Source organism: Floricoccus tropicus, from assembly GCF_001832905.1.
Taxonomy (GTDB): Bacteria; Bacillota; Bacilli; order Lactobacillales; family Streptococcaceae; genus Floricoccus; species Floricoccus tropicus.
In genome coordinates this window covers 1-57,671 of the sequence record NZ_MKIR01000021.1, presented here as the reverse complement: position 1 = coordinate 57,671, position 57,671 = coordinate 1, and the positions used below count along the sequence as shown (strand labels likewise).

Sequence of the window (57,671 nt, the reverse complement as noted above, 5' to 3'; positions counted from 1 at the left end):
CAATTGTGGTCCTTCAGTATAGATAGTACCGATCATATTTTCGATACCAACTGTTTCAACTACTTGTCCACCAAATTTTTCAGCAACAATACCTGTTTTAATACCTTTGCGGGCAGAATAAATTGCTGCACTAGCACCAGCAGGACCACCACCAATTACCAAAGTATCAAAAGTTTCTTTACTAGCAAACTCTTCAGTATCAAAACCTGCAACCTTGTCAACTAGTTCTTCAATGGACATACGTCCACCAGCGAATTCTTCACCATTTAAGAAAACTGTTGGAACAGCCATAATTCCATTAGCATTAACTTCATCTTGGAACATTCCACCTTCAACCATAGTATGGCTGATATTTGGGTTTGTCACTGACATAATATTCAAAGCCTGAACAACATCAGGACAGTTGTGACAAGTTAAGCTTACATAAGTAACAAACTTAAGATTTTCTTTGATAGTTTTAATGCGCTTGATTACTGAATCATCAACTTTGGGTGCACGACCACTTACTTGAAGTAATGCAAGGATAAATGAAGTAAATTCATGGCCTAATGGAAGACCAGCGAATGCTACTCCGCTTATTTCACCTGGTTTGTTGATTTCAAATGAAGGTGTGCGTTCTAAAGAAGTTTCTTCAAGAGAAAGACGTTCTGACATTTCAACAATTTCTGTTAAAAATTCTCTTACTTTTACTGAATTTTCACTAGAATCTAGGCTTGCTTTGAAGACAATATCCGATTCTAAAAGTTGCAAATATTGAGCTAACTGTTTTTTAATTTCTGTATCTAACATGTCAGATTACCTCAACCAATCTATATTTTTCCAACTAAATCAATACTTGGAGCTAGAGTTTCTTCTCCTTCTTTCCATTTAGCAGGACAAACTTCACCTGGATGTTGGCGAACGTATTTAGCAGCTTTAACTTTGTCGATTAAACCACTTGCATCACGACCAATACCATCAGCATTGATTTCCACTGTTTGAATGATTCCATCAGGATCAATGATGAATGTTCCACGTTGTGCAAGACCATCTTCACCAAGAACTTCAAAACCTGCTGAAATAGCATGTGATGGGTCACCAATCATAATATATTCGATTTTACCAATTTTATCAGAATCATCATGCCAAGCTTTATGAACGAAATGAGTATCTGTTGATACTGAATAAACCTCTACTCCTAGACCTTTTAATTCTTCATATTGATTTTGTAGGTCTTCTAATTCAGTTGGACAAACAAATGAAAAGTCTGCTGGGTAGAAACATACTACGCTCCATTTACCTTTTAAATCTTCACTTGTTACAGTGATAAATTCCCCATTGTGGTAAGCATCTGCTGAAAATTCTACGATTTCTTTTCCGATTAATGACATTATAATTCCTCCATTTATATTAGTAATATTGTTAATTTAGTTACAACTTAACTATAAAGAATGATAACGTTTTCGTCAAAGATAATGCCTATAAAATGATTCACAATTTTTACCAAAACACGGTGATTTAAGATGTTTTTTTGTGATTTTTGGTATTTAATTTTTTTGTAAATCATAAACTTAAGGGTAGAAAAAGACTTGCCTCAACAAGTCTTTTTAAGCTCATGCTTCTTTTTTCTTCAATTGCTTACTACGTAATTGACCACAGGCTGCATCAATATCAGTACCATGTTCTTGACGAACTACACAATTAATACCATTTTTCTTTAAGATATCATAAAAACGCATAACGTCTTCTTTGGAAGAACGGCTATATTGGTCGTGTTCGCTAACCGGATTGTATGGGATTAGATTAACATAAACAAGTTTTTTCTTATCTTTAAGAAGAGTTGCAAGTTCTTGTGCATGTTCAGGACGGTCGTTTACTCCACTTAACATAATATACTCAAATGTCACACGACGGTTTGTTTCTTCAATGTAGTAATCAATAGCTTCGAACAATTTTTCAATCGGGAAGCTACGGTTAATACGCATTATGCTAGTACGAACGTCATTATTAGGTGCATGAAGACTTACAGCAAGGTTAACTTGTAACCCATTGTGGGCGAATTCGCGAATTTTTGGTGCTAGACCACTTGTAGAAACAGTGATATGGCGAGCTCCAATCGCAAGTCCATTATCATCATTTATTGTATATAAGAAGTTCATTACATTGTCATAGTTATCAAATGGTTCACCAATACCCATAACAACAACATGACTCACGCGCTCGTCGTTACCACGCTCGTCAAAATATTTTTGAACTAACATAATTTGCGCTACAATCTCACCAGAAGTCAAATCGCGTTGCTTTTTAAGAAGTCCACTTGCACAGAAAGTACATCCAATATTACATCCCACCTGGGTCGTTACACATACAGATAAACCGTATTTTTGACGCATCAAAACTGTCTCAATCAAAAGACCATCAGGAAGTTCAAAAAGATATTTTACAGTTCCATCAGCAGATTCTTGCACAATTCTTTGCTTAAGTGGGTTAATAATAAAATTTTCATCTAATTTTTCAATTAAATCTTTAGATAAATTACTCATTTGAGAAAACTCATCTACACGTTTACGGTAAAGCCACTCCCAAATTTGTTTAGCTCGGAATTTCTTTTGTCCATTTTCCAATACCCAGTCAGTAAGCTCGGCAAGTGTTAATCCATATATCGAAGGTTTCATTCTAAATTATTTTTTCCTTTGTCTTTAGTCAATTTCATCAGTTTATCACTTTTATCGGATATTGACAACAGGTTAGTTCGAACCCTTGTCCTCTTTTTGAACAATAGTAAAGCTATGTCTTTCCTTTTTAACCTTACTTATCTGTACATTTTTTTCTGATACCTTACGACTATGATGCGGTTTCTTCTCTTCAATCTTATAAACTTTTTCTTCAGTGTAAGCTACTTTATTATTAGGATTTTTCCTTCTATTTGGCCTTTTCTTATGTGTGGAAGAATTACTTTGCTGCTCATTTTTTCTATTATCTTGTGAACTTGAAACATTCGACTCTTGCTTTTTATTATCTTGATGATTTGATTTATTATTTGGTTTGCGATTTCTTCGACTATTATTAATATTTCGATCACCTCTACCGGGCCTGAAATCTTTATCCTTTACTTCCTTACTTTCTTGTCCACGAAGTCTTTTGATAATAAAGAAGGCACACCCATAGTTACAATACTCATCTATATAATCTTGAACTGATGATATCTTTTCTTCATCTGACATCTGTTTTCTAGATGTTGAATAAAAACCTTTAAGGCGGAGCTGCTCGTGCCCCCAATCACCAATGATGTAGTCATATTTAGTAAGAACTTCTGAAAATCTTTGCTCTAACTTTTCAGCATCGAAACCATCACGGTAATTATATACAAGGTTAAAAACTTTTTCGCCAATTAATACCTGTTCCTTATTTACAACAACATGTTCGCCAGGAAAACGATTATAATTCATCATTTCTTCTGATATTTCTTTTTTAGCCATGATTTCCTTTCAAATAATTATATACTATTTCTCTTAAAAATTTTGGAAAGAGAATCTCTGCTTCACCACTATTCTTTAGGCTAGGAAAGTACTTAGCAAAGTAATATTGGTCAGGCACGACAAACTCATATTCTTTTTCATCTTCAATCTCTTGACCTTGGTACAAAAATTCTTCTTTATAATTGTATACTTGATATGACATTCCATAAAGGATTAAATCACCAAAATATATACCCCTAAAGCCCATTCCATGTATTTGTTGGGTTTTTAAAAGACTGGCTACATTAGTAACTTCAGGTAAAATCTCTTTTAATTCTTTTCCGCTAACCTTATATCTGACAAGTCTCATTGAATGAGGTAAAATCTCAAGTAATTCTTGCGGGCTAATTTCTTGTGGAAAATCATATACAATAAGTCCACTATTTAAAATAGCAGCAGGAACGTCTGCATAATCACAAAAAATTCTTGCCAATAGATTTGATGCTTCAAAATCAGGGGCGGTATTTGTTAAAGCATGTCCAAAGGATATGTGCTCTTTTTCTGCGAGGAGTTTTTCTCCTCGGATTTTCCATGAATTAATAGTAGTCAAATCTGGCTTTTCTGCGGGAAGAGAATTAGTTGGAACAGCATGAATATCTGATGAAATAAGCCTTTTTTGTTCATCAAATTCCAGAGTAATTTCCCCAATATATTCACCGTAACATCCAGCAGCAGCTAATAAAGTTCCATTTTTTTCCACCCCGACTTCAAAAACATGATGGGTATGGGCACCTAAAATTAAATCAATATCATATTCATTAGCAATTTTTTCATCATATCTTACTCCAAGGTGACTAAGGAGAATTGTAAAATCACAGTCCAGTGTGGGTAGAACCCTGTCTAAACTTTCTAGAGGATCCTCAATGTCCCAGCCAAAGGGAATATAGGCTAGAGGGTACGGATATGTCAAGCCAAGAACTCCAATCTTTAACCCAGTCTCAGTTTCAACAATCATTTTTTCAATCGCCCATTCTGGTTCCTGTCCATTATCCTTGATATTAGATAAAATTATTGGAAAATTAGCCTCATCATACAGGTGATCCAGGGAATCATGCTCAAGACTTAGCCCTTCATTATTTCCAATTGTTGCACCTGTAAGATTCAAGCGATTAAGTAATTTTATATTTGCTTGACCAAGAGTCGCTTCTGTCCAGGGATGACTTCTATCAACATTGTCACCGATATCAAAAGCCAAGGTAGTCCCTTCTGTATGACTTTTGAAGAAACGCTCAATCTTGGGAAATTTTTCAAAATGAGAATGAAGATCATTTATATGTAAGATTTTAATTTGCTCCATGGTTAATAACCCCGTTAATTTCTAATCTTCCTTATTATATCATAAAGAATATGTGACATTGACATCTTTACTTTCATTTTATGTATCATATTACTTATATTTTTCCTTAATAATCGCAAAGAAATGTAAGCCCTATCTTTTCATTGACTAATTTTATAAAAAAATGCATAATTAAGTTAATAAATAATAAGGAGCATTCATATGGATTTAAAAGACTTAGAAAAATTGGGTAAAAATTTCCTTCCTGTAGATTTATCTAAACAAATCGAAACTTTAACTGATGGATTACCACAAGGAGTTAAAGATGCAATCAATAATGTAATTAAGACATTATCTCCAGCTCAATTAGCTAAACTTGCTTCTACTGTTCTTAAAAACTTCTCACCTGATGATTTAGCAGGTAAAAAAGTTAGCAAGGGTGAAGTTGCTAGATTCTTATCAGATGCAATCAAAGATGCTTCTCCAGAAGATGCTGATAAAATTATTGATGCAATTAAAGAATCTGAATTAAGTGAATAAATATCAAGAAAGGGGCATTTGCTCCTTCTTTTTATTTTTATAGAGTTTTTTGAAATATTAAATTTATTTTTCAATTTAAAAAAATACTACACTTTTTTGCTCAAACAATATATAATAGTAAAGTTGCCAAGGAACATGCTAATGTTCTTTTTTACTTGAATAACAAGAAACAATTTGAAACAAATCTTTAATCATATTTAATTGTACTTTAAGTTAAAAGTGGTAAACTTAGCAAAAGAATTCTTTTATTACTAAAAGGTTCTCTATAAAAAAATAAATACAAGAAAAGGACTTCAAAACTATGCAAAAAATTAACCCCAAAGAACTAGAAATTCTGGATATCTTATGGAATAAGGCCGTTCCAATGACATCAAAAGATATTCTTGAAGCAGATTCAAACCTTGTTATGAGTACAATTCAAAGTACCTTAAAGAAACTTTTGAAAAAAGAACTAGTTGTTGTTGATGGTATCACATACAGCGGGACTGTTCTTACACGTACTTATGTACCAACTGTTTCTCAAGAAGAATTTGTACTCAAACAATATGAAGGTCTAAAAGTTAAAAACTTAGTATCTCTTCTGTTAGGTGGGACTGATAAACAGGAAGTCAAAAAAGAAATTTCTGAAATTGAAAAACTTATCAAAGATAAGAAGAAAGAACTTTAATATATGATTATTAGTTTATCTACTATATTTACTAGAACGGTAATCAATTCACTTTTACTCGTAGTAGTAGTCATAAGCTTAAAAAATCTTAACAGAAATAGGATATTTAATACTAATATCCTATTTTTCATAATCTCACTTTCCATTCTAATGATAACCTTCCCCTTGGAGTTCGGTTATACAATAACTATTCCTTCCAAAACGGTTATGCCTCGGATACAAGACCTATTCACTGCTGATGTATTTCAGATAAAAGGAGTTGAGATTAAGGGCTATATGATAATCTTTGCTACTTGGATAATTGGAAGCTTAGTAAAACTTACAATTTTAATTAGACAAAGTTTAAAGCTACACTCTTTTGCGAAACTTTTTTCAAAAAAAACTGATAAAACTAACGTAAATGGACGGACTGTAAATATCTTACATCTTCCAGTTATCGATTCACCAAGTGTTGTTGGTTTAATAAATCCTACAATTATTATACCTGATATCAATCTTAGTAAAGAGGAGTTCGACTTCATAATAAATCATGAAGTATTACATATTTCAAATTTTGATTTAGTTATAAAGTATCTTTACGAATTTATAATGGTAGTATATTGGTGGAATCCTCTTGGGTATATCTTTAAGGACAAGATGGACCAAATATTAGAAATAAGAGTTGATGAAGGTGTTCTTGAAAAAAACAATACCGATGAAGACAAAATCAAATACGTGGAAACATTACTAAATGTTAGTAAACAGTTACAAACTAATGATGAAGCAGCTCTTGCTTCATATTTTGCTGCATCAGGAAATAAAGATTTATTGCTAGATAGATCAAAAAATATCTTAAATTACAACAAAAGAAAATCTAATAATAAGTTTGTCAAATTCATATTCGCTCCACTACTTTTGCTAGGGTTTTTCCTTTTGTCTTCAATTGTTTTTGAACCATATACACCAGCTCCTGAAGGAGTGGAATTTTTTGAATTACCTTTTGATCCTAAAATTTCTTATATAGTTAAAGACGGGGAAGACTATTCATTCTGTCTAGATAACTTTCCTATTTACAAGACAAATAAAAGAGAAGCGAAAAAATTAATGAAGCACCAAAGGTTAAGAGGATTAAAAATATATGATAAAGCAAAGGATCAACTGCCTGCAGATATAAAAGTTGTACCTTCTGAAGATTATTTTGTAAAAAACAATGGTAAGTACGATTACTATCCCAATGGTAAATTTTCCGTTTCTTTCAATGAGGATGACTTCAAAGTTATTAAACCCACTAAGAATTATAAACATATGAAAGTATATGATAAAGTTCCTAATTGAGTTCATTAGTTATAAAGGAATATAGATTTAAGGTATTAAATTATGTAAGCTCTATATTCCCTTTCATTTGTGTCAGATCTTCTGTACAAAAGTTTTAATCACATTAGTGTCCTAGCAATGCAAGTTTCATTTTATTTATATTATGAAGAAATATTAAATTTATTTTTCAATTTAAAAAAACACTACACTTTTTTGATCAACCAATATATAATAGTAAAGTTGTCAAGGGACAGATTGCTGTTCTTTTTTACTTTAGTAATAAAAAAACAACTTGAAACAAATTTTCCGAGTACAATTAATTGTACTTTATGCCAAAAGTGGTAAACTTAATAAAAGAATTCTTTTATTATTAAAAGATTCTCTATAAAATAAACAAAAGAAAAGGACTTCAAACTATGCAAAAAATTAACCCCAAAGAACTAGAAATTCTGGATATCTTATGGAATAAGGCCGTTCCAATGACATCAAAAGATATTCTTGAAGCAGATTCAAACCTTGTTATGAGTACAATTCAAAGTACTCTAAAAAAACTCTTGAAAAAAGAACTAGTTGTTGTCGATGGTATAACATACAGCGGTACTGTTCTTACTCGTACTTATGTACCAACACTTTCTCAAGAAGAATTTGTACTTAACCAATACAAAGGCCTTGATGCAAAAAATCTTGTTTCATTACTGATTGCCAATACTGATGAAAGCAACCGCAAAGCTACGATTTCAGAAATCGATAAAATTGTAAAAGAAGCAAAAAAATCACTATAGTCATACCCCAGACTATTTAATCTAGGCTTCCCCCTTATCACCGCCTAGACTAAAAATTAAACGATCAACAGTCAAATGACTGTTGATCGTTTTTAATTATTTTCATTAATCAATCCAAACCAAATAGAATCATGATACTTTCCATTATGCACTAATGCTTCTTTAAAGTAAGCTTCTTTTAAAAATCCAAGTCTTTGAGCAACTGCTTGACTTTTAATGTTTTGACTATCCACTTCAATATAAATTTTATGTAAGTCAAGAATATAAAAACCATAATTTATTATCGATTTGCAAGCCTTGGTTACTATACCATAGCCTTGCCACTTACTTGAAATCCAATAACCAATTTCTGCTCTTCTCTGTTTATGGCTGATGTCATGTAAGTCAATTGTTCCTACAACCCTGTCATCAACAAGAATACATAGTGTAAATAGCTTCTTTTCAATCATTTTTTTCTGCACATATTCAATAAAGTTTTCTTCATCTTCAAGTGTCTTTGTCTTTTCTGGAATCGGCAACCACTCTTGAATACGATCATGTTCGTCCTGAATTATTTGAAACAAATCCTGTGCATAAACTTTTTCAGGTAAGACTAATTTACAAATATGATTACCTTTTATCTCAAATGAATCAAATACAAACATAAGTTCTCCTTAAAATAATTTGAAAGCTTAATTAATTCATCTTATAGCAAAAGATGTAAACATCATGTCATCTTCCAAAGTGACTTCCCTATAGGCTTCATACTCTGCTTCCCCATGGAAAATAATCTCTATATTTTCAAATCCATGTTTTCGATACAAATTTTGGATTTCTTCATACGAATAAAAACTTTTCCATACTAATTCCGATCCTTGTAAAGCTTCAAGTTGGAGTCTTACGGTTTCATTTCTTGGTGGTTGAAATACACTTTTGTTCATGAAGTCAATTACGAAGTGACTTATATTAATATTCTTATCAAAAAAATCCAGTGTATGATCTATAGATTCCTTACTAATATAAAATGATGCACCAATCCACAATACACATGTTTTTTTCTTAATATCAAAACCTTCTTCAATAAGATTTGCTAAAAGTTCATCATTGACGTCTTTTTCCAAATTACATTGAAGAATTTTAGTTTTAGTTTTTATTCCTGCGTATTCATATATATTTAGGATATCATCCTTACAAATATCAAGACCATATGATTCCTTATCTTGCAAGCACCCCAGCGCATCTGCCTTGGTATCAAGACCTACTGACACAATTAGCAGTTGTTCGAATTCTGTAGCATGTTTTTTTAGCCACTTAATTACACATTTATCCTTTGCGATAACTGACCTGAACACCCACTCATTATTACTATCACTATTACCTATAAACTTCTGCAGATCTTTAAATTCATCCAAATCCTCAAATTTTTCAACTAGTTTTGTAGAATAAGGATCATCTCCATATCTACTACGACTCATTGGCATAGCTAGCATACTAACATCAATTGGCTTCTTTTTCATAGTCCTTCTCCTCTTATATATGTATAACTTTAAAGATTCTACATCTAATATTATATCACAGATTGATTTTAACAAAACACAAAATTGATATGTAATTAACAAACTTATAAAAAATAAGATAAGGGTATTCATACATATCCCTTATCTTATTTTTTAGACATATATCTTATCTATTTTCTTTCAAATACTTAAGAGCATCTTCGACATTTTTAACTGGAATAATTTTCATATCAGTTTTCAACTTTTTAGCGGCATCGAGAGCTTCTTGATAATTTGATTTAATTTTTGGATCTGCTTTTTTCATATCCGAAGTGATTTCATCATCTGGCGCAAAGAAGATTTTAGCACCACTTTTACTTGCAGTAGCAATCTTCTTATCAATACCACCTATACGACCAACACTCCCATCGTTTTCAATAGTCCCAGTACCAGCAATTTGACGATTATTTCGTAGGCTTTCCCCTGTAATTTGTTCATAAGTTTCTAGAGTAAACATGAGACCAGCACTAGGTCCACCAATTGCGCCAGCATCTATTGTTACTTCAGGCGTACTCTTGACTTCAGTTCTATCAACTAGAGAAATCCCTATCCCATTCTTACCATTTTTTAATTTAATAATCTTTCCTGTTGCTTCTTTCTCTTGACCACTATCAAGGAAAGTTATTTTAACTTCATCTCCAACTTTTTGTCCACCAACATAGTCAATCAGCTCTTTAGAAGATTTAAAATCTTTTCCATTAACTTTTGTTAAGGTATCCGCAACATGTAATTCATTTTTAAAAGTTGAATCATCGGTAACCTCCAGTACATAAACCCCCTTATACTGTAAATCAAATGGTTTATTTGCCAACTTGAAAGCTTGATAAATTGCCATATTCTGGGCATTTTCCATATAAAACATGCTCATTCGGTTGTAGTCTTCATTACTAGACGTCCCCATAAGTTCTTTAGCAGTATAAATATCTGCAAAAGGACTTAGCTTAGATCTAATCATACCTGCAAGATTTGCTTTACCAATTTGTACTGTAGTTAAATAAAAACCACCTTTTTCTTTATCATTATTTTTTCCATCCACCTTCACCATAGGTGCAACATTTTCAGTCGTACCTGGTACTTCAATATAATAATCTGATAATGGAAATAAAAGTACAATTGCAATAATCATTGCTAGAATAGTGAATAAAACACCTTTTGAAAATTTAAATTTTTTATTTTTTTCTTGAAATTCAGTTATGGGATTTTCATTCTCACTCATTGATTTTCTCCATCTCTCTTAAAATTTCAGTCGGTAAGTACGGACTAACATCTCCACCAAGTTTAAAAATTTCCTTAACACGAGTACTATTTATATATTCTAATTCAGGTCTTGCTACCAAAAGAATAGTTTCAACACCTGTCATTTGGCGATTAAAAAAGACCATTTCGCTCTCATAAGCTAAATCCTGTGCATTCCTAACGGATCTAACAAGGGAAGTTACACCTAGTTTTTTAGCAATATTTACTGTTAAATCTTTTTCGTGGACAATAACCTTAACATTTTTAAAAGAAGCAACTTCTTTTTCAATCATCGCCTTTCTTTCCTCAGTTGTGAAGAGAGGGTTTTTACTGTCATTTTTGAAAATGCCAACATAAAGAATATCAAAAAGTTTACTAGCTCTTTCAATAATATCTAAATGTCCGTTAGTCAATGGATCAAAGGTCCCTGTAAAAAGACCAATCTTTTCTTTGCTAGTCATTTACTTGCTCCATATCTTTATTATTTTCTTCTTCAACTTGATCTAAAACTTTCTCGTAAATAGAAATTTTGCTGATTCCATAAATTTTCTGTTTTATTAGTTCAAAACTTCCAATTTCATTAGATAAATCAACGCTTTTGTCAGTTTCACATACAATGATAACATCATCACTAAGCATATCTTTATCTTGTAAAAATTGAATATTATTTTCTATCTCTTCTTTAGCATAGGGTGGGTCAAGAAGAACTAAGTCAAATTTTTGACCCTGAGTTGCAAGACTATTCATTGCTTTTTCTGCTGGCATCTTAAGAAGAGTAAATTTACTATCTTCCTTAGTCATCTTGATATTCTCCATGACTATTTTCTGCGCACGAAAATCTTTTTCGACCAAGACAGCCTCGTCCATCCCTCGACTAACTGCTTCAATGGAAAGACCTCCACTACCTGCAAAAAGATCTAAAGCCCTACCACCATTGAAGTAAGGACCAATCATATTAAAAATGGCACCCTTGACTTTATCGGTCGTTGGACGCGTTGTTTTACCGTCAAGCGCCTTAAGTGGGCGCCCTCCATAATCACCTGCAACTACTCTCACAGTTTTACCACCTTGTACAAATTTATTTACTTATTTTAGCACAAATTCCTAATGTTTTCTTAAATAGAAACAAAAAATGCCTCGTAACTTTGTGAAACGTGACTACTGACTAATCATATTAAGAAAATTTTCCTTATCTCTTTGGTTTTTTATGATAATAGGATTTTTGATTTCATAATCATTTATTCTTTGAGCAACTTTTTCATCGTAAGTCCAAGAAATTTTCAAAAAATCAAGATATTCCTTATCAAATTTCTCTGAAAAGTTTGAAGCCATATCTGGACGATTTTCTTTTGAAACACGACGTTTTAAACTACGCTTAAGGATTCTATAGATTCTTTTATGTCTTGGAATTTGAATTACAACAACAATTACATCATCATAAGATAATCTTTTTTCAATAGTTGAATTAAAATAATTACCATCAATTACCCAAGACTCATTCTCTTCCATGAATTTTTCTTGCTCTTTGATAAACCAATCTATAGCCTCATCACTATAATCTGTTGTATGCCATAGTTTGTCCAAGTGAAGAATCGGAATTTGAGCTAACTTCTCTATCTCACGCGCAAGAGTTGATTTCCCAGAACCTGGTGATCCTATTAAAATTATTTTCATAAATTTTCTACCTGCCATTCCTAAGAAAAGTGTTTATAAACTTTTCCTTATCCTTCTTATTTCTGATGATTATGGGATTAACAATTCCTAATTCTTTTTCCTTACTTTCAAAATTCTTGTCGTAATTCCAAGCAAACTTCAAGAAATCAAAATACTCCTTATCAAATTTTTCTGAAAAATTAGAGGCCATGTCTACTTGGCTCTTTTTAGACAAACGTCGCTTTATGGAACGTTTAATAATTCTATAAACACGCTTATATTTAGAAATATTTAATAAGACTACAGTATCAGCGTACTTGAGCCTTGTGTCCATTGAACCGAAATAATTTCCATCAACAATCCATGAATCATGACTGGTCATAAATTTTTCTTGCTCAGAAATGAACCACTTTTCAGCCTCTTGACTATAATCCGTTGTATGCCAAATCTTATCCAAATGTAAGATGGCAATATCAGAAACTTGTTCAATTTCATTTGCAAAAGTTGACTTACCAGATCCTGGCGAGCCAATCAATAGTATCTTCATAATCATCACCTCCTTTTATTGGAAGTTAATTATACCTTAAATTGTATATAAAACATATAAAAAACTGCTCATCAAAGCAGTTTTTTTATCTTATCCAAGTAAATATCCATATAAATCATCATCTATTGTATCGATAAACTCAAAATATGTCTCAACAACATCTTCCTGGCTTCCATCATGTTTATCTATCTTACATTCTCGGATGGTTTCAAGAAGTGGTCTTGCTCGTCCAACGAAATATGAGTCACTTTCCTTTTCGGCATCCGACTTTTTGATAAAGACGTAGACTTCCATCCCGTTATTCTCATAGTCTAAAAGCGCCTTGATTTCAGGACTATTAAGATTTCTTTTACGCTTGCTATACCAAGAAACTTTAGATTTTCCGATAAACTTATTAACATATTTAATCTGAGTACTTGTTGATTCCTCAGTCTTTGTCATAGTCAAGAAAATCATCATTTTCTTCTTATCTGGTCTTATTTTATAGCCAGCAATAGCCAAATCAACTTCTTGGTGGTCAAAGTTAAGAAATCTAGTAACATCACGTTTTTCATATTTTTGACCTTGTGTCATAACTTGTCTATTATCAAAGTTGTGGTTTTTGACTTTTGCAGTAGCAAGATAATCCCTTAAGTTTTCAATAAAATCTGGATTTTTCAAGGCAGAAATTAAGGCATCAGATTTTGATATAAGTTGTGACTTTTCATCATATTTGATAAAAGGAACTGAGTAAACCTTTTTATAAATAGATGTCCAGAACGTCATGTTTAAAACCTTAATTAGGGTAGCAAAAGTTTCTTCATCCATTAGAATATCTAAATCATGACAGAGGGTAAAGAAATTATCTTTTGATATGTTCTCTTTTTCCATTAAATATTCGAGTAAGAGTAATTCTCCTTTTGATTTTCCCTTTAGAAGTTCACGACCAAAAAATCTTAGCATGATAAATTCATCTTCATCTAATTTACCATCATAATCTAGTTCAATCTTCCTTAACAAGGATGGATAGCTATCAAATTTTGTGGCGAGAATGAATGGGTCGACTTCCGCAAATTTTTCAAAATCAAGTAGCTTAGGAATTTTCCCCAAACGATTTTTCAACCGGTTATAAGAATCACGGAGGAACTTGACTGAATCAAGTTTTACCGAATTTATAGACTCGTATATTTTTTCCTTGGCGATAGCTTCAAAGTTGATAGATGAAAGGCCAGATAGATAGTTTGTCGCAAAGAGGTCGCGACGAAGCGAATCCTTACTTGCAGTGTTGTCACCAGTCAGAGCCTGAGGAATCAGATAATTATTTTTATAGTTACCGATGAAGTCAATAATGACAGTGTAATCTTTGGAATAATGTTTTCTAAGTCCTCGTCCGAGCTGCTGAATAAAGACAATATTAGACTCCGTATTTCTCAGCATAACAATCTGATTGACGCTTGGAATATCAATACCTTCATTGAAAATATCTCGAGTAAAAATGTAGTCAAGCTGCCCCATTTCAAGAAGTTCAATCTGTCGCTCCCGTTCAAGGATAGAATCATTTCCAGAGAGGTAGCTTGTTTTATAACCACGCTCATTGAAAATCTCACTCATAGCGCGTGATTCATCAACGCTTGAACAGAAAACTAGACCTCGAACCTTATCTCCTGATACACCATAGTAGCTAATTTTGTCCAAAAGATAATCTACTCTTTCCTCACTTATTAAACGACTGAGACTAGCTGTATCATCTATAAAGTCACCATCTTTTTCAAAGTCAGTTACTCCGTAGTAATGAAAGGGAACGAGTAAATCTTCGTCCATTGCATCTTGAAGTCTTATTTCATAAGCTATGTTGTAGTCAAAAATTTGAAAAATATTAAAATCATCTGTTCTTTCAGGAGTTGCTGTCATCCCTAGCAGAAATTTAGGGTGGAAATAATTCAAAATATCAAGATATGATTTTGCTCCTGCCTTATGAACCTCATCAATCAAAATATAATCAAAGTGGTCTCTGGCAAAACTTGATAAATTTTCTTCCTTTGAGAGTGATTGTACTGTCGCAAAAATATATTTAGATGATAGGTCTTTTTGCGTACCTGTGTAAAATCCATAGTCACTAACAAAGCCGCCCAGTACATTTTTAAAGGACTCCATGGCGTCCTTTAAAATCTGTTCCCTATGGACAATGAAAAGGATCTTATCAGGCTTTGCTTGTGCAACATCTAATGCTGATAAGTAAGTCTTCCCTGTCCCGGTTGCTGATATTAAAAGTGCTTTTTCTTTTCCATCCTGTCGCAAAAGTTCAAGATTATCAAGAGACTTTTTCTGCATAGAATTTGGAGTAATCTCTAATTTTTCAAGTTCACGGGGAACTTGGTTTGATACTGAATTGAATTTCGGCCAAATATAATTTTTTTCATATTCTTTTAACCATGAATCTGTAAGTTCATTGGATGAATTAAAAAGTTTTTCAAATTCTTTTTCCAGTTCCTTGGCTGTATTTCCACTAATTTTTGAGGTAAATCTAAAATTCCATTCAAAATTAGTTTTAAGGGCCGTATCCGTTAAATTAGAAGAACCAATAATATAAGAGTTATAGTCTTTTTTCTTGAAAAAATATCCCTTAACATGGAACCCTTCTAAATTCGAAACTCGCACTTCAAGGTTAGGAATCTTTAAGAGTTCACGAAATACTAATGGATTATTAAATCCTAAGTATGTTGAGGTAACAAGCCTACCTGAAATACCCTTATCAGCTAAATCTGACAAAGTAGTTTTCAAGAGGGCTAAACCAGCCTTTGTAACAAAGGCAGTAGATATATCAAAAGTCTGACAGTCTTCCAAGTCGCGAAGTACTGCAGCAAGAACCGTCTCTTTGCTTTCTCTATCGTTTTTAAGTAATTTTGGCGCGTGGATACTATCTGCCTGACCACTGCTACCATCTATATAGGCCTTACTCAATGCCTGCATCATCATGTCTTGTTCATTCATGAATCTATCTTATCAAGAAGGCATGAAAAAAGCTAGAAATTTCGACCCCTCAAGGTTAAATCTCTAAGCTTTTTTTATTAATTAGTTAAAGAGATAGTACCCCAGTTAAAAGAAAACCAACATCAAAAACGTTAAAAATCAGTCATTATACAAAACTACATTTTCTTCATTAAAATCGACATCTTCGTAATTATATTGTATAAATCTTAAAGAGAGACTTGTATACTTATAATCTGATATATTAAAGTCTAATGATGTTGCTATGCCATTCTTTTCCATTTGTTCAATAGTTGTACACTTTAAAGCTTTATCTAGACTAGCTATATAATCTTTATATTTTTTTTCGTTAGTATCTGCATCATAATATTGCGCCATACCGATCGTTACCTTAACATTTTGAACACTGAATTTTTTACTTGAGCCATCTTTATAAAAAATTTCTGCATTATTTATTGATAATTTCACCTTATCATAATTCTCATTTTCAAGATACTTAATTACCCATATCTTATCTTGTAAGTTTTTTGTAAAATCTTGATAAGCGATATCTTCTAATTTACCTTCAGCATTTGAGAACCTTTTTTTGACATTTCCATGTCTTTCTAGAGCTTTGGATCCATCTTTATACCAGTGATCACTGAAGTCACCTTCCATATCTGGCATATTATAATTTGAAAAATATCCATCTTCATAATTAAATTTAAGTCTTAAAGGCCAAGAGAGATTATTTAGATTTACAATTTTTCTATTATAGTTTAATAATTTAATTTGTGTTACCTGTAGATTATCTTTAGAGGAATAAGGAAGTACTAAACCTTTTTTTATTTTTAATTTCGGGACATACTCAGGTACTTCTTGGACGTCTATATGTCTGTAGTTTCCATCCATTGAATAATCCACTGTTCTTAAATAAATTAAAATTGGTAAAAGAACAATAACTGTAAGAATAAAATATAGCTTTTGTTTTTTTATCATAATACTCCCAAATATAAAAATAAAACTGCATATACCAATAATAAGACAAATCCCGTGACCATACTTGATTTATCATTTGTATTATTTCCTGATATTACTAAAACAACCCCGAATATAACTAAAAATAATAATAATAAAATCATAGCTCCTCCATATTATAAAAAATGAGTAGTGAAAAAGTTTTCATTTCACTACCCTTAATTTTACTCTTCAATTTCTTCATCACTCCAAAGCTTTTCACTTATATTAAAAGCAACGGTTGTTGATGCAACAGATAAGACTAAACCACTTATACCTAATCCAATCTTGCCTTGACCAATTAATATTACACTTACTATAACGATAGATAAACATACTGCAATTGAAATCAGCAATTGTAACTGGCTAGCATTTAAAACAGGACTTTTCTTTTCTTCCATCTCATTACCTCTCTTTTAATATTTTATTGTTCAAAATTATTTTAAACTTCTTAAGTCCATATTAAATTTCATTATTTTCCATAATAAAGATCCAGCAATAGCAAACGTCGGTAGACCAAGTAAGTAATTTTCTTTCCCTAAAAATACCACACTTACTGCTGACATAATAAAACACACTATCATCATAAAAAATAAATAAATTTTCAAAGCTTTACCCATATTTCATTTATCCTTTCTTGATAGATTGTGATTACATAAAATATTCATCACTAATCCTTACATTATGCACTACATCATCTTCTTTAAATATATTTTATCAAGAATACAATCAAGTAATCTGACATTTATAATATCAAAACTTACAATTTTGTAAGAATTCTTTGCTTACACATTATTCTAAGAGATATACATATCATCCATTTTAAGTGCATTAATTACTGAAACTACTCCCAATAGTGCACATATAACTCCTAAAAATCTATGACTGTTCCAAAAACAGATTATACTTGCTACTAGCATTAAAACAAAAGATATTAAACTAAATAAAAAATTTATTTTTCGAATCTTCTTTACTGATAACATTCTAGTTTGATTTTCCACAATAGTATGTCCCCCAAATACATATTAAATCTATTTACTAATAAGTAAGTATAATAAATTATTTAGTATTATTTATTATCTTATCTTAAAAGACTAAAAGACAATCCCGGACACGATATGATTATGTCCTTACATATTTTTATTCCAATTATCTTTCACACAATTTCCAAGACTTTATTTTATTGAAGTATAACACAATAAAATAAATAAAAACAAGTTAAAATCATAAGTGGTTATTTTTTAATCATGAAAGGTATAAAACGGCATAGAAAAACTATCCTCATTCTCACAAGGATAGTTTTTTTAATTATAAGCTTTCTAATTGTTCAATACGTTCTTTTGTCGCATTGAATTTTTCTTGATAGTCAGCTTGTTTTTCTTTTTCTTTTTCAACTACTTCTGGTTTAATATTGGATTTGCACTTCTGCTGAAATATACCATCTAAAATTTCCTATTCTTTATATATGATCTTTTTTCTATATAATACTGTTAATTAGTTCAAATTAAACAAATAGGTCATATTTTATAATAAATAATCTAACGTTTAAGCTGAAAATCGTACCTTTTAAGATATTATACTATTTTTACTTATAAGAATAGTAAAATTTATTTATATATTTTATTTAATAATTGTGTAAGGTAGAGTCAATACAAAAACCTATAGTGTTATCAATTACACTTAAACAATGAAACAAAATTGAAATATTAGACACTTAAAAAACTTTTATGTAATATTATTGACATAAAACTAAATGAGTGCTAATATTCAATTATAGAATGAAAGCTTGAGAGGAAATAAGAATGAAAAAAGTAAGTAAGTACTTATTACTAAGTGGAGCAGTTTTAAGTCTAGCTATCGGTATCGACAAGAGCCAAGATGCTTTTACAATTATTGCTAGTGCTGAGACAAGTAATAGTCAAAATCAAACTGTCAACTCAATTGATGATAAGCTCAAAGACGAAAATGAAATATCAACTAAAAATGAAGATAATCCATCAGAAATAAAAAATTCATCTACTAATGCCATTCAAAATTCTGATAAGGAACCTAAAGATAATAAGGATGTGTTATCTGATGATGATATTAGAAAGGATGCATTAACTTCAACTTATAACGTTGAAGAAAATATAAAGCCATCTCTAGCAATGGATGCATGGACGAGAGTCCCTGAACAAGGAAAATATGTTTTCAAAAATAAGTGTATAATCAAAGATTCACCAACTAAAAATGGTAAAATAATTACCTATTTTGATAAAGGAATGAGCGTCAATTATGATAGTAAGGTTTCAATTGATGGTCAAACTTGGATAAGCTATGTTTCCTTTGGTGGAAACAGATATTATGTCCAAATAGATGAACAAAAACCCGAACCTAAACCTGATAATGAATGGAAATTAGTTCCTGAGAACGGGACATATAAATTCACTTTCTCTTGTCCTATAAAGTCTGAACCAAAGAAATCTAGTTCTACTGTTGCAACATATGAAAAAGGTATGACTGTTAATTATGATAATAAAGTAACTTACGATGGTGCTGACTGGATTAGCTACATAGCTTCAAGCGGTGCAAGGAGATATGTACAAATTAGCCAAAACAACGAACAGGCTGCGGATGCTAAATATAAAGTAGGTGACATTGTTCAACTTGGTAGTGGTGCGCGATATGAATCAAACGGTAACAATATATCAGAACGTCAAGGTTGGATTGGTACAATTAAAGAAGTCAGAGTTGATAAAAAGAGTCACTCTAACTACTCTTATAAAATAGTCTTTAGTAGTGGTAGTGCTACACTTCAAAATAATTACGTTTTAGAACAAGATATTCAAAAACCAACAAAATCTCCTAAATACCAAGTAGGCGATAATGTTCAACTTGGTAATGGTGCGCGTTATGAATCAGATGGTAACAATATTTCAGCACGCAGAGGTTGGATTGGTACCGTTAAAGAAGTTAATGTAGATAATATGAGTCATTCTAATTATTCTTATAAAGTTGAATATAAGAATGGAAATCTCAATACTTGTATTTTGGAACAAGATCTTCAATTACCAAAACCAGATTCTAATTCCTCAGATGCTAAATATAAAGTAGGTGACACTGTTCAACTTGGTAGTGGTGCGCGTTATGAATCAAACGGTAACAATATATCAGAACGTCAAGGTTGGATTGGTACAATTAAAGAAGTCAGAGTTGATAAAAAGAGTCACTCTAACTACTCTTATAAAATAGTCTTTAGTAGTGGTAGTGCTACACTTCAAAATAATTACGTTTTAGAACAAGATATTCAAAAACCAACAAAATCTCCTAAATACCAAGTAGGCGATAATGTTCAACTTGGTAATGGTGCGCGTTATGAATCAGATGGTAACAATATTTCAGCACGCAGAGGTTGGGTTGGTACCGTTAAAGAAGTTAATGTGGATAATATGAGTCATTCTAATTATTCTTATAAAGTAGAATATAAGGATGGAAATCTCAATACTTGTATTTTAGAACAAGATCTTCAATTACCAAAAGAAGGTTCTAAGCCTAACGACACATGGAAATTAGTTCCAGAAAGTGGAACATATACATTTACTACAAGGACTGGTGTTAAAAATGAACCTAAAAAATCTAGTCCCGATCTTGCATTCTATGATAAAGGGATGACAGTAGTTTATGATAATATAGTGACAAACGACGGTGTTAAGTGGATAAGTTATATTGCTGGAAGCGGGGCAAGACGCTATGTTCAAATAACTACCGATTCTAGTGGAAATAACAATCAAAATAAAGGAATGACCATAGTAAATGGTATCTTGATAGTAAATAAAAAGAATTCAATTCCTTCCACTTATGCACCTGGTGAAAATTCAGAGGCTATAGCTAATCTTAGAAAATTAATTTCAGCTATGAGAGCAAGTGGAATGGACGTTTCAAATTCATACAGTGGTTATCGTAGCTATGCAACACAAGCTCAACTATACCAAAGTTATGTAAATAGAGATGGTAAAGCCGCTGCCGATACATATTCAGCTCGTCCTGGATTTTCAGAACATCAAACTGGTTTAGCCTTTGATTTACTTCGTAGTGATGGTTCATTAATTGTGAGTGCTAGGGAATCTAACTGGATTGCTCAAAATGCTCATAAGTATGGGTTCATCGTTCGTTTTCCTGAAGGAAAAGATTCAATCACTGGTTATCAATATGAACCATGGCATGTTAGATATGTTGGAAACAAGGCAACAAGTATTTATAACTCAGGTAAAACTCTAGAAGAGTATCTTGGAGTGCCTGGTGGTGGATACAGATAATAGTATTATCTAACTCTCCATCAAGTATTAAAAAAAGGCTTTAAGTGGCGAAATTAATTTGCGCACATAAAGTTTTTTTTTTTATTATAATTATTTATACTGAAATCAAAGCCTTACTTAACCTCGTAATATAAATATTATAAAATCCCATTTAAAGTAATATAAAATGGAGTTTTTACGTATACTATAAGCTTTCTAATTGTTCGATACGTTCTTTTGTCGCATTGAATTTTTCTTGATAGTCAGCTTGTTTTTCTTTTTCTTTTTCAACTACTTCTGGTTTAGCATTAGCTACAAATTTTTCGTTAGCTAATTTTTTACCAACCATATCTAGTTCTTTTTGCCATTTAGCCAGTTCTTTGTTAAGACGAGCTATTTCATCCTCAACATTGATAAGATCCGCAAGTGGTAGATAGATTTCTGCATCTGTTATGACAGCACTCATCGCTTGTGCAGGCGCATCCACATCTGAGCTAATTTCTAAAACTTCTGGATTTGTAAATCTTCTTAGGTAATTTTCATTAGCTTTGAAGAACTCTTCAATTTCAGGAGTTTTTGTTTTGATTAAAATAGTAATCGCCTTACTTGGTGCTACATTAACTTCAGCGCGTGAATTACGTACACTTCTGATAACTTCCTTAAGTACTTCGACACCTTGTGCAGCTTGAGCATCATCAAATTCAGAACGAACTTGTGGATATTTTGCTGTAACAAGCGTTTCCTCAGTATGCGGAATATTTTCAAAAATTTCTTCAGTTACGAATGGCATAATTGGATGTAATAAACGTAAAATCTGGTCTAAAACATGAGTTAGAACTGAACGAGTAACCTCTTTTTCAGTCTCATCTTCGCCGTAAAGAACTTCTTTTGTAAGTTCGATATACCAGTCAGCAAATTCATCCCAGATGAAGTTATAAAGAGCACGCCCTGCTTCACCAAACTCAAACTTATCAAAGTTTTCTGTAACACGTTCAATCGTTTCATTTAAGCGAGTTAAAATCCAACGGTCAGTTACATTTCCAGCTTCTTTATTAGCCACTTTTTCAAGATTAGCTTGAATATCTTCAAGTGTTAAGCCTTCATTATTCATTATGATGTAACGGCTTACGTTCCAAATCTTATTGATGAAGTTCCATGAAGCATCCATTTTTTCATAAGAGAAACGAACGTCTTGGCCAGGTGCTGATCCGTTAGATAGGAACCAACGAAGGGCATCTGCACCATATTTTTCAATGACATCCATTGGATCAATTCCATTACCGAGTGATTTAGACATTTTACGACCACTCTCGTCACGAATTAGTCCATGCATTAAGACATCTTTAAATGGTCTTTCATCCGTAAATTCTAAGGCTTGGAAAATCATACGACTTACCCAGAAGAAGATAATATCATATCCTGTAACAAGAGTGTTCGTTGGATAGTAACGTTTGAAGTCCTTTGCTTCTGTATCAGGCCAACCCATAGTAGAAAATGGCCATAGTGCACTTGAGAACCAAGTATCTAGTACATCTTCATCTTGAGTCCAATTTTCAGCATCTGCTGGTGCGTCCATACCAACATACATTTCTCCAGTTTCATTGTGGTACCATGCTGGAATTTGATGACCCCACCATAACTGACGAGAAATTACCCAATCGTGTACATTTTCCATCCATTGGATAAATGTATCATTAAATCTATCTGGGAAGAAGTTAACTCTATCTTCAGTTGCTTGATTTTCAATAGCCTTCTTAGATAGCTCTTCCATCTTAACAAACCATTGAGTAGAAAGTCTTGGTTCTACTGGAACACCCGTACGTTCTGAATGTCCTACACTGTGGACCATTGGCTCAACTTTAACTAAATGTCCTTTTTCCTCAAGGGCTTTTACTACTGCCTTACGAGCAGCAAATCTATCCATACCAGCAAAATCACCTGCAAGCTCATTCATAGTACCGTCAGCATTCATAACATTTACTTGAGGTAAATCATGACGACGACCAACCTCAAAGTCATTTGGATCATGAGCTGGTGTAATTTTTACGACACCTGTTCCAAATTCAGGATCAGCATGTTCATCTCCTACAATCGGAATAGCTTTATTCACTAAAGGTAGAATTACATTTTGTCCGATAAGATCTTTATAACGAGGATCTTCTGGGTTAACTGCCACTGCAGTATCACCAAACATTGTTTCAGGACGAGTAGTTGCTACTTCCAGAGTTCCTTGACCATTTTCAAGGTCATAGGTCATATGATAGAAAGCACCTTCAACATCCTTGTGTATTACTTCGATATCGCTTAGAGCAGTACGAGCAGCAGGATCCCAGTTGATAATGTACTCGGCACGGTAAATTAATCCTTTATTATAAAGGTCAACGAATACCTTACGAACAGCCTCCGAAAGCCCTGCATCAAGAGTAAAGCGTTCACGAGAATAGTCGAGTGAAAGTCCTAGTTTACCCCATTGTTCTTTGATGGTAGAAGCATATTCATCCTTCCATTCCCAAACTTTTTCGATGAATTTTTCACGTCCAAGGTCATAACGAGTTATACCTTGTTCACGCAAACGTTCCTCAACCTTAGCTTGAGTAGCAATACCCGCATGGTCCATACCTGGTAACCATAAAGTATCAAAACCTTGCATACGTTTTTGACGGATAATCATATCTTGTAAAGTTGTATCCCAAGCATGTCCTAAGTGAAGCTTACCTGTAACATTTGGTGGTGGAATAACAATGCTATAAGGTTCAGCATTTACATCGCCTGATGGTTTAAAAACATCAGCTTCTAACCATTTTTCATAACGCCCTGCTTCAACTTCAGCAGGATTGAATTTTGTCGAAAGTTCAGTCATATATTTCTCCTTTTAGTTTAGGTTTAATCCATTAATTTTAGTATCAAAAAGTTCTTTAAAATACTTCTCTTCTGCTTGATTGTCATTGAGATTTCGGTAAAAAGTAAAGCCATCATCTCCTACAAACTCAAGCATATCAGATAAAATTTCTGAATCCCCATCAAATATTCCATATTTTTGTTCATCCTGTATAGCTTCTACAGTGTGTAGAATATGAAAAGTTAGATAATCTTCATCATCGGTTAGAAAACTTTCTCTATCCGTAGCAAATTTATCTTGAATACTTTTGGGAAGAGCATCTTTTCTAGCTTGATTTCCAAGTGGATTGCCAGATCCTGCTGAATACTTCATGTAAGTTTTAATGCGATTATACATTCCTTCTTCATGAAAAGCAGAACCTATATATCTACCACCATCTATAAATTCAAGCATATAAATGCCGTGTAAGTTTTTAAGCTTTTTTGATAATTCAGATTCATATCCATAAACTGCTAAATATAAATCTTCAGAGTTGTAGCTGTAATTACTAGCATCTGAGCTATTAAGATAGTCTTCTGCGTATTGTTTCATTCTTGTCATTTTACCTTCTTATTACAATAAAATAATAAAGAAAAGCACCCCAACTATATATAAAATATAGTCAGGGTGCTTCACGCACGGTACCACCTGTATTGTGATTATGTCCTTTACATGAACAAGTAATCACCACTCAATTTTATTATTTTAATTTAATCACAAGCAACCTTCATTTACCTTTGATAGAACTTTTCAGCAACCAGTTCCTCTCTCAGATCTCCCGTAAACTACTCCTCTTGATTGTTACTAGTCTAGCAGATTTAAAAGAATTTTTCAAATTAAATTTATTTGAAGAGTACTGATAAGATTTTTTGGGATAACTCAAGTCTAGAGAAATATTCTTTCGCTTCCTCTTCAGGAAAATTCACACTATTAATATCCATGTATAGAAGACCGTTAACTTTCTTTGAACCAATCAAATAGCCTGCCTTTTTCACAAGGTAAGGCCACTCACAATCTGTATGTGAGTGTGAAGACTTGTGTGCAATCATACTCGCAGCATATGCACTCATAATAGAAGCTCCAGCCGTTATATCTAAATCATTTATTCCAAAATATTTTGATGAAATTTTATTAGTGATAGCTTCTGTAGCTTGCCAAGACTCTGGATGACTTTCAAATGCCTCTTTTGTTCTCCCTAATACTACATAGTCACTATTTAATTTTTTATTTGTTATTACTTCTAACTCTTCTGGAAACATCTTAATCCAAGTAAGCACTCTATCAAAGTCACAATACATAATATCTTCTGAACTATCAAGTTCAGCCACAAAATTAAGCACACTTCTTCTTGCATGCGCTGCACCTTTACGTTCAATGACTTTCGTATTGAAAAACATCTCCTCACAGAGATGAATTACAGATAAATCGGTAAAATCACTAATACAAAGATATATTTCAGAAAATATATCATTTAATTTTTGAGAAAACAATTCAATATCATCAAGTAACTTCTTATGTGGATCATTGATTATAGTCGCTAAGATCATAATATCCCTTTCATTTTGAAGATGAATTTGCTTCAAAAAAATCTCTTGTGTAGTCAAAACCTCAAAATATTTAACTTGCCATTTTTGTGTTAGTTAATAAGAAGCTATTTTATTAAATCACTCTTCTTACCAATCATTGCTAATTTTTTCCATTTTCGAATTTTAGTACGAAAATTTGTAAACGGAGCTACAGAGTTTATATGTGCCCATTTCCATATTGGCCACATGGCAGCCGTCGTAGCCCAATTGCGCTTCTCAGGTTCAAAAAGTTCTTCATTTGATAAGCTTTCAAGCCAATCACATAATTCATCTACTTTCCCAGTTAATAAATCTATTCGTTCCTTAAGAGAAAATTGAGCATAGTTTTCATAGAATGATTGATATAAGCCTCCAAGATTATTCCACTTGTAGTCAGCTGTTGGAGTAACAACCTTTATCCCTGATATTTCATCTTTTTCCCACGATAATAATAGATTTATCCATCCCAGCTGATAGGCTAAATTTTCAGCAGGTGTCTTATCTACTCCGTCAATTCGAATATCTTTCATATCTTCAGGGATAGCCTTAAATTCTTCTATATATTTTCCATAGCTAGCATGTATTGCGTCTATCAACTCCTGCTTACTATCATATGATTTCATACTTTTTAGTTCCTCTACTCTAATAGTTAGTAGTCAAATGCTCAAAATATTTAACTTGCCATTCCTGCGTTTTACGAGCTATTGTATTAAGGCCAACTTCCCAAGCTGGATAAACTCTAAATGCCATTTTCCCACGTTTAGCATCAGATATTATACCTTTGCTGACAAGAACATCTTTGGGAAACTTAAAAATACCTTCTTTGTTTTCATCTTTAATAATCACAAATAAGAATTCTGGGCTTTCTTCTTTATTGAATGGACGGTTATTATTATCTTCATCCTTTTTCCAAATTGCAAGAAAATATCCTTTTTTAGTTGGAGTTTTCTTAGCCAATCTACTTCTAAAACTTAAAGAATTACATGAAAGTGCTGCGTACTCTTGGTTATATTTTTCAATAATCAAATCATCACCTGAGAAATCGTGCTTGAAATAAGATGAAAGTATGGATTTTGATATCTTAATATTCTCTTTGTCCAAATAATCCCTCAGGTAGGTCGTGAAATCCTTTTTGTGCTTTATAATTGTCGAATTTTCCTAGTAGATATTTATATGCATCTAGTCTACTTTCATAACGAATAACGGCGTCCACTGCACGCGCATCATCGTCTTCGTCTGCTACTTTTTGCGCTTCACCCATGGCCATCTCATTAACCATAACCTGTGTGCTAAGCCATTCTTCAAAATCCTTTAAAAATTCTTGTTCGTAAGTCATATTTATCTTCCTTCTTTATTTTATTTTATAGTTGATTAAAATAGAAATAAGACAAGGCGACGAATCGATGATAGAACTAGCGTTCATCGAGATGAGTCAACGATGTATTAATCTATTTTTAAGTGGCTATAATATTAGTTGATAGGCATATCGTAGTCCCTCAAACATCACGTTTCCTTGGTATTCAAAGCCTTGTTTTTCAAGTACTCCACGCATAACCTTGTTCTCGGGATGAGTATCTACACGAAAATCAGTAAATCCTTGCATTCTCATGCTACTCAATATATTTGACCAAAAGATATTTGCTAACCCAAGTCCCCTAAATTCAGTAGACAAAGCCATACGATGGATGGTCACGTAATTTTCTTCTTCATCACTTCCTTGCCACTTGCCATCAGTTATCATCTGGTAAGCTGGTTCGACACTCGTCATTATAACGGCATAACCTGCAATTTTCCCATTTACCACGAGTACACAGGCTTTCTTTTCAGAACTTCTGATATCATCTTCAATATCAGAAACTGCTGGATACTCATTTTGCCACTGGTCGATTTTTTGCTGAGCAAGATAGCCTTTAGCAGATGCTATGATTTTCATGATTTCTGCTAAATCATCTAATTTTGCTTGTCTAATGTAAACTGTCATAATCTAATTTCCACCTTGCAATAAGTATAACAAAGTCTCTCTTTTTTCTCAAAGAACTAAATATCCTTTTGGAGAAAAGCAATTGAGACGATTACTAGAATAAAGCCGATTATCTCAATGTAAGTCAGTCTATGACTAAAGACAAAAATTGATAAGATGTTTGAAAGGATGGGCTCCCAGGCAGTTAACACTCCCGCTAGTGCTGGGCTGATGTATTTCACGCTTGAAAGATATACCAGATAGGCGAAAAGTGTGCCGAGAATGATTACAACTGTTAAATGTCCTATTGTGATAAAGTTGAAAACTCCTGTTGGTTTCCATAATGGATGAACAATATTTGCTGGTATCCCTGCTATTATCATTCCCCAGCCAACAACTAAGATAGTGCTATATTTTTTTAAAATCCTTTGTGGTTGAATGCTATAAATTGCAAGGCTTATGGCTGTCATGATCCCCCAGAATAATGGTGGAAAAGACGTTATAAGATTTGATATATTTCCTTTTGTTACTATTAAAAGAACGCCAATACTTGTCGCAAATAAGAGAACAAATGTTTTAGCCGAAGGCATCTTTTTATTTTTAATGGCTTCATAAATAATTATGAAAAATGGACAGGTATATTGAAGAATAGTAGCTAGTGCTGAATTACTAAGTTCAATGGTTTTAAAAAAGGCAAATTGGAGCATGAACATTCCAGCAAAAGAGAAAATAATAATATCCATTAAATCCCTCTTGTTTTTGAAAATCTCAAATATATTTTCCTTAAAAATAAATTTTGCACTAAGAAGTAACAAAATTCCTGATATTACAGTTCTCGCTGTGACTACCCAACTGGCAGTAAAGCTATAATCTTCAAACAGTATCTGACCTGAAATTCCTGATATAGCCCATAAACTGCAAGCTAAGAGTGCTAAAAATATACCTTTATTCTTTGTTCCCATACGTATCTCCTTATAATTGTTATAACTATAATACAAAAATACTTTATTAACTAGACCCTTAGTGTTTATTTCCTGTACAAAAAAGACCGAAATGTTCGGTCTCAAAATTCTATTTTCTTGTTAATTTAACTACACATTCTGTTCGAGCTGTTTGCGGGAACATATCAACTGACTGCAAGTATTCCACATTGTATACTTGAGCCAATTTAACTAGGTCACGTGCCAGTGTTGATACATTACATGATACATAAACCATTTTTTCTGGTTTGTACTCCACAATTAAATCCAGTAACTTATCATCTAATCCAGTTCTAGGCGGATCAACAATTATAGCATCTGCCCTATATCCTTCTTTATACCACTTAGGAATAACATCCTCAGCTTGCCCAACCTCGTAATGAGTGTTATCAAAACCTAGAATTTCTGCGTTTTTCTTAGCATCATCAATCCCTTGAGCAATTACATCCATTCCACGAACTGATTTCACTTTTGAAGCAAAAGCTAAGCCAATTGTTCCTACTCCACAATATGCGTCTATGATATTGTCATTTTCTGATACATCAAGTGCGTTTATCGCTTCTTGATAAAGGACATTTGTCTGCATACTATTAAGTTGATAAAAGGCGCGTGGGCTGAGAGAAAATTCATAACCTAATACTTCTTCATTAATGGCCTCTTGCCCCCAAATAATTTCAGTATGTTGTCCATAAATTTCTGACGATTTTTTCGTATTAATATTAAGAGCAATTGTCTTGATTTGCGGATATTCTGCTACTAAATCCTTAGATATTCGGTCTAAATTAATATTTTTACTCGAGATAAAAACTAACTGAACTTGGTCTGATTTCATAGCATGACGGACCATAACTGTCCTTAGACCCTGATTTCTCCTTTCATCAAATAAAGGAAGTTTATATTTAGAAATCAAGTTACGAATAGTATTGATTATCGATTGAGTTAATTGGTCTTGAACTAGACAGTCTTTTATATCAATTAAACGGTGAGAGTTTTCAGCATACAGACCGACGTTCACCTTGTCTTTGAATTGACGAGTTTGAAACTGTAGCTTATTACGATAATGCCAAGGTTCCTTCATACCCATCGTTGGTCTCAACTCATAATCCGAAAAACCTTCTGGTTTGAACTTTTGAAGGGATTGTTTAAGAATATCCCGCTTAAATTCCAACTGAGCTGGATATTCAAGGTGCATAATCTGGCAACCTCCGCATTCTTCGTAGTACTTGCATGCTGGGTCTACTCTTTGACGTGATTTTTTATTAATATTTACAATTTCTGCTTCTACATAACGACCTTGAGCTTTAGTAATAACAGAATAAACTTCTTCCTTAGGGAGTGCCCCTTTTACAAATACAGTTTGTCCTTTAAAATTACCAATACCTTCGCCATTTATCCCCATCTTTTTAATTTTAAGGGGGATTTTTTGTCCTACTTTTAAATATACCATAGAACTATTATAACATTTAATACTTAAAAAAGTTTCAAATGCATGCACGACCTCTAAAGTTATTTTATAAAAACATTCACAATCTATTAATATAATTTAAAATAGCCGTAAATACTCAATAGTAACAAAAATAATAATAAATATACAATATTTACTATGCACAGTAAATATGTGCATTTTTTTGAAAATTGTTATATTATGAAACCATATTAATGAGGAGGTGGTTGTTAGAAAACTTATGGGGAATTTTATCTAATGTCGTAACTAACTTAATACAAAATTAAAAGGAGGAATTTAAATGTACGGAGAATTACATGGTAAAGTGGCTGTAATCACTGGAGCTGCAACAGGTTTAGGACTTGCAATCTCATTGAGATATATACTTGAAGGAATGAATGTAGTCGGTGATTACGTTGGTACACTTCCTGACGAACTAGCTGATGCTGAAAAAAAACATCCAGATAGAGTAAAATTTGTAGAGGCCGATGTTTCTGACGAAAAACAAGTAGAAGGCCTTGCTCAGACTGCAATTGATACTTTTGGAACTATCGATGTTTGGGTAAATAATGCAGGAATTGAAAAAGCATGTCATACAGCTGAAATGCCTTTTGAAGATTGGAAGAATGTTCTTGCCGTTAACCTTGACGGTGTATTCCTTGGTTCTCGTGAAGCTTTGAAACATTTCACAGCTAATAAGAAAAAAGGAACTATCATCAACATGTCTTCAGTTCACCAACAAATTCCATGGCCTACTTTCGCTCACTATGCTGCAAGTAAAGGTGCAACTGAAATGTTTACTAAAACAATTGCCCTTGAATATGCTGATCAAGGTATTCGCGCAAACTGTATAGCTCCAGGAGCAATCAATACTCCTATCAACGCTAAAAAGTTTTCAGATCCTAAACAGCTAGCTCAAACTGAAAGCATGGTTCCAATGGGAACAATTGGTAAACCTCAAGATATCGCTAATGCTGCAGCTTTCTTAGCTTCAGATGAAGCTTCTTATATAACTGGTACTACTCTATTCGTTGATGGAGGAATGACTCTATACCCTTCATTCCAATATGGTGCAGGTTGATAATAGCAATCAACATAGTTAACCAGTGGGTCATAGTACCCTCTGGTTTTTTCATAAATAAAATGGAGGTAATTTATGAAAATAGTTAAAAATGTAATAATAATTCTTATTGGCTTAATCATCATGTCAATTGGTTCCAGTATATTAAGGTCAGCTGGACTTGGTGTAGATCCATTTACGGCAATGAATATAGGTCTGTCAAATCATGTTGGCCTAAGTTTGAGTGTTTTCCAAATCATCGTCAACGTTTTAATTCTATTATATGTTTATAAATATGATAAAGCTGCTATTGGTTTAGGAACAATTCTTAATATGTTACTTGTTGGATACTTTATTCAATTATTCTCAGCCATCTTTAAACCATACTCACAAACAATGTCTCATTCAATATTGCTACAAGTAATTTCATTAGTAGCAGGCATTGCTCTATTTACACTAGGTTGTGCTGTATACATGGCAACAAATCAAGGAGAATCACCGTATGACGCTGTGGCCCCTACTATATGTAAACAGACTGGCAAAAGTTATTCACCTGTTAGAAAAACTCAGGATATTATAGTAGTTATTATCGGCTTTTTTGCAGGTGGTCCAATCGGTATAGGTACAATTATCTGCGCCTTTGGCTGTGGTCCACTAATTTCAATATGGACAGCCGTAGTTCAAAAACCTATAAAAAAATTGCAAGACTAGCATATCAGAAAGGAAAGCAATGATAAAAAAAGAAAGAATTTTATTTGGAACATATACGGACGACCCTACTTACTCTGACAAAAATTTGAGCGAGGGAGTTTATGAAGCATATTTAGATCTTAATAAAGGAAAGCTGACAAATTCTTCTTTGATTATAAAAGAAGCTAATCCAACATACTTGGTTACTAATAAAGAAGATTCTATATTCACTGTCAACGGTCATAAAAGAATGGGTGGCGTCGCTTCTTACGATTCGAAATATAAATTGGTTGATAAAATATTAGAAACTGGTTCTCCGGTATGCTATGTTTCAATAGATGAAAATAGACAACTACTATTTGGAGCAAATTATCATAAAGGGGAACTCAATAGTTATAAAATCACAAATGATAAAAATTTAAATAGTGTCGAATCTTTATATCATAGTGAACCTATTGGTCCACATAAAAATCAGGATGCTCCTCATATCCATTTTGCTAATTTAACTCCTGATGGTAGATTAATCGCCTGTGACTTAGGTACTGACAGAGTTTATCTATATGATGTATTAAAATCTGGTGAATTGAATCTTAAAAGCATTTGGCATGCCAAGCCTGCGACTGGACCTCGACATCTTGTTTTTAGTAAAAATGGGAAATACGTATATGTGGTTGGTGAATTAGATTGTTCCGTTAACGTTTTAGAATATGATAAGAAAGAGGCAACGTTAAGAACTATTAGTAAGACGTTCACTATTGATCTAGACTTTGTTGAATTTAATAGTGCAGCAGCAATAAGAATTTCTAATGATGGTAAATACCTCTATGTTTCTAATAGAGGTGAAAATTCTATTGTAGTCTTCGAAGTTTCTAAAAGCGGAAAAGATATTAAAGAAATTCAGAGGGTTTATACAACTGGAAATTTCCCACGTGATTTTAATATAAATGAAACTGGTGAATTTTTAGTTTGTGGATTCCAATATAGTGATTATCTTAACCTATTTAAAATTGACCAAAATACTGGAAAATTATCACTTATTCAGGATGACTTTTTTGTTCCAGAAGTTGTATGTGTGCACTTTCCGAAAAGCGAGTCATATAAATGATGTTAACGGATACAAAATTTCTAAATTATAAGCTAAAATATTGCTAATAGTTATGTTTTTGTGTAAAATAAAACTATCTTAAAAAATAAAGGGGAATAATTAACTATGAAAACAGTTATTATTGGTACCAACCATGCTGGTATCGCCGCTGCAAACACTCTATTGGATAACTATCCAGATCAAGAAATTGTAATGATCGACCGTAACTCAAACTTGAGCTACCTTGGTTGTGGTACTGCTCTTTGGGTAGGACGTCAAATCGATGGTTATGAAGGTCTTTTCTATACTAACGAAGAAGAGTTTATTCATAAAGGCGCACGTATCCACATGGAAACTGCTGTTGATAAAATTGATTTTAATGGCAAAAAAGTTTATGCTACAGACCGCGATGGAAAAGAAATCGTAGAAGATTATGATAAATTGATCCTTGCTACTGGTTCTCGTCCAATTATTCCAAACATTCCTGGTAAAGATCTTGAAGGATTACACTTCCTTAAACTTTTCCAAGAAGGTCAAGAAGTTGATAAAGATTTGAGCCGTCCAGAAGTTGAAACCGTTGCTGTAATCGGAGCTGGATACATCGGTGTTGAAATTGCTGAAGCTGCTCGTCGTCGTGGTAAAAATGTATTACTATTTGATGCTGAATCTACTTCACTTGCTTCATATTACGATGAAGAATTCGCTAAATTAATGGATAAAAACCTTGAAGATAACGGTATTGAGCTTCACTTTGGTGAATTGGCTACTGCTTACGAAGGTGACAAACGTGTTGAACGCTTAGTAACTGACAAAGGTTCTTATGATGTTGATATGGTAATCAACGCTATTGGTTTCACTGCCAATGCTGCTCTTGGAGCTGATGACCTTGAAACTTTCAGAAATGGTGCTTACCTTGTAGATAACCATCAACAAACAAGTAACCCAGATGTATACGCTGTAGGTGACTGTGCTACTATCTATTCTAATGCACTTCAAGATACTACATACATCGCTCTTGCTTCTAATGCTGTTCGTTCAGGAATTGTTGCAGGTCACAACATTGGTGGAACTGTTGTAGATGCAATCGGTGTTCAAGGTTCAAATGGTATTTCAATCTTCGGTCTTGATTTAGTTTCTACAGGTCTTTCTGTTAAAGCTGCTGATAAATTTGGAATTGAAGTTCTTTCAACTGAATTTGAAGATTTACAAAAACCTGCTTTCATCAAAGAAAATAATGAAATGGTTAAAATCAAAATCGTTTATGAAAAAGGAAGTCGTCGTATCGTTGGTGCTCAATTAGCATCTAGACAAGATATGTCAGGAACTATCCATATGTTCAGTTTAGCTATTCAAGAAAAACTAACTATTGATAAACTTAAACTTCTTGATATCTTCTTCTTACCACATTTCAACCAACCATACAACTACATTACTGTAGCTGCATTAAAAGCTGAATAATTATATAAAAGAGCACAATTTTAAATTGTGCTCTTTATCTATCTTATAGAACCTAAAACTCGCCATTAGACGAGTTTTTTTTACATTTTTTTATCAAAATATTTAAGGGCAAAGAGATCAACTAAAAATCCAATAGATAATACAATTATTATTATCGTAATTACACTATAAGAATCAATATTTATAGTCTTTAAATTTGGGTAAAATCTTTTTAATATCGTAAAAACTAATGATACAACTAAGAAAAAATCTAAAGCAAAATAATAATAGTATCTTGAAACATTACCAGCTTTTTCTCTAATTATTTTCCATCTCTCATCTTCTCCATATTCTTTCACTTTGTTTCTTGAGTAAATAATATACCAAATAAATAATAATGAAAGTAAAATATTGATGATAAGTTGTATTAAATCATAATCCATAATTTTTATCCTTTACTATTTTACATATTTTTATCATAGATCTTAAAGCAAAATACTCTACAATAATTGAAAATGTTGCTAGAGTCGCAAATATTACTATCAAAGAAATACTATCTTTTTGTAAAATGTTATCAAAAACTAATAAACTAACTGCCCTTACCAAAATCTAGGCTAGATAGATAAAACAGCCAGTACAACAGCATGTGTCGTAATACCTTCTAATAATATTGCTAGCTTTTAATTCTATAATCATCCAGCGCTCGTAGTTTCCATATTAATTTTCTTTATCACTACAATAATATATATATTTAAAAATAATATATATTAATGGAAAACCTATAACAACAGCAAGAATCATCCTAACTATTATCCAAAATACAAAACTATTCATTTAATCTACTTTCATATTCTTGAATCATAATACTTTAAAGCAAGTCCGTATAGAGCTATTGGAACTGATGTAAGAGTGAAAATCAAACTAGCAACTTCTGAATAAGACAGTTGGCCATCTCTTATTTTCAGGATATCGATTAGTACTGTTGCAACAAATGCCAAAATCATTATCGATAATAAATACCAACTAAATATACTTGCTGCTTTTTGCTCAACTGTTTTCCAACGTTCATCATTATTGTACTCCTTACGTTTTTTGTCACGAAAAGATACCGACCATACACTAAATATAGTAATAATTGCATTAATAATTGTAAAAGAACCCATCATGTTTTCCTTCCTAATCTTCCTCTTGCACAAAAACTTCAGTTATATCCACACCAAATACTTTTGCTAGGGTAAAAGCTAAATCGAGTGATGGTGTATATTTGTATTTTTCTATAGAAATTACTGCCTGTCTAGATATGCCTGCCCTTTCTGCCAAGTCCGCCTGAGTCCAGTCGCGTTCTGCCCTCAAGACCTTCAATCTATTTTTTATCAATGTAAAGACCTGCTTTCATAATGTAATCAATTGTTTACATTTATAGTGTAACGACTTAGTTACTTTTTGTCAAATATTATATATAAATAAAAAATAAATTTCTATGACTACTTTTGCAATTTTTTCACGTATAATAAGATACATGATAAAGATCACAGCAATAGAAAAGAAAAAACGACTATATAAAGTCGAATTTGATAAGCATGATACAATTTATGTCACTGAAGATACTGTAGTTAAATATATGATGTCTAGAGCTGCTGAATACAGTGAAAAGCAACTAAAAGAAATCATTGAATTTGCAAACTTTTCGCGTGGAAAAAATTTAGCCATCTACTATATTAGCTTTAAAATGAGAACTAAAGTTGAAGTTATTAAATATTTACAAGAGCACGAAATAGATAACCGCCAAATTGCTCGTATAATTGATGAGCTAGAATCTAGTAAATATATTGATGATGCTTCTTATACTGAAAGTTTCATCAACAGTAAAATAAACTCTCAGACAAACGGCCCTTATCAAATTAAACAAAAGCTTTCTACAAAAGGTATAAAAACCGACTTAATTGATGAAATTATGAGTCAAACTTATACAAGAGAAAGTCAAGTTGATGTCGCAACTAACATCGCTGAAAAGTTAGTCATGCAAAAGTATAGTAAGCTACCTCTTAAAATGCTTAAAATTAAAATAAATCAATCTCTTGTAACTAAAGGATTTTCTTATGATATTGCAAAAACTGCAATTGAAAGTTTAGAGCTCGAATCAGATAGTGAGCAGGAAAGTGATTTAATTCAAAGCGAAATAGAAAAAAGTCTGAGAAAATATGGTCGAAAATATGGCGGATATGATCTCAAACAGCGAGTTATTCAATCATTAGCACGTAAAGGATTTGACTTTGATACCATTAATAGGGAACTTAGAGAATATGACTTTTAATTAAAGTGTGGTATTAGTGACTCTACTTCTTTAATAGTTAATTCCCTGTATTGACCAGGTGCTAAGTCCTCATCCAAATCAAGTGGTCCAAATTTAATACGTTTAAGTTCAGTTACAAGCTTCCCTGTGGAGAGGAACATCTTCCTCACTTGTCTGTTCCGTCCCTCAGAAATTTTTACATTGGCATGATGGGCGTCAGTAATTTCTAACTGAGCAGGTTTCAATAACACATCACCATCAATTAAAAGCCCTTGCGCAAACTTATCCACATCTGATACTACGAGTGGTTCTTTGGTGGTAACTTGATATATTTTCTCCACATGACTCTCAGGATTTAGCATACTTCTCCCCAATTTCCCATTATCTGTGATTAAAAGAAGTCCACTTGTCCAAAAATCTAGTCTACCAACCAGATATAATTCCGACTTATCCACATTTTCTAGTAAATCAAAGACCGTCTCATACTTTTCATCTGAGTTTGCACTGATTGTTTGCACAGGCTTGTGGAGCATATAGTATTTATGGGGATAAAAAATTACTTTTTCCCCACGAAAGATAACTTCTTGTACCGAACTATCCACATTTTGACTAATTTTTGTAGGGATTCCTCCATCAACCGTTACTAACCCTTCTTTGATAGCCTTTTTCGTTTCCTTTTTATTTAGTAAAAAGTTTTTCATTATGAGTTCATCTATTCTCAATTTCTTTTCCTTGACCTTTTAATTTCTTTAATATATTCTTAGATTACATTCTAATTGAATTTTCTAAAAAAAGAAAGGGGTGAGAGAAGATGGCTTTTACAAATACAAGTGGAAGGTATGCTAGCTTTGGTATTGCATCTGAATTACCAGGTCAAGTCATTGATTCATTTTGGTACATTATTGATAATAACTTAAAAGGGGTTTTTGTTTTAGAACCAATTATTAATTTCGACCTCATTAACAAGGACGGTTACCTTACAATTCTTTTTTCACAAGAAGGATCATACGATAAAATAGCTTTTGATTTCGACTTTCCTTATGACAAAGATTGGCCAAGCGTAGTACATGTTGTGGATAGAATGGGAAGAGAAACAGTCATCCTTCCTAGTGAAATGTAAATATTGTTTTGGAGCAGCTAAGGCTGCTTTTTTGTATAAGAAAAAAGAACCAGCCTAGGCTAGTTCTTATTTTATTATTTTTTAGTTTTCATCGTTTGCTACGAATGGAAGTAAAGCCATTACACGAGCACGTTTGATAGCTGTAACCACTTTACGTTGGTTTTTAGCTGAAGTACCAGTAACACGACGAGGTAAAATTTTACCACGTTCACTGATGAAACGTTTTAAAAGTTCAGTATCTTTGTAGTCTACATGTTCGATTTTATTAGCTGCAATAAAATCAACTTTTTTACGGCGTTTGAATCCGCCACGACGTTGTTGAGCCATGATTTTTTCTCCTTATATTATTTCTTAATTTTGAAATTACGTTCTTATAATAGTCAACTACTCATATAAAATATGAGAACCTTTAATTAACATTGGTAATCCATAAGAATTACTAATATTACTATAAGGTATTAGAATGGTAGATCATCATCATCAATGTTGATTGGACTTCCTCCACCGAATGGATCAGAGTCGTTACGTCCGAAATCAGGAACATTGTTTTGTTGAGTTGATGAACCGTATGAATTATTATTGCTGTTTCCTTGTGGAGCTTGATAGCCACCACCAGTTGAACCACCTTGACTTTCGCGAGTTGCGCGACTTTCAAGGAAAGTAACATTATCAGCAACAACTTCAGTTACATATACACGTTGTCCTTGTTGATTTTCATAATTACGAGTTTGAATTCGTCCTGTAACACCAAGAAGATTACCTTTTTTAGCACCGAAACGAGCTAAAAATTCTGCGGTTTGTCTCCAAGCTACTACTTGAACAAAGTCAGCATCATATTCACCATTTTGGTTCTTGAAATTACGAGTAATCGCAAGGGTGAAACTTGTATTTGATTGTCCGCTAGCAGTTTGACGAAGCTCGATGTCTTTTGTCAAACGCCCTACCAATACTACGTTATTAATCATATAAGATGGTCCTCCTATGATTGATTAAACTAGAATTAAGCTTCTACTTTAACGATCATATGACGAAGAATGTCGCCGTTGATTTTAGCAAGACGATCAAATTCGCTAGTTGCTGCTGAGTCAGTAGCTGCTTCGATATTAACAATGTGGTATAAACCTTCATTGAATCTGTTAATTTCGTAAGCTAAACGACGTTTTTCCCAGTCTTTTGAATCGATGATTGTAGCACCGTTTTCAGTTAGAATCCCATCAAAACGTTCAACTAGAGCTTTTTTAGCTTCTTCCTCAATGTTTGGACGAATAATATAAAGAATTTCGTATTTAGTCATTGAATCTCTCCTCCTCTTTTGGTCTAATGACGTCCTACTCACTAGGACGTAAGTGAGGTATACTCACAAGAACCTATTATAGCAAAATATTCAAGGCTCATCAAGTAATAAATTCAATAATAGAAAATAATTTCAATCTAAAAACCCTATCCAAAAGAAATAGGGTTTAAAGCTTTTTTTGAAAAGATTAAAAGATAAATTTAATCGCTGCGTATATTAGTAAGATAGTACCAAGTACAATTCTATATTTACCAAAGATTGTAAAATCATGTTTCTTAATGTAATCCATCAAGAATTTAATTACAAAAATTGATACGAAGAATGCTGTTAAAGATGCAACTAGTAATACGAAAAATTCCTGTGTAGATAAAGCTTCTCCTGCTCTAATAAACTTGAAGATTTTCCAGCCACTAGCACCAAACATTACAGGTATTCCTAAGAAGAAAGTAAACTCTGCTGCTACATAACGGCTAGCACCTAAAATAATTGCCCCTAAAATAGTAACACCACTTCGGCTAGTTCCTGGCATTAAACTTAAAAGCTGAAACATACCAATACCAAAAGCAAAAGAATATGACATCTTATTTAGGCTTGTTACAGTTGGAGTTTTTTCTTCTGCCCATTTTTCTACAAATATGAAAGCAAAACCATAAATAATTAGCATTAAGGCAACACTTACAAAGTTATAAAAGTGATCTTCAAACCAATCGTCAAATTTCAAACCAATAACTGCTGCTGGTAAAGATGCAATTACTACTTTTGTCCATAAACGCCATGTATTTCTTTTTTCTTTCCCAGTTTTATTCTTATCAAAAGGGTTAAGTTTATCAAAGTATATTACAACTACTGCCATAATAGCTCCAAGTTGAATTACCACATTAAACATTGAGATGAATGCCGGGCTACCTTTTAATTTAAGAAACTCGTCAACTAAAATCAAGTGACCAGTACTTGAAATTGGTAGCCATTCAGTTATACCTTCAACGATACCAAGAAATATCGCTTTAATTATTTCAATCATATATTTTCCAATCTATTTATATTAATTCAAAATCATTATAACAAAGACTTCACTTAATATCTATTAAAAATTTTAATTCACAATCTTAAAAGCCTCTCCTTTACTTATAAAAAAAATAATGCTAGAATCAAGTGTAAATTAAATATTAATAGAGTATAGAGGTTGCATCTTTTATTAACCCCATTGAGTTTCGTGGAACATTGACGTGGGACTAGGAAAAGATGCCGAAAAATTTAGTATCCACTTGTACTAGGTTTTGGGTCGTATGTAAATAGCATTCGAACTGTCTTTGTTATAGTTTTCTATAATAAAGTTGAGCTTTACTTAAAACATACCAATTATCTATCCTCTTGCATATATACAAGGGGATTTTTCTATTTTTATTTAAAAATAAAATTTTATTTTTAGGAGATGTGATGAAAAAATTACTAGCATTCTTGCTACCACTTCTTTCGGTCTTTGCATTTGTAGCAAGTGCACAAGCTGATCAAGGTGAATTCCGTGTGGGTATGGAGGCAGGTTATCCACCTTTCAACTGGACACAAAAAACTGATGCTAATGGAGCTGTGAAAATAGATGGCTCAGAACAATATGCTAATGGTTATGATGTACAAATTGCAAAGAAAATAGCTGAAAAGCTTGATAAAAAGCTTGTTGTCGTTAAAACTAAGTGGGATGGTCTTGTCCCTGCACTCACATCTGGTAAAATCGATGCAATTATCGCAGGAATGAGTCCAACTGCTGAAAGACGTCAGCAGATTGATTTCTCAGATAACTATTATACAAGCCATCTTGTTATTGTTGTGAATAAAGATGGTAAATATGCTGATGCAACTAAATTATCTGATTTTAAAGATGCAAAGATTACAGCACAACAAGGTACCTTCCATTATGATTTGATTCCTCAAATTCCAGATGTAAAACAAGAACAAGCCATGTCGGATTTTTCGGCCATGCGTGTCGCTCTTCAATCTAAAACAATTGATGGATATGTTGGTGAACGTCCCGAAGGTATTACTGCTCAAGCTGCCAATGATTCATTTAAGATGATTCAATTCAAGGATGGTGATGGTTTTAAGACTAATCCTGAAGATACCCAGACTGCTGTTGGGGTAAGAAAAGGTGATAAGAACCTACCTGTTATCAACGAGGTTCTATCTACTATTTCTGAAGAAGATCAAACAAAGATCATGGATGAAATGACTGCCTTACAAGATCATCCAGATAAAAAAGTTGGTTGGTGGAATCAAGTTTTAAATATCGCCAAAGAAAATGGTCCTGAATTCCTACGTGCTGCTGGTGTTACTCTTTATATTTCACTAATTGGTACTATTATCGGTACTATCATTGGTCTCTTAATTGGTGTCTTCCGTACCGCTCCAAAGGCAGCAAATACTGTACTTGCTTGGTTTCAAAAAGCATTTGGTTGGTTCTTGAATGCCTATATTGAAATCTTCCGTGGAACTCCAATGATTGTACAGGCTATGGTTCTTTACTATGGTACTGCACAGGCCTTTGGAATTAATATGGACAGAACTCTTGCCGGTTTAATTATCGTTTCAATCAATACTGGTGCTTATATGAGTGAAATTGTCCGTGGTGGTATTCTTGCCGTTGACAAAGGTCAATTCGAAGCTGCTAGCGCGCTGGGTATGAATCACGGTCAAACTATGCGTAAAATCGTTCTACCGCAAGTTGTTCGTAATATCTTGCCTGCTACTGGTAACGAGTTCGTCATCAACATTAAAGATACATCAGTATTGAATGTAATCTCAGTTAGCGAGTTATTCTTTGAAGGTAACACAGTTGCCCAACAAAACTATCAATACTTCCAAACTTTCGCTATCATCTCAGTAATCTACTTCGTTCTAACATTTACAGTTACACGTATTCTTCGCTTCGTTGAGAAGAAACTAGATACTGATACACACACAACAGGCGCAAATCAAATGCAGGTTAAAGCGGAGGTTAAAAAGTAATGGCAGAAAAAATATTAGAAATTAAACATCTTAAAAAATCTTTTGGTTCTAATGAGGTACTTAAAGATATCAACATGGATATTCATAAAGGTGAAGTCATTTCAATCATCGGAAGCTCAGGAAGTGGTAAATCAACTCTCTTAAGATCCATCAATTTACTTGAGATTCCAACTGGAGGAGAGATTCTCTACCACGGAGAAAATGTTCTCCAAAAGGGATATGACTTACCTAAATATCGTACTCATCTAGGAATGGTATTCCAATCATTCAATCTTTTTGAAAACCTAAATGTTTTAGAAAACTTAATCGTTGCCCAAACTACTGTTCTTAAAAGAGAACGTGCTGAAGCTGAAAAAATTGCCCTTGAAAACCTTACAAAAGTTGGTATGGCCAGCTTTGTACAAGCACGACCAAGACAATTATCAGGTGGACAAAAACAACGTGTAGCTATTGCACGTGCTCTATCTATGAATCCTGAAGTAATATTATTTGATGAACCAACTAGTGCACTTGACCCAGAGATGGTAGGTGAAGTTTTAAATATCATGAATGAAGTTGCTAAATCTGGTCTTACTATGGTAATTGTAACCCATGAAATGGAGTTTGCACGTGAAGTATCAGACCGTGTTATCTTCATGGATAAAGGAGTAATTGCTGAAGAAGGTAGCCCTGAACAACTATTTGTTAATCCTAAAGAAGAAAGAACACGAGAATTTTTACAACGTTATCTACGTTAAAATTAATACAAAAAGAGGACTTCTAACAGGAGAGTCCTCTTTTTTAATATATACAGCAAAACACTTGTAATTAAAACTTTTAATTTGACAATCAACTGATCAGGGTATATTATCTTTATATAGTTTAAATTACAACTATTTGATTTAAAAGAATGTATGAGGTAATAAGTATGTCATTAACACGTTCACAAACAATTGAAACTAAAAAAGAGTTCCAAGATAATTTAACACTTTCTGGTCTAACAGTTGAAAGAATAGCTGAAGACCTGAATACTACACCAGAAATAATCGAAAATACATTAAATCTTGATGCAATTTATATTGAAGATCCTTGGGTATTAAAAGAATATCTTGAAGAAAAAATTAGAGAAAATGGGGATGTTCCTATTGAATTTAAAGCGCTAAGAGGTGATTATCATCAGTACTGGTTCTTAAATTCAAGTCGTATTGATAAAATGAAAATTGGCTAAATATCAAAAAAAACTTCCGTAGTTGGAAGTTTTTTTGATTAATCAGCAATTTCTGTAATCTTATCTGCTAAAAGATTCTTAAATTCTAATATCTCTGAATCATTATTTGAGTCATCATCTACAAGAGTACTATCTGATGATTCGTTACGTGTTTCATTTGATTGTTCATCCCCACCCACGCGCGCTTGTTTTTTTCGATTAGCTACATATTCACTACGTAGTTCCTGCCAATCATTTTCTGATAAAGCAATCATTTCAGGAGACATTCCAATGATATTACTTAAATGATTACCTACTTGAGCAAGCAGTGTCTTATTAGACATAATCTTTCTTGCAAGATTTTCATGACCAAAAGTCACAACAACAAAATTCTTACTTGCTGCTACTGGACTTGTATTATTGAGTAAAGCCTGTTCACTTGGCCTAGTAAAGTGTGCAACCAACTCATCCCAAGCATTAATCATTGATAATCGATCCTCATTAGTTGCTTCTCCAAGCACCTTAAAGACACGTTCACGACTATAATAAGCACTAGTTTTCACCGAACTACCATTATTACTACTATTCCCATTAGAATCAGTAGACACCATGTTCAAACTAGCATTATTTATCATTTTTTCTAATTCTCGCACTTGATCTCGAAGATTAGCAATTTCACTTTCAACATTAGCTGGGATTTCTACAACACTAGCTCCCGTTTGAACTTGGCTCGATCTAGTATTTGTCATCTTAATTGTCATAACATCAGCGATAATTTTAGTTTGAGCAGAAGATTTAAGAGTCTGCATGCTATCGCTTGCTATATCAATCCAATCAAAAATTAAATTTTTATCCACTTCTAAGTCATCTCTTAAAAGTAAATCACGTAAGGCAAACATTAGGTCTTCAGTAAAACGAAGCATATTTTTACCCTGATCAAATAAAACATCAAGCTCTGCCAGAGCATTGTCAGTATCAAAGTTAATGATGGCCGACACATAAGCATCCATTGCCTGACTACTAATACTACCTGTTACCAAGAGAGCATCTTCCAAAGTAACTTTACCATCAGAAAGACTTAAGGCTTGGTCAAGTGTTGAAAGTGCATCACGCATTCCACCTTCTGCTGACTTGGCAATTACATCAAGAGCTTCTTCATCATATTCTACTGTTTCATCATCAAGTACCTCTGCCAAATGTTTCTCAATAGCTGGCGTTGTAATTGACTTAAATTCAAAACGTTGAACACGAGAAAGAATGGTAGCTGGAATTTTCTGCAATTCAGTTGTTGCAAGAATAAATACAACATTCTCTGTCGGTTCTTCCAAAGTTTTCAAAAGCGCATTAAAGGCACCTGTTGAAAGCATATGAACTTCGTCAATGATATAAATTTTATATTTAGCAACACTTGGCGCATATGTTGATTTATCACGAATTTCACGAATCTCATCGACACCATTATTACTTGCTGCATCAAGTTCAATTACATCATCTAAATTACCCTTAGAGATTGACTCACAGATAAAACACTCATTACAAGGCTCTCCATCCACTTGATTAGGACAGTTAATTGCCTTAGCAAATATCTTTGCTGCACTTGTCTTACCTGTTCCACGAGGCCCTGAAAAAAGATAAGCATGACTTATCTGGTTATTTATTACTGCATTTTTTAAAGTGGTCGATACTACTTCTTGACCGACCATTTGGTCAAAACGTTGCGACCTATATTTCCTATATAAAGCTTGATAACTCATTATTTTTCTACCTCAAATTGAGAGAATTTCCATTCTGTTTTTTCAATTAATATTTCAACAAATTTTTCCAAATATTCTTTATCAATCTCATCATAGTCAGCAACATTGATTGAATCAAGGTCAAGTACACCCAAAAGACTACCATTTTTTATCATTGGTACCACGATTTCTGAACGAGCTTTAGAATCACAGGCGATATAATTTTTATGTTTAGTGACATCATCAACAATTATTGTTTGTTCCTTCTCAGCACTTTCACCACAAACACCTTTACCTAACTCAATATTTACACAAGAGATACCACCTTGAAATGGTCCCAAAACCAGTTTTTCTCCATCAAAAAGATAAAAGCCTGTATAAACACTTTCTGGCAGAGTAGTCATAAGTAAAGCAGATGCATTAGATAAATTAGACAGGACGTTATTTTCATCACCTGAAATCAGTGCTTCTAATTGAGCTAGCATTATTTTATAATTATCGATTTTTTTATTCATATTTTCTCACCACTACTATCAAATTTGTTATAATGTATTAGATATATTATAGCAAAAAAGGAGTGTTTTTTATATGAACTTAGACGAAACTCGCAAACAGATTGACGGTGTAGATAAACAAATAATTGAATTACTAGAAGAACGTATGAAACTGGTTCAAGAAGTTATTGCCTACAAAAAAGAAAATAATCTTCCGGTCCTTGATAATTCACGTGAAAATATTGTACTTGAAAAAACAAGAGAGAGGGTTGAAAATCCTATTTTTGCAGATTCAATTGTAGCTACCTTTCAAGATATAATGAAGAATTCTAGAAACTTTCAAGAAATCGAGCTTGAACAATGAAAAAATATTATTCTGAAATTCTGATACTTTCTTTGCTTGCAACAATAATTGGAGTATTAACAGGTGCGGTCGATGCTTTCTTTGGAATTATTTTATTAAAGTTATCTGATTTCAGAACAGAGCACTTCATCTACTTAATCCCATTTTTAGCACCAGTTGGTGTATTTATAGCATGGTCATATCAAAAGTTTGCAGGAAAGGCTGCAAAAGGAATGGGACTTGTTTTTGATGTTGGTTTTGGTAACGAAGATGTGATACCTTCTAAATTAATCCCATTTTCAATTATCTCAACATGGTTAACACACTTATTTGGTGGAAGTGCTGGTCGTGAAGGAGTCGCCGTTCAACTAGGTGCAACGATTTCTAATAATCTTGGAAATTTATTAGGACTTAAAAAGTATAAACAGACTTTGGTAATTGTAGGTATGGCAGCAGGTTTCGGTGGACTATTTCAAACCCCGCTCGCAGCTGCTTTCTTTGCCATTGAAGTGATGATTGCTGGTAAGTTAAATTATAAAATTTTACTCCCAGCCTTAATTGGAGCATTTACAGCAAGTTCTGTTTCAAATTTTCTAGGGCTAGAGAAATTCGCTTTTAGTTTAAATAATATTCCAAACTATGATTATACTCATATTTTCAAAGTAGCCTTTTTGGGAATATTGTTTGGACTAACAGGATTTTTATTCTCTTATTTACTAGGAACTGCCAAAGCTAAGATGACTAAACTTTTCCCAAACCCTTTAACTAAGATTGCAGTTGGCGGGGTAATCCTTTCCGTACTGATGTTTATCTTCTTTCAAGGAAGATATTCTGGTTTAGGAACTAATCTAATAAGCATTGCCCTAGATGGACAAAAAATCTATAGCTTTGATTTTATACTTAAACTCCTACTTACTATTTTAACTTTATCTGTTGGATTTCAAGGTGGAGAAGTGACCCCTCTATTTGCGATTGGTGCAAGTCTTGGTGCAATTATGGCTCCAATTTTAGGTCTTCCTGTCGCCTTCAGCGCAGCTCTCGGATATGCATCAGTTTTCTCTAGTGCAACTAATACATTTTTAGCTCCTGTCCTAATAGGGTGTGAAGTATTCGGCTTTAATACTCTTCCATTTTTTATAATTTCAATTGCTTTAAGTTATACATTTAACTTTAATAAATCAATCTATGGTGCACAAAAAGTTATCTAAGAATGTGTAGAAATAGATTCTAAAGCCAAAAAGGACCTGGTTATGAAAAGTAAATATTTCTATCTTTTTATTCTTAGCATTGTTGCACTACCAATAGGATTCATCATTGCTTGTTTTGATGCTTTATTCGCAAATATTTTAATAAACATTACTAACTTTAGAATTGATCATTTTTATTTTCTAATTCCATTTCTTGCCCCTGTTGGTCTAGTAATTGTTTATTGTTATCAAAAGTATGGTGGTAATATCAAACAAGGTATGACCTTAATTTTCAATGCTGCTTTTGATGACAATATAGACATCCCTCTGCGATTAGTACCATTTGCTATGATTAGCACTTGGCTCACTCATCTCTTTGGAGGAAGCGCTGGTCGAACTGGCGTATCCATGCAGATTGGAGCAACTATCTCAAGTAATATTAACAAATTCTTCAAATCCAAGCTTAAACAAAAAGATTTGATATGTATTGGTATTGCAAGTGGATTTACCGCAATGTTTCAAACTCCTCTTGCCGGAGCAATTTTTGCTGTCGAAGTAATGGAAGTTGGAAAAATCAACTATCAAGCCTTAATCCCATGCCTCATTGCAGCTTATACCAGTAGGGAGACGGTTAGTTTTTTTGGGCTTAAAACTTTTAACCCAATAATTGATAACCTTCCTCATTTTTCATTTTCCAATATACTTAGTATTTGTATTATTTCAATTATCTTCGGAATTGCAGGCCTTGGTTTTTCTTCCTTAATGTCTACCAGTAAAAAAGAATTTCCAAAAATACTGCCTAATTCTTTGGTCCGTGTAGTTGTATTGGGAAGTATTCTATCTCTGATACTCATTCTAGCACACCAAGGACGATACTCTGGTCTTGGTTCAAATCTGATAAATCTAAGTTTTTCTGGAAAGCAAATATATAGCTATGATTTTCTCTTAAAAGCAGCACTCACGATTTTAACCCTTTCTATCGGATATCAAGGGGGTGAAGTAACACCTCTATATTCAATAGGCACTAGTTTAGGGATTATGCTTGCTCCTTTATTTGGTTTACCGCTTTATTTTTCTGCCTCACTTGGCTATGCTGCAGTATTTTCAAGTGCTTCAAATACTTTAATTGCCCCAATGCTTATAGGAGCTGAGACCTTTGGTTTCAATATGCTTCCATATTTCATTATTTGCATATCCATAAGTTATTTTTGTAATTTTAATAAATCAATATATGACGGACAAAGATGCACAAAAAAAGTTGAATCGCCAAATTAGCGATTCAACTTTTTTCTTATACTGCCTGACTCTCAAGCTCTTTTTGAGATTGGAAGTCCTTATCAATTTTTTCTGCAGTCAATCGGCCTTCACGAATACCCCAAATTACTAAACTTGGTCCACGCTTAGCATCTCCTGCAACATAAACTTTTTCATTATTTGTTGAATTATCATCATAAACTTCTGTAACTTCAAACTGTTCAAGAATTTCTTTTTGAACTCCAACAAATCCCATTGCAAGCAGTACTAAGTCAGCTTCGAGTATCTCTTCACTTCCTGGTACTGGCTGAAAACTAGGATCAACCTGAACTGTTTTAATTGCCTTTACATGATTACTTTCATCAACAATTATTTCATTTGTTGAACTTGTGTATTGAGTTAAGTTGATATTTCCAGCGTTAATAGCTTCTTCCTGTCCATAACCAAGACGATTTGTCATTGGATATTCTGGCCAAGGATTATTAGCTGCACGACTTTCAGGAAGCTGGGGTGTAATCTCTAATTGTCTTACCGAAGCAGCACCGAGTCTTATGGCAGTTCCAATACAGTCATTACCAGTATCTCCTCCACCAATTACTATTACTTTTTTACCTTCAAGTGATTTAGGAAGTTTTTTATCTGTACTTTCAAGTACTTCCTTAGTAACCTCTGTTAAGAAATCTACTGCAAATTGTACTCCTTCAGCTTGTCGACCAGCTACTGGCAAATCTCTTGCTACTCCTGCACCGATTGCTAATATAATACGATCAAATTCAGAAGCTAGTTGATCATAAGATAAGTCCTTACCAATCTCAGTATTTGCTTGAAATTTAATACCAACCTCTTTCATTACTGAAATTCTACGGTTAACTACATCCTTATCAAGCTTCATATTTGGAATGCCATACATTAAAAGGCCACCAAAACGATCGCTTTTCTCATAGACTGTTACCTGATATCCCAGTCGATTAAGACGCCATGCGGCAGATAATCCTGCAGGACCAGATCCGATTACTGCAACTTTATAATCATATCTTTCAACTGGCATTCCTGATTCTTTGACCCAACCTTGTTCAAAGGCAGTATCAATAATAAATCGTTCATTATCATGGATAGTTACGCCCGAACCATTAAGCGCCTCTGTACATGATTTTTCACAAGGAGCAGGGCATACACGACCGGTCATCTCTGGCAGATAGTTTGTTCTAGTCAAACGTTCGAAGGCTTTTTTGAATTCTCCACGGTAAACTAGGTCATTCCATTCTGGAATTAAGTTATCATTAGGACAGCCTGAAACTGCTCGTTTGCCCCCATAAAAGACCCCTGAGTGACAAAATGGTATTCCACATGACATACAGCGTGCAGCTTGTTCCTGCCTTTCCTTTTCATCAAGAGGAGTTTGTAATTCTTCAAAATCTAAGACTCTATCATTAACATCACGGTAAGGGTTATCCTTACGATCAAATTTTAAGAAACCGAATGGATCAGCCATTATTTTTCACCTCCTCTTACTTTTATAAGTTGATATTTTTCTTCTTTTGGCATTGTCATTGCAAGATTAAATGTTTGGTTAGTTAGATCAACACCATTAACACCTTCACCCTTCAATTTATATTCAATTGCCTTAATTTCATGGTATTCAGTTGGATAAACCTTGATAAATTTCTTGGATTCTTCATCCCAGTTTTCAAGAATCTCCTTAGCTTTATCACTCTCTGTGTATTTGTAATGATTTTCAATCAGTTCCTTAAGAATTTCGTCACCAATTGTTTCATCAACTCTGTACAAATCCACTAATTCATGGTTAACTCTCTGGTCAAAGTCACCTTTTTCATCGTATACGTAAGCGACTCCACCGCTCATACCAGCAGCAAAGTTACGACCTGTTGTTCCGAGGATAACTGCGACTCCACCAGTCATGTATTCACAACCATGATCCCCGATACCTTCAACAACAACATGAGCACCTGAGTTACGAACACAGAAACGTTCACCAGCACGACCTCTAAAGTATGCTTCACCGCGTACAGCCCCAAAACAAGCTACGTTACCGACTATTGGAGTATTTCCTACATCATAACCTGCATCATGTGGTGGGCGAACGATAACACGTCCCCCTGATAGAGACTTAGCAATGTAGTCATTAGCTTCACCAACAAGAGTCAATTCCATACCTTGAGTAATGAATGAGGCGAAGGACTGACCAGCGACACCAGTATATTGATACTTAATTTGTCCAGCTGGGAGTGCATAATTGCCGTATCTTTCAGCAAGCCATCCTCCCATACGGCTACCGACTGAACGGTTAACGTTGTTTATAGGTGATTTAATTTCTATTGTCTGTCCATTTTCAATAGCTGCTTGGGCGAAAGAATCTAGTTCAACCCACTTACGAGTTTCTTCAAATGGATCAACTTTCTTGCTTCTAATTGGCAAAGTAGAACCAATCACACGACTAAAATCAAGCGAATTAATTTTTTCATCTGAGAAAGTCTTTTGTTTGAGTACTTCAGTATGGCCAACCATTTCATCTACTGTTGAAAATCCAAGATCTGCCATGATTTCACGAAGTTCTTGAGCCAAGAATTTCATTGTATTCACCACATGTTCTGGCTTTCCTGCAAAATGAGCTCTAAGTCTAGGGTCCTGAGTAGCAACCCCTACTGGACATGTATTTAAGCTACATACACGCATCATAACACAGCCAATCGCAACTAGTGGAAGACTTGCAAATGAGTATTCTTCTGCCCCTAATAAGGCTGCTACTGCTATATCACGACCTGTCATAAGTTTCCCATCAGTCTCCAGGGTAACTCTTTGACGCAGATTATTTAAATGCAAAGTTTGATGTGCCTCTGATAAGCCAATTTCCCAAGGAAGACCCGCATCTCGAACGGAGTTTCTAGGACTAGCTCCCGTACCACCATCATAACCTGAAATCACAACCTTATCTGCCCCAGCCTTTACACATCCAGTAGCAATTGTTCCAACACCTGTACTTGACACAAGTTTAACATTGATTTTAGCATAAGGATTAATGGCCTTAAGGTCATAAATCAACTGCGCTAAATCTTCAATACTATAAATATCATGATGGGGTGGTGGTGAAATCAAAGTAACTCCTGGAGTTGAACCACGAATTTCTGCAACCCATGGGAAGGATTTTCTTCCTGGAAGTTGCCCACCCTCACCAGGTTTAGCACCTTGGGCAAGTTTAATTTGAATTTCTTCTGCACTCATTAGATATGCTGCATTTACTCCAAATCGACCACTTGCTACTTGTTTAATCTTAGAATTTACATTTCTTCCATCTGCTTGTGGTTTAAAGCGATTAGCATTTTCTCCACCTTCACCACAGTTAGACTTGGCACCAATTGAATTCATTGCTTCCGCAAGACATTCATGAGCTTCCTGTGACAGTGATCCAAAACTCATGGCACCAACCTTAAATCGCTTAACAATCTCATCAACAGGTTCCACCTCTTCAATATTTAAAGGTGTTCGATCTCCTTTAAATTCCCAAAGACTTCTAAGAGTTGTTGGATTGTCTTTAGCTTCTTCGTCCATAAGTGAAGAATATTCTTTAAATTTTTCATAATCAGATAAACGTACTGCTTGTTGGAAAGTATACATTGTTTTTGGATTATATAAATGATGCTCGCCGTCTTCCTTGAACTGGAATGATCCTCCACTTGGCAAGCTATCTTCCCGATGGTTGCTATACGCATACTCTGTACGTTTTTTATATTCAGAATCAATCTGTTCAATTGATAGGCCAGAAAGTCTGGTAACTGTTCCTGTAAAGTATTTTTCAACGACAGAATCTGAAAGCCCAACTGCTTCAAATAACTGAGCACCCTTATATCCTAGGATTGTTGAGATACCCATGCGACTCATTACTTTAACGATACCTTTACTCGCTGCTTGACGGTAGTTATCAGCCAAATCATCTTTACCATAATCTACAAGAGTTTCATATGCTCCATATGGATGAATGGCACAAACACCGTAGCCAATCAGTACTGCAAAATGATGAACTTCTGTTACTTCTGCTGTATCAACGACTATGGAGAATTTTTTACCTTTGTTCTGTTCAACCATGTAATGGTAAAGACCAGAAGCTGCAAGCAAAATTGGCATTGGTGTTTTACCAGCTGTAAATTCACGGTCACTTAAAACAATAATATTAGTTCCCGCATCCACAAGCATTTCAGCTTTTTTAAATAAATTTTCTAATGCATTAGACAACGAATTATCTACATCATAAAGAGTAGAAATTGTTTTACTTTTAAAATCTCCATTGTCTAAATGTGAAATTTTATTAAAGTCTTCCGTTGAAAGAACTGGATTATCTAATTTTAATTTTTTACAATTACTAGCAGCATCTTGAGTAATATTTGAATCACATCCAAGATAAACATCTGTGCTGATTACAATTTTTTCTCTAATTGCATCGATTGGTGGATTAGTAACCTGAGCAAACTGTTGTTTAAAGAATGTATATAGAGATTGATTATGTTTACTAAGAACAGCAAGCGGTGAGTCATATCCCATTGAAACAGTAGGTTCTTGACCATTTTCCGCCATAGGTATAATCACTTGTCTTACAACTTCATCAGTGTAACCAAACTGTTTCCACATTTGTTGACGTTTGTCAGCACTTAAGGACTGTTTATTTTCTGATGAAGCAGATAAATCAAAATCTGTGAAATCAGATAAGTGAGTCATATTTTTCTTAACCCATTCTTGATAAGGATATTCTTTAGAATAATGTTCTTTAACCTCTTCATTACGGATAATATGACCATTTATAGTATCTATAAGCATCATATTCCCAGGACCAAGAACTCCTTTTTCCACTATTCTGCTTGGTTCAAGATCTACAACTCCACTTTCAGATGAGCAAATAATGAAACGATCACTAGTAATTGAGTAGCGACTAGGTCGAAGACCATTTCTATCAAGGCGTGCCCCTACTGTATCCCCATCTGTAAAGACTAGAGCTGCCGGTCCATCCCATGGTGCCATAAAACTAGATGTATAGTCATAAAAGGCTGCTAAATCATCAGAAATCAAAGCTTCTTTGCTAGCTGCTTCTGGAATCATCATCAAAAGACTATGGGGAATATCACGTCCATTTTGATATAGATACTCCATACAGTTTTCTAGTTTAGCTGAATCAGAATTCTCTTTATTATAAATCTCAATATTATTACTCACCATCCAATTTTCAGCACCACGAAGTGTATTGATTTCCCCATTATGGGCTAAATATCTAAATGGTTGTGCTCGATCCCAACTTGGAAAAGTATTTGTAGAAAATCGTGAGTGAGTAAGGGCAATATGTGATTTAAAGTCTTGTGATTTTAAATCGGGATAAAACATTCCCACTTGATAAGCATGAAGCATGCCTTTATAAACAATTGTCTTTGAAGATAAAGAGCAAATATAAAACTCTCTATTCTCAAAAGTTTTTTCTAAAATCCTTCGTACAATAAATAACTTGTCTTCAAAACTTCTTCCTGCCTCTATATTCATAGGACGCTTAATAATATATTGTAAAAAAGAAGGCATTATTTTTTGAGATGTAGGACCACAGTTACCGAAAATGAAAGGTACTTCCCTAGTGAAAATAACCTCTATATTTTCTTCTTTGAATACTTCATCAATTTCTTTTAAAAGAATATTCTTTTCTTCATTATCCTTAGGCAAAAAGAATTGACCAACAGCATAGTCACCTTTTTGAGGTAGAGTAACATTGCTTTTTTCAGCTTCTTTTACAAAAAATTCATGTGGCATTGCCAGTAGGATCCCTGCGCCATCCCCAGTGTCTGGCTCTGCACCAGTCCCACCACGATGGTTCATTCGCTCAAGCATTGTCAAGGCATATTCAACAAGAGTATGGCTTGGTTGACCGTCAATATGAGCAACAAAACCCATACCACAGGCATCTGACTCAAAAGAAGGATCCCATAATGTAGTAGTTAAGGCTTCATTTTTATTCATTGTATATCTCCTATCCTATAAAATCGTGAGTGTAGATATTATACCATACAATTTACAGAATAGTATTAAATTTTCTGAAAATTGTAAAATGTATTTTACAAAAATGAAAAAAAGTACAATGCATGTGCACTGTACTCTTAATTATTCAAAATATTTTTTAGTATAACTCTAGGTAATTATCAATTTCCCATTGTGATACGTACTGTGCATATGATGCCCACTCAATACGTTTAGCTTCTACGAAGTTTGTATAGATATGTTCACCCATTGCATCTTTAACTACTTCATCTTCTTGAAGTGCTTTTACTGCATTGCGGAGAGTTGATGGAAGGTCAGTAATTCCTACTGCTTTACGTTCTTCATCAGTCATAACATAGATATTTGACTCTACTGGTGCTGGTGGAGTTAATTTATTAGTAATTCCATCAAGACCTGAATCAAGAAGAACAGCCAATGCTAGGTATGGGTTTGCTGTTGGATCAACTGAACGTAACTCTAAACGAGTTGATTTACCACGTGAAGCTGGTACACGAATAAGTGGAGAACGGTTACGTCCTGCCCATGCAACGTATACTGGTGCTTCATATCCAGGAACAAGACGTTTATATGAGTTAACAGTTGGATTCATAATAGCAGTGAAGCTATAAGCATGTTTCAATAGACCAGCAAGGAATTCGTAAGCTGTAGTTGAAAGCTCCATTTCTCCCTTAGGATCATAGAATACATTATTTCCTTCTTTATCAAACAATGACATATTACAGTGCATACCTGAACCGTTGATACCATATTTAGGTTTAGCCATAAATGTAGCATGTAAACCATGCTCACGCGCGATTGTTTTAACAACAAGTTTAAAGATTTGGATATTGTCACATGCTTCTAATACATTTGCATATTTAAAATCAATCTCATGTTGTCCAACTGCAACTTCATGGTGACTAGCTTCAACTTCAAAACCTAATTGAGTAAGAACATTTACAATTTCACGACGTGTATTATCTGCAAGGTCTGTTGGTGCAAGGTCAAAGTATCCACCTTGGTCATTCACTTCAAGTGTTGGAACACCATTTTCGTCTAGTTTAAATAAGAAAAATTCTGGTTCAGGTCCTAAGTTAAATGAAGAAAAACCATGATCTTCCATTTTATGTAATGCACGTTTTAAGTTTCCACGTGGATCACCCGCAAACGGAGTACCATCAGGATTATAAACATCACAAATAAGTCCTGCAACTTTACCATTTTCAGCTCCCCATGGGAAGACAATCCATGTGTCTAAATCAGGATATAAGTACATATCTGATTCATTGATTCTTACAAACCCTTCAATTGAAGAACCGTCAAACATCATTTTGTTATCTAAAATTTTATCCAATTGTTCATCAGTTGCTGGAACTTCAACGTTCTTCAAGGTACCTGCAATATCAGTAAACATTAAACGTAAGAATGTAACATTTTTTTCTCTAATATCGCGACGGATATCTTCTGCAGTAATTGTCATTTGTCTCTCCTTAAATTCCTTTACATGGATATGTGTCCAAAACTAGTGTCTGCTTTACCGTTAAATCTACTTTGACGTATTAATTCATCCTCTAATAATCTACGCACTTCTTTATCACTCAAAGATTTAGACAATTTATTTTCTTTCTCAGCTTTGTTTTTTTCATATACTTTTCTAATCTGAGCAATATTTAAACCATCACCAATATAATCTTTAATTTCTAAAAGTACATCAATATCATTTAAAGAATACATACGCCTATTACCATCATTTCTAGCGGGAAAGATTAATTCTTGATCCTCATAATAACGAATTTGGCGTGCAGATAAATCGGTTAACTTCATGACAGTTCCAATTGGAAATACTGCCATTGATCGACGTAATTCTCTCTCTTTCACTTCGATCTCCTTTACAAAATATATTCTAACTATAATTTTCAGAAAAGTCAACCATTAATGTTAGATTTTATAACATGAAAAAAGAGGAAATATATTTCATTCCTCTTTTCATTATTAAAATCCTTGTTCTTTTAAATAATCAATAAGATCTTTACCCTTAGACGTTGCATCATTAATGTATTTACTGATATCTAGATCACTAAAATCTCCATCATTCATGCCTGACTTCCTCATCTCTTCACGTGCTTCTTTAATAGACATTACTTTTGAAGCCTGATCTTTTATTTCTTTGTTCTTTTTGTCTTCTTCAGCATGATTTGTTACTGATTCCGAACTTTCTGACGTTGAAATCGATGTATCAGTTTCTCGACTAGCTTCACTAACAGATTCTTCAATTCCAGTTGAAGACAAGGAGTTTGAAACGGTTGTTATTAAAGAACTTTGCTCAGATTTATCTTTAGTGTTAGTTGTATACTTACTACTATCAAGTGAATTATATAGCATGTAACCCACAACTAAAAACAAACCTATAAGAATTGGAATAATTATTTTTTTCTTCATATTCACTCCTAATCTAATGCATTTAAATTATAATTCTTTATTCTATTAATCAAAGAATTTGCATAATTTGGATCCGTTGCATAACCTCCAGTTTGAAGAGCATTTGCAGCTTCCTCATATGTTCTAGCGTTCGATTTCAATACATTTCCATAACGTTCTGGGCTACCCAGTATCTTATTAATATAATCTTGTAAGCTTTCTGCTTGAGAAGAATATTTTCTGAATTTTTCTTTGGTAATTACTTCTTTACCATTTATATATTCAATAGTATTTTTCTCATATACTGCACCTGTCCATGTAGCATCTGCTTTAACCCCAAATATATTATTTGCATCTTTGGCTAGTTGGCTTTGTCCCCAAGCGCTCTCAGCAATTGTCTGACTCATCATTACCGATGCATAAACATTATTATTATTTGCCAATTTAACAATTTGTGGATAGATGCTATCAAACCATACTCTTTGTGTTGTATTTAAAACATCAAGTTTTAATTGTGGTTTTGGTTCAGATGTATCAGGAACTTGAGGTTTTACTGTTGGTTGTGTGGGTTCAGAAGTCTGAGGCTTTTCTGAAGTTTTTGTTGAAGAAGATGTGGGTTGCTTAGGTTTTTCAACCTGTAACTTAGAACTAGAAGTAGTTGAAGTATTCACCTTAGACGAACTAGTTACTGGTTTTTCTAATTCAACTTTATTAGATGGTAGAAGATCTTGTTCTAAAACATAAATACTTTGGATAGTATTTCTATCTTTTTTGTATGTTACTGTATATGAATAGTTTGATTTTGATTTATTATCTGCTCTAACTGCTGATATTGTACCTATCCAGTTACGATAAGTTTTCAAATCACTTCCATTTGATTCATAAGATGCGTTTGCTCTTATTTGAACAGTATCTCCTACTTTGTATTTTGAAGCGATTGGTTGTTGAAGATCTTGCTCTAAAA

At 33.5% G+C, this 57,671-nt stretch carries 57 protein-coding genes, 1 pseudogene and 1 riboswitch (1 of these 59 running past the window's edge); of the genes and pseudogenes, 17 read left to right on the top strand and 41 right to left on the bottom strand.

The features are described 5' to 3' along the window. The 5 genes from ahpF to BG261_RS06560 form a co-directional block, all read right to left on the bottom strand. Positions 1-789, bottom strand: partial view of an alkyl hydroperoxide reductase subunit F gene (gene ahpF, locus BG261_RS06580; protein WP_070792437.1) — the 5' portion only. The gene continues 741 nt to the left of window position 1, outside the view; 789 of the gene's 1,530 nt are visible here — the first part of the coding sequence; its start codon is at positions 787-789; the stop codon falls past the left edge of the window. A 20-nt stretch (positions 790-809) separates the two neighbouring features. Beyond that, entirely contained in the window at positions 810-1,370 is a 561-nt protein-coding gene (gene ahpC, locus BG261_RS06575; RefSeq protein WP_070792435.1) for an alkyl hydroperoxide reductase subunit C, read from the bottom strand. A gap of 222 nt (positions 1,371-1,592) precedes the next feature. Beyond that, complete coding sequence (gene rlmN / locus BG261_RS06570; protein ID WP_070792432.1) at positions 1,593-2,654, bottom strand: dual-specificity RNA methyltransferase RlmN; 1,062 nt, start codon at positions 2,652-2,654, stop codon at positions 1,593-1,595. A gap of 72 nt (positions 2,655-2,726) precedes the next feature. Next, a complete protein-coding gene (locus tag BG261_RS06565; protein ID WP_070792430.1) occupies positions 2,727-3,458 on the bottom strand; it encodes a YutD family protein in 732 nt (243 codons plus the stop codon). Further along, positions 3,451-4,794 (bottom strand): bifunctional metallophosphatase/5'-nucleotidase, encoded by a 1,344-nt coding sequence (locus BG261_RS06560; protein WP_070792429.1) that lies wholly within the window; start codon positions 4,792-4,794, stop codon positions 3,451-3,453. Before BG261_RS06560 ends, BG261_RS06565 begins: the two co-directional genes overlap by 8 nt. A 201-nt stretch (positions 4,795-4,995) precedes the next feature. On the opposite strand from BG261_RS06560, the gene BG261_RS06555 reads away from it, so the two are divergent. The 4 genes from BG261_RS06555 to BG261_RS06540 all read left to right on the top strand — a co-directional run bounded on the left by BG261_RS06555 (position 4,996) and on the right by BG261_RS06540 (position 8,055). Then, positions 4,996-5,313 (top strand): hypothetical protein, encoded by a 318-nt coding sequence (locus BG261_RS06555; protein WP_070792426.1) that lies wholly within the window; start codon positions 4,996-4,998, stop codon positions 5,311-5,313. A gap of 301 nt (positions 5,314-5,614) precedes the next feature. Further along, positions 5,615-5,980 carry a BlaI/MecI/CopY family transcriptional regulator gene (locus BG261_RS06550; protein ID WP_070792425.1) on the top strand — a complete coding sequence of 122 codons (366 nt, stop codon included), beginning with the start codon at positions 5,615-5,617 and terminating at the stop codon, positions 5,978-5,980. A 3-nt stretch (positions 5,981-5,983) separates the two neighbouring features. Beyond that, a complete protein-coding gene (locus BG261_RS06545) occupies positions 5,984-7,294 on the top strand; it encodes a M56 family metallopeptidase (RefSeq protein ID WP_075201851.1) in 1,311 nt (436 codons plus the stop codon). Between the two features lie 395 nt (positions 7,295-7,689). After that, positions 7,690-8,055 (top strand): BlaI/MecI/CopY family transcriptional regulator, encoded by a 366-nt coding sequence (locus BG261_RS06540; protein WP_070792421.1) that lies wholly within the window; start codon positions 7,690-7,692, stop codon positions 8,053-8,055. Positions 8,056-8,147: 92 nt separating this feature from the next. Here the strand turns inward: BG261_RS06540 and BG261_RS06535 are convergent, their stop codons facing one another. From BG261_RS06535 to BG261_RS11680, 11 genes and pseudogenes are all read right to left on the bottom strand, one after another. Continuing rightward, a complete protein-coding gene (locus BG261_RS06535; protein WP_070792418.1) occupies positions 8,148-8,699 on the bottom strand; it encodes a GNAT family N-acetyltransferase in 552 nt (183 codons plus the stop codon). 36 nt (positions 8,700-8,735) lie between these two features. After that, positions 8,736-9,551 (bottom strand): class I SAM-dependent methyltransferase, encoded by an 816-nt coding sequence (locus tag BG261_RS06530; protein ID WP_070792417.1) that lies wholly within the window; start codon positions 9,549-9,551, stop codon positions 8,736-8,738. Positions 9,552-9,717: 166 nt separating this feature from the next. Then, complete coding sequence (locus tag BG261_RS06525) at positions 9,718-10,806, bottom strand: SepM family pheromone-processing serine protease (RefSeq protein WP_083318288.1); 1,089 nt, start codon at positions 10,804-10,806, stop codon at positions 9,718-9,720. Continuing rightward, positions 10,799-11,287, bottom strand: coding sequence for a pantetheine-phosphate adenylyltransferase (gene coaD, locus BG261_RS06520; RefSeq protein ID WP_070792415.1), 489 nt, complete (start codon positions 11,285-11,287; stop codon positions 10,799-10,801). Before coaD ends, BG261_RS06525 begins: the two co-directional genes overlap by 8 nt. After that, positions 11,280-11,888: pseudogene (gene rsmD / locus BG261_RS06515) on the bottom strand (16S rRNA (guanine(966)-N(2))-methyltransferase RsmD); the annotation flags it as partial. The gene coaD and the pseudogene rsmD, both read right to left, overlap by 8 nt. 96 nt (positions 11,889-11,984) lie before the next feature. Next, positions 11,985-12,500, bottom strand: coding sequence for an AAA family ATPase (locus BG261_RS06510; protein WP_070792482.1), 516 nt, complete (start codon positions 12,498-12,500; stop codon positions 11,985-11,987). A gap of 7 nt (positions 12,501-12,507) precedes the next feature. Continuing rightward, on the bottom strand, positions 12,508-13,026 hold the full coding sequence (locus BG261_RS06505; protein ID WP_070792411.1) for a P-loop NTPase family protein: 519 nt from the start codon (positions 13,024-13,026) through the stop codon (positions 12,508-12,510). Positions 13,027-13,116: 90 nt separating this feature from the next. Beyond that, on the bottom strand, positions 13,117-15,996 hold the full coding sequence (locus tag BG261_RS06500) for a DEAD/DEAH box helicase (protein ID WP_070792409.1): 2,880 nt from the start codon (positions 15,994-15,996) through the stop codon (positions 13,117-13,119). A 138-nt stretch (positions 15,997-16,134) separates the two neighbouring features. After that, a complete protein-coding gene (locus BG261_RS06495) occupies positions 16,135-16,971 on the bottom strand; it encodes a hypothetical protein (RefSeq protein ID WP_070792407.1) in 837 nt (278 codons plus the stop codon). Positions 16,972-17,174: 203 nt separating this feature from the next. Continuing rightward, positions 17,175-17,390: a hypothetical protein gene (locus BG261_RS06490; RefSeq protein WP_070792405.1), complete on the bottom strand. Its 216-nt coding sequence runs from the start codon at positions 17,388-17,390 to the stop codon at positions 17,175-17,177. A 36-nt stretch (positions 17,391-17,426) separates the two neighbouring features. Further along, positions 17,427-17,555, bottom strand: a complete 129-nt coding sequence (locus tag BG261_RS11680) for a hypothetical protein (RefSeq protein WP_267887302.1) — start codon at positions 17,553-17,555, stop codon at positions 17,427-17,429. Between the two features lie 1,236 nt (positions 17,556-18,791). Here BG261_RS11680 and BG261_RS06475 point away from each other — a divergent pair. Beyond that, positions 18,792-21,284, top strand: coding sequence for an SH3 domain-containing protein (locus BG261_RS06475; RefSeq protein ID WP_070792400.1), 2,493 nt, complete (start codon positions 18,792-18,794; stop codon positions 21,282-21,284). Between the two features lie 184 nt (positions 21,285-21,468). Here BG261_RS06475 and BG261_RS06470 read toward each other — a convergent pair whose 3' ends face one another. The 9 genes from BG261_RS06470 to rlmD form a co-directional block, all read right to left on the bottom strand. Next, positions 21,469-24,123 carry a valine--tRNA ligase gene (locus BG261_RS06470; RefSeq protein ID WP_070792397.1) on the bottom strand — a complete coding sequence of 885 codons (2,655 nt, stop codon included), beginning with the start codon at positions 24,121-24,123 and terminating at the stop codon, positions 21,469-21,471. Between the two features lie 12 nt (positions 24,124-24,135). After that, positions 24,136-24,702: a GIY-YIG nuclease family protein gene (locus tag BG261_RS06465; RefSeq protein WP_070792395.1), complete on the bottom strand. Its 567-nt coding sequence runs from the start codon at positions 24,700-24,702 to the stop codon at positions 24,136-24,138. A 281-nt stretch (positions 24,703-24,983) separates the two neighbouring features. Then, on the bottom strand, positions 24,984-25,724 hold the full coding sequence (locus BG261_RS06460; protein ID WP_070792393.1) for a hypothetical protein: 741 nt from the start codon (positions 25,722-25,724) through the stop codon (positions 24,984-24,986). 68 nt (positions 25,725-25,792) lie between these two features. Further along, a complete protein-coding gene (locus BG261_RS06455) occupies positions 25,793-26,329 on the bottom strand; it encodes a ClbS/DfsB family four-helix bundle protein (RefSeq protein WP_070792391.1) in 537 nt (178 codons plus the stop codon). A 19-nt stretch (positions 26,330-26,348) separates the two neighbouring features. Then, positions 26,349-26,732, bottom strand: a complete 384-nt coding sequence (locus BG261_RS06450; RefSeq protein ID WP_206598618.1) for a MepB family protein — start codon at positions 26,730-26,732, stop codon at positions 26,349-26,351. 55 nt (positions 26,733-26,787) lie between these two features. Next, on the bottom strand, positions 26,788-27,042 hold the full coding sequence (locus BG261_RS06445) for a DUF1912 family protein (protein ID WP_070786996.1): 255 nt from the start codon (positions 27,040-27,042) through the stop codon (positions 26,788-26,790). Positions 27,043-27,168: 126 nt separating this feature from the next. After that, positions 27,169-27,687, bottom strand: a complete 519-nt coding sequence (locus BG261_RS06440; protein WP_070792389.1) for a GNAT family N-acetyltransferase — start codon at positions 27,685-27,687, stop codon at positions 27,169-27,171. 56 nt (positions 27,688-27,743) lie between these two features. Then, positions 27,744-28,628 (bottom strand): DMT family transporter, encoded by an 885-nt coding sequence (locus BG261_RS06435; protein ID WP_070792387.1) that lies wholly within the window; start codon positions 28,626-28,628, stop codon positions 27,744-27,746. A gap of 109 nt (positions 28,629-28,737) precedes the next feature. Then, a complete protein-coding gene (rlmD, locus tag BG261_RS06430; protein ID WP_070792479.1) occupies positions 28,738-30,093 on the bottom strand; it encodes a 23S rRNA (uracil(1939)-C(5))-methyltransferase RlmD in 1,356 nt (451 codons plus the stop codon). 298 nt (positions 30,094-30,391) lie between these two features. Here rlmD and BG261_RS06425 point away from each other — a divergent pair, with 298 nt between their 5' ends. The 4 genes from BG261_RS06425 (at position 30,392) to nox (ending at position 34,382) form a co-directional block, all read left to right on the top strand. Continuing rightward, positions 30,392-31,171: a glucose 1-dehydrogenase gene (locus tag BG261_RS06425; protein ID WP_070792385.1), complete on the top strand. Its 780-nt coding sequence runs from the start codon at positions 30,392-30,394 to the stop codon at positions 31,169-31,171. Between the two features lie 75 nt (positions 31,172-31,246). Then, positions 31,247-31,861, top strand: a complete 615-nt coding sequence (locus tag BG261_RS06420) for a YczE/YyaS/YitT family protein (RefSeq protein ID WP_070792383.1) — start codon at positions 31,247-31,249, stop codon at positions 31,859-31,861. Between the two features lie 19 nt (positions 31,862-31,880). Next, on the top strand, positions 31,881-32,945 hold the full coding sequence (locus tag BG261_RS06415; protein ID WP_070792381.1) for a lactonase family protein: 1,065 nt from the start codon (positions 31,881-31,883) through the stop codon (positions 32,943-32,945). A gap of 105 nt (positions 32,946-33,050) precedes the next feature. Then, positions 33,051-34,382, top strand: coding sequence for a H2O-forming NADH oxidase (nox, locus tag BG261_RS06410; RefSeq protein WP_070792378.1), 1,332 nt, complete (start codon positions 33,051-33,053; stop codon positions 34,380-34,382). 80 nt (positions 34,383-34,462) lie between these two features. On the opposite strand, the gene BG261_RS06405 is transcribed toward nox, so the two are convergent. The 3 genes from BG261_RS06405 to BG261_RS06395 all read right to left on the bottom strand — a co-directional run bounded on the left by BG261_RS06405 (position 34,463) and on the right by BG261_RS06395 (position 35,723). Then, a complete protein-coding gene (locus tag BG261_RS06405; RefSeq protein WP_070792377.1) occupies positions 34,463-34,804 on the bottom strand; it encodes a DUF1295 domain-containing protein in 342 nt (113 codons plus the stop codon). Positions 34,805-35,206: 402 nt separating this feature from the next. Next, positions 35,207-35,527: a hypothetical protein gene (locus tag BG261_RS06400; protein WP_070792375.1), complete on the bottom strand. Its 321-nt coding sequence runs from the start codon at positions 35,525-35,527 to the stop codon at positions 35,207-35,209. 10 nt (positions 35,528-35,537) lie between these two features. Then, positions 35,538-35,723 carry a helix-turn-helix transcriptional regulator gene (locus BG261_RS06395; protein ID WP_414653946.1) on the bottom strand — a complete coding sequence of 62 codons (186 nt, stop codon included), beginning with the start codon at positions 35,721-35,723 and terminating at the stop codon, positions 35,538-35,540. A gap of 157 nt (positions 35,724-35,880) precedes the next feature. Between BG261_RS06395 and recX the strand changes: the two genes are divergently transcribed. Next, the gene (gene recX / locus BG261_RS06390) at positions 35,881-36,675 is read left to right on the top strand and encodes a recombination regulator RecX (RefSeq protein WP_070792372.1); all 795 of its coding nucleotides are present in this window, start codon (positions 35,881-35,883) and stop codon (positions 36,673-36,675) included. Here recX and BG261_RS06385 read toward each other — a convergent pair. Then, entirely contained in the window at positions 36,672-37,355 is a 684-nt protein-coding gene (locus tag BG261_RS06385; RefSeq protein ID WP_099098645.1) for a pseudouridine synthase, read from the bottom strand. The two genes, recX and BG261_RS06385, sit on opposite strands and share 4 nt — an antisense overlap. 110 nt (positions 37,356-37,465) lie before the next feature. Between BG261_RS06385 and BG261_RS06380 the strand changes: the two genes are divergently transcribed. Further along, on the top strand, positions 37,466-37,774 hold the full coding sequence (locus BG261_RS06380) for a DUF960 domain-containing protein (RefSeq protein ID WP_070792369.1): 309 nt from the start codon (positions 37,466-37,468) through the stop codon (positions 37,772-37,774). Positions 37,775-37,855: 81 nt separating this feature from the next. Here the strand turns inward: BG261_RS06380 and rpsR are convergent, their stop codons facing one another. The 4 genes from rpsR to BG261_RS06360 form a co-directional block, all read right to left on the bottom strand. Next, on the bottom strand, positions 37,856-38,101 hold the full coding sequence (gene rpsR, locus BG261_RS06375; protein WP_070787010.1) for a 30S ribosomal protein S18: 246 nt from the start codon (positions 38,099-38,101) through the stop codon (positions 37,856-37,858). A gap of 131 nt (positions 38,102-38,232) precedes the next feature. After that, positions 38,233-38,739, bottom strand: coding sequence for a single-stranded DNA-binding protein (gene ssb / locus BG261_RS06370; RefSeq protein ID WP_070792367.1), 507 nt, complete (start codon positions 38,737-38,739; stop codon positions 38,233-38,235). A 35-nt stretch (positions 38,740-38,774) separates the two neighbouring features. Further along, positions 38,775-39,068, bottom strand: a complete 294-nt coding sequence (rpsF, locus tag BG261_RS06365) for a 30S ribosomal protein S6 (protein ID WP_070787012.1) — start codon at positions 39,066-39,068, stop codon at positions 38,775-38,777. A 187-nt stretch (positions 39,069-39,255) separates the two neighbouring features. Next, positions 39,256-40,089, bottom strand: a complete 834-nt coding sequence (locus BG261_RS06360; RefSeq protein WP_070792364.1) for an undecaprenyl-diphosphate phosphatase — start codon at positions 40,087-40,089, stop codon at positions 39,256-39,258. 148 nt (positions 40,090-40,237) lie between these two features. Further along, positions 40,238-40,418, top strand: a riboswitch (Lysine riboswitch). Between the two features lie 87 nt (positions 40,419-40,505). On the opposite strand from BG261_RS06360, the gene BG261_RS06355 reads away from it, so the two are divergent. The 3 genes from BG261_RS06355 to BG261_RS06345 all read left to right on the top strand — a co-directional run bounded on the left by BG261_RS06355 (position 40,506) and on the right by BG261_RS06345 (position 43,275). Then, complete coding sequence (locus tag BG261_RS06355; RefSeq protein WP_070792362.1) at positions 40,506-42,068, top strand: ABC transporter permease subunit; 1,563 nt, start codon at positions 40,506-40,508, stop codon at positions 42,066-42,068. Then, entirely contained in the window at positions 42,068-42,805 is a 738-nt protein-coding gene (locus tag BG261_RS06350) for an amino acid ABC transporter ATP-binding protein (RefSeq protein ID WP_070792360.1), read from the top strand. The genes BG261_RS06355 and BG261_RS06350 overlap by 1 nt, the downstream gene beginning before the upstream one ends. 170 nt (positions 42,806-42,975) lie before the next feature. After that, complete coding sequence (locus BG261_RS06345; protein WP_070792358.1) at positions 42,976-43,275, top strand: DUF2316 family protein; 300 nt, start codon at positions 42,976-42,978, stop codon at positions 43,273-43,275. 38 nt (positions 43,276-43,313) lie between these two features. Here BG261_RS06345 and dnaX read toward each other — a convergent pair whose 3' ends face one another. Together dnaX and BG261_RS06335 are read right to left on the bottom strand one after the other, a co-directional pair. Beyond that, the gene (gene dnaX, locus BG261_RS06340; RefSeq protein WP_070792356.1) at positions 43,314-45,008 is read right to left on the bottom strand and encodes a DNA polymerase III subunit gamma/tau; all 1,695 of its coding nucleotides are present in this window, start codon (positions 45,006-45,008) and stop codon (positions 43,314-43,316) included. Then, a complete protein-coding gene (locus tag BG261_RS06335; RefSeq protein WP_070792354.1) occupies positions 45,008-45,502 on the bottom strand; it encodes a free L-methionine (R)-S-oxide reductase MsrC in 495 nt (164 codons plus the stop codon). The genes dnaX and BG261_RS06335 overlap by 1 nt, the downstream gene beginning before the upstream one ends. A 73-nt stretch (positions 45,503-45,575) precedes the next feature. On the opposite strand from BG261_RS06335, the gene BG261_RS06330 reads away from it, so the two are divergent. From BG261_RS06330 to BG261_RS06320, 3 genes are read left to right on the top strand one after another with little or no spacing between them, the layout of a single operon-like run. After that, the gene (locus tag BG261_RS06330; RefSeq protein WP_070792352.1) at positions 45,576-45,845 is read left to right on the top strand and encodes a chorismate mutase; all 270 of its coding nucleotides are present in this window, start codon (positions 45,576-45,578) and stop codon (positions 45,843-45,845) included. Beyond that, on the top strand, positions 45,842-47,032 hold the full coding sequence (locus BG261_RS06325; RefSeq protein ID WP_070792350.1) for a chloride channel protein: 1,191 nt from the start codon (positions 45,842-45,844) through the stop codon (positions 47,030-47,032). The genes BG261_RS06330 and BG261_RS06325 overlap by 4 nt, the downstream gene beginning before the upstream one ends. Before the next feature lie 42 nt (positions 47,033-47,074). Then, positions 47,075-48,286: a chloride channel protein gene (locus tag BG261_RS06320; protein WP_070792348.1), complete on the top strand. Its 1,212-nt coding sequence runs from the start codon at positions 47,075-47,077 to the stop codon at positions 48,284-48,286. 16 nt (positions 48,287-48,302) lie between these two features. Here BG261_RS06320 and BG261_RS06315 read toward each other — a convergent pair whose 3' ends face one another. The 6 genes from BG261_RS06315 to BG261_RS06290 form a co-directional block, all read right to left on the bottom strand. After that, positions 48,303-49,757 (bottom strand): glutamate synthase subunit beta, encoded by a 1,455-nt coding sequence (locus BG261_RS06315; RefSeq protein WP_070792347.1) that lies wholly within the window; start codon positions 49,755-49,757, stop codon positions 48,303-48,305. Beyond that, entirely contained in the window at positions 49,757-54,271 is a 4,515-nt protein-coding gene (gltB, locus tag BG261_RS06310; RefSeq protein WP_070792344.1) for a glutamate synthase large subunit, read from the bottom strand. Before gltB ends, BG261_RS06315 begins: the two co-directional genes overlap by 1 nt. A gap of 157 nt (positions 54,272-54,428) precedes the next feature. Then, the gene (gene glnA / locus BG261_RS06305; protein WP_070787025.1) at positions 54,429-55,769 is read right to left on the bottom strand and encodes a type I glutamate--ammonia ligase; all 1,341 of its coding nucleotides are present in this window, start codon (positions 55,767-55,769) and stop codon (positions 54,429-54,431) included. A gap of 20 nt (positions 55,770-55,789) precedes the next feature. Continuing rightward, positions 55,790-56,167: a MerR family transcriptional regulator gene (locus tag BG261_RS06300; RefSeq protein WP_070792342.1), complete on the bottom strand. Its 378-nt coding sequence runs from the start codon at positions 56,165-56,167 to the stop codon at positions 55,790-55,792. 114 nt (positions 56,168-56,281) lie between these two features. Then, the gene (locus BG261_RS06295) at positions 56,282-56,728 is read right to left on the bottom strand and encodes a hypothetical protein (protein WP_070792340.1); all 447 of its coding nucleotides are present in this window, start codon (positions 56,726-56,728) and stop codon (positions 56,282-56,284) included. Positions 56,729-56,736: 8 nt separating this feature from the next. Beyond that, positions 56,737-57,671: glycoside hydrolase family 73 protein (locus tag BG261_RS06290; protein WP_070792338.1), on the bottom strand; the 935-nt coding region annotated here is incomplete at its 5' end.

What these genes read in the sequence shown, in the direction of transcription:
- BG261_RS06470 (WP_070792397.1), bottom strand. Translation starts at nt 24,123, where the DNA reads ATGACTGAACTTTCGACAAAATTCAATCCTGCTGAAGTTGAAGCAGGG.
- glnA (WP_070787025.1), bottom strand. Translation starts at nt 55,769, where the DNA reads ATGACAATTACTGCAGAAGATATCCGTCGCGATATTAGAGAAAAAAAT.
- BG261_RS06400 (WP_070792375.1), bottom strand. Translation starts at nt 35,527, where the DNA reads ATGATGGGTTCTTTTACAATTATTAATGCAATTATTACTATATTTAGT.
- BG261_RS06435 (WP_070792387.1), bottom strand. Translation starts at nt 28,628, where the DNA reads ATGGGAACAAAGAATAAAGGTATATTTTTAGCACTCTTAGCTTGCAGT.
- BG261_RS11680 (WP_267887302.1), bottom strand. Translation starts at nt 17,555, where the DNA reads ATGTCAGCAGTAAGTGTGGTATTTTTAGGGAAAGAAAATTACTTACTT.
- BG261_RS06500 (WP_070792409.1), bottom strand. Translation starts at nt 15,996, where the DNA reads ATGAATGAACAAGACATGATGATGCAGGCATTGAGTAAGGCCTATATA.
- ahpC (WP_070792435.1), bottom strand. Translation starts at nt 1,370, where the DNA reads ATGTCATTAATCGGAAAAGAAATCGTAGAATTTTCAGCAGATGCTTAC.
- BG261_RS06550 (WP_070792425.1), top strand. Translation starts at nt 5,615, where the DNA reads ATGCAAAAAATTAACCCCAAAGAACTAGAAATTCTGGATATCTTATGG.
- BG261_RS06545 (WP_075201851.1), top strand. Translation starts at nt 5,984, where the DNA reads ATGATTATTAGTTTATCTACTATATTTACTAGAACGGTAATCAATTCA.
- BG261_RS06555 (WP_070792426.1), top strand. Translation starts at nt 4,996, where the DNA reads ATGGATTTAAAAGACTTAGAAAAATTGGGTAAAAATTTCCTTCCTGTA.
- BG261_RS06560 (WP_070792429.1), bottom strand. Translation starts at nt 4,794, where the DNA reads ATGGAGCAAATTAAAATCTTACATATAAATGATCTTCATTCTCATTTT.
- rpsF (WP_070787012.1), bottom strand. Translation starts at nt 39,068, where the DNA reads ATGACTAAATACGAAATTCTTTATATTATTCGTCCAAACATTGAGGAA.
- BG261_RS06330 (WP_070792352.1), top strand. Translation starts at nt 45,576, where the DNA reads ATGAACTTAGACGAAACTCGCAAACAGATTGACGGTGTAGATAAACAA.
- BG261_RS06505 (WP_070792411.1), bottom strand. Translation starts at nt 13,026, where the DNA reads ATGAAGATACTATTGATTGGCTCGCCAGGATCTGGTAAGTCAACTTTT.
- BG261_RS06535 (WP_070792418.1), bottom strand. Translation starts at nt 8,699, where the DNA reads ATGTTTGTATTTGATTCATTTGAGATAAAAGGTAATCATATTTGTAAA.
- BG261_RS06295 (WP_070792340.1), bottom strand. Translation starts at nt 56,728, where the DNA reads ATGAAGAAAAAAATAATTATTCCAATTCTTATAGGTTTGTTTTTAGTT.
- BG261_RS06345 (WP_070792358.1), top strand. Translation starts at nt 42,976, where the DNA reads ATGTCATTAACACGTTCACAAACAATTGAAACTAAAAAAGAGTTCCAA.
- nox (WP_070792378.1), top strand. Translation starts at nt 33,051, where the DNA reads ATGAAAACAGTTATTATTGGTACCAACCATGCTGGTATCGCCGCTGCA.
- BG261_RS06325 (WP_070792350.1), top strand. Translation starts at nt 45,842, where the DNA reads ATGAAAAAATATTATTCTGAAATTCTGATACTTTCTTTGCTTGCAACA.
- BG261_RS06385 (WP_099098645.1), bottom strand. Translation starts at nt 37,355, where the DNA reads ATGAAAAACTTTTTACTAAATAAAAAGGAAACGAAAAAGGCTATCAAA.
- BG261_RS06350 (WP_070792360.1), top strand. Translation starts at nt 42,068, where the DNA reads ATGGCAGAAAAAATATTAGAAATTAAACATCTTAAAAAATCTTTTGGT.
- BG261_RS06335 (WP_070792354.1), bottom strand. Translation starts at nt 45,502, where the DNA reads ATGAATAAAAAAATCGATAATTATAAAATAATGCTAGCTCAATTAGAA.
- BG261_RS06455 (WP_070792391.1), bottom strand. Translation starts at nt 26,329, where the DNA reads ATGAAATCATATGATAGTAAGCAGGAGTTGATAGACGCAATACATGCT.
- ssb (WP_070792367.1), bottom strand. Translation starts at nt 38,739, where the DNA reads ATGATTAATAACGTAGTATTGGTAGGGCGTTTGACAAAAGACATCGAG.
- rlmD (WP_070792479.1), bottom strand. Translation starts at nt 30,093, where the DNA reads ATGGTATATTTAAAAGTAGGACAAAAAATCCCCCTTAAAATTAAAAAG.
- BG261_RS06465 (WP_070792395.1), bottom strand. Translation starts at nt 24,702, where the DNA reads ATGACAAGAATGAAACAATACGCAGAAGACTATCTTAATAGCTCAGAT.
- BG261_RS06405 (WP_070792377.1), bottom strand. Translation starts at nt 34,804, where the DNA reads ATGGATTATGATTTAATACAACTTATCATCAATATTTTACTTTCATTA.
- dnaX (WP_070792356.1), bottom strand. Translation starts at nt 45,008, where the DNA reads ATGAGTTATCAAGCTTTATATAGGAAATATAGGTCGCAACGTTTTGAC.
- BG261_RS06475 (WP_070792400.1), top strand. Translation starts at nt 18,792, where the DNA reads ATGAAAAAAGTAAGTAAGTACTTATTACTAAGTGGAGCAGTTTTAAGT.
- rpsR (WP_070787010.1), bottom strand. Translation starts at nt 38,101, where the DNA reads ATGGCTCAACAACGTCGTGGCGGATTCAAACGCCGTAAAAAAGTTGAT.
- BG261_RS06530 (WP_070792417.1), bottom strand. Translation starts at nt 9,551, where the DNA reads ATGAAAAAGAAGCCAATTGATGTTAGTATGCTAGCTATGCCAATGAGT.
- gltB (WP_070792344.1), bottom strand. Translation starts at nt 54,271, where the DNA reads ATGAATAAAAATGAAGCCTTAACTACTACATTATGGGATCCTTCTTTT.
- BG261_RS06360 (WP_070792364.1), bottom strand. Translation starts at nt 40,089, where the DNA reads ATGATTGAAATAATTAAAGCGATATTTCTTGGTATCGTTGAAGGTATA.
- BG261_RS06355 (WP_070792362.1), top strand. Translation starts at nt 40,506, where the DNA reads ATGAAAAAATTACTAGCATTCTTGCTACCACTTCTTTCGGTCTTTGCA.
- BG261_RS06525 (WP_083318288.1), bottom strand. Translation starts at nt 10,806, where the DNA reads ATGAGTGAGAATGAAAATCCCATAACTGAATTTCAAGAAAAAAATAAA.
- BG261_RS06510 (WP_070792482.1), bottom strand. Translation starts at nt 12,500, where the DNA reads ATGAAAATAATTTTAATAGGATCACCAGGTTCTGGGAAATCAACTCTT.
- BG261_RS06440 (WP_070792389.1), bottom strand. Translation starts at nt 27,687, where the DNA reads ATGACAGTTTACATTAGACAAGCAAAATTAGATGATTTAGCAGAAATC.
- rlmN (WP_070792432.1), bottom strand. Translation starts at nt 2,654, where the DNA reads ATGAAACCTTCGATATATGGATTAACACTTGCCGAGCTTACTGACTGG.
- BG261_RS06445 (WP_070786996.1), bottom strand. Translation starts at nt 27,042, where the DNA reads ATGACTTACGAACAAGAATTTTTAAAGGATTTTGAAGAATGGCTTAGC.
- BG261_RS06380 (WP_070792369.1), top strand. Translation starts at nt 37,466, where the DNA reads ATGGCTTTTACAAATACAAGTGGAAGGTATGCTAGCTTTGGTATTGCA.
- BG261_RS06415 (WP_070792381.1), top strand. Translation starts at nt 31,881, where the DNA reads ATGATAAAAAAAGAAAGAATTTTATTTGGAACATATACGGACGACCCT.
- BG261_RS06490 (WP_070792405.1), bottom strand. Translation starts at nt 17,390, where the DNA reads ATGGAAGAAAAGAAAAGTCCTGTTTTAAATGCTAGCCAGTTACAATTG.
- BG261_RS06540 (WP_070792421.1), top strand. Translation starts at nt 7,690, where the DNA reads ATGCAAAAAATTAACCCCAAAGAACTAGAAATTCTGGATATCTTATGG.
- BG261_RS06425 (WP_070792385.1), top strand. Translation starts at nt 30,392, where the DNA reads ATGTACGGAGAATTACATGGTAAAGTGGCTGTAATCACTGGAGCTGCA.
- BG261_RS06565 (WP_070792430.1), bottom strand. Translation starts at nt 3,458, where the DNA reads ATGGCTAAAAAAGAAATATCAGAAGAAATGATGAATTATAATCGTTTT.
- BG261_RS06495 (WP_070792407.1), bottom strand. Translation starts at nt 16,971, where the DNA reads ATGATAAAAAAACAAAAGCTATATTTTATTCTTACAGTTATTGTTCTT.
- recX (WP_070792372.1), top strand. Translation starts at nt 35,881, where the DNA reads ATGATAAAGATCACAGCAATAGAAAAGAAAAAACGACTATATAAAGTC.
- BG261_RS06320 (WP_070792348.1), top strand. Translation starts at nt 47,075, where the DNA reads ATGAAAAGTAAATATTTCTATCTTTTTATTCTTAGCATTGTTGCACTA.
- BG261_RS06315 (WP_070792347.1), bottom strand. Translation starts at nt 49,757, where the DNA reads ATGGCTGATCCATTCGGTTTCTTAAAATTTGATCGTAAGGATAACCCT.
- coaD (WP_070792415.1), bottom strand. Translation starts at nt 11,287, where the DNA reads ATGACTAGCAAAGAAAAGATTGGTCTTTTTACAGGGACCTTTGATCCA.
- BG261_RS06420 (WP_070792383.1), top strand. Translation starts at nt 31,247, where the DNA reads ATGAAAATAGTTAAAAATGTAATAATAATTCTTATTGGCTTAATCATC.